The 45652-nt window shown below is 71.1% G+C and carries 39 protein-coding genes and 1 tRNA gene; 20 read left to right on the forward strand and 20 right to left on the reverse strand.

Features of this window, described 5'->3' with window-relative positions:
- Positions 1 to 2343, forward strand: a 2343-nt coding sequence (gene hrpB, locus ABZT17_RS34420; RefSeq protein ID WP_356354857.1) for an ATP-dependent helicase HrpB, incomplete at its 5' end; no start/stop codon positions are given.
- Here the strand turns inward: hrpB and ABZT17_RS34425 are convergent.
- The 3 genes from ABZT17_RS34425 to ABZT17_RS34435 all read right to left on the reverse strand — a co-directional run bounded on the left by ABZT17_RS34425 (position 2333) and on the right by ABZT17_RS34435 (position 5407).
- Complete coding sequence (locus ABZT17_RS34425) at positions 2333 to 3325, reverse strand: DUF3068 domain-containing protein (protein ID WP_356354859.1); 993 nt, start codon at positions 3323 to 3325, stop codon at positions 2333 to 2335. The genes hrpB and ABZT17_RS34425 overlap by 11 nt on opposite strands.
- A 32-nt stretch (positions 3326 to 3357) precedes the next feature.
- Positions 3358 to 3492 (reverse strand): SPW_0924 family protein, encoded by a 135-nt coding sequence (locus tag ABZT17_RS34430; RefSeq protein ID WP_356354860.1) that lies wholly within the window; start codon positions 3490 to 3492, stop codon positions 3358 to 3360.
- A 199-nt stretch (positions 3493 to 3691) separates the two neighbouring features.
- The gene (locus ABZT17_RS34435; RefSeq protein ID WP_356354862.1) at positions 3692 to 5407 is read right to left on the reverse strand and encodes a lytic transglycosylase domain-containing protein; all 1716 of its coding nucleotides are present in this window, start codon (positions 5405 to 5407) and stop codon (positions 3692 to 3694) included.
- Between the two features lie 309 nt (positions 5408 to 5716).
- Between ABZT17_RS34435 and ABZT17_RS34440 the strand changes: the two genes are divergently transcribed.
- On the forward strand, positions 5717 to 6574 hold the full coding sequence (locus ABZT17_RS34440; protein ID WP_356354863.1) for a DUF4184 family protein: 858 nt from the start codon (positions 5717 to 5719) through the stop codon (positions 6572 to 6574).
- Here ABZT17_RS34440 and ABZT17_RS34445 read toward each other — a convergent pair.
- Positions 6540 to 6845: a hypothetical protein gene (locus ABZT17_RS34445; protein ID WP_356354865.1), complete on the reverse strand. Its 306-nt coding sequence runs from the start codon at positions 6843 to 6845 to the stop codon at positions 6540 to 6542. The genes ABZT17_RS34440 and ABZT17_RS34445 overlap by 35 nt on opposite strands.
- Before the next feature lie 112 nt (positions 6846 to 6957).
- Positions 6958 to 9684, reverse strand: a complete 2727-nt coding sequence (gene polA, locus ABZT17_RS34450) for a DNA polymerase I (protein WP_356354867.1) — start codon at positions 9682 to 9684, stop codon at positions 6958 to 6960.
- Positions 9685 to 9814: 130 nt separating this feature from the next.
- On the opposite strand from polA, the gene ABZT17_RS34455 reads away from it, so the two are divergent.
- From ABZT17_RS34455 to ABZT17_RS34495, 9 genes are all read left to right on the forward strand, one after another.
- Positions 9815 to 12094: an FdhF/YdeP family oxidoreductase gene (locus ABZT17_RS34455; RefSeq protein ID WP_356354869.1), complete on the forward strand. Its 2280-nt coding sequence runs from the start codon at positions 9815 to 9817 to the stop codon at positions 12092 to 12094.
- Positions 12095 to 12147: 53 nt separating this feature from the next.
- Entirely contained in the window at positions 12148 to 12636 is a 489-nt protein-coding gene (locus ABZT17_RS34460; protein WP_356354871.1) for a hotdog fold thioesterase, read from the forward strand.
- Between the two features lie 59 nt (positions 12637 to 12695).
- A complete protein-coding gene (locus tag ABZT17_RS34465) occupies positions 12696 to 13106 on the forward strand; it encodes a hypothetical protein (RefSeq protein ID WP_356354873.1) in 411 nt (136 codons plus the stop codon).
- Complete coding sequence (locus ABZT17_RS34470) at positions 13103 to 13717, forward strand: Tat pathway signal sequence domain protein (protein ID WP_356354875.1); 615 nt, start codon at positions 13103 to 13105, stop codon at positions 13715 to 13717. Before ABZT17_RS34465 ends, ABZT17_RS34470 begins: the two co-directional genes overlap by 4 nt.
- Before the next feature lie 289 nt (positions 13718 to 14006).
- Entirely contained in the window at positions 14007 to 15236 is a 1230-nt protein-coding gene (locus ABZT17_RS34475) for a branched-chain amino acid ABC transporter substrate-binding protein (protein WP_356354877.1), read from the forward strand.
- Between the two features lie 121 nt (positions 15237 to 15357).
- On the forward strand, positions 15358 to 16290 hold the full coding sequence (locus ABZT17_RS34480; RefSeq protein WP_356354879.1) for a branched-chain amino acid ABC transporter permease: 933 nt from the start codon (positions 15358 to 15360) through the stop codon (positions 16288 to 16290).
- 5 nt (positions 16291 to 16295) lie between these two features.
- A complete protein-coding gene (locus tag ABZT17_RS34485; RefSeq protein ID WP_356354880.1) occupies positions 16296 to 18122 on the forward strand; it encodes a branched-chain amino acid ABC transporter permease in 1827 nt (608 codons plus the stop codon).
- A gap of 6 nt (positions 18123 to 18128) precedes the next feature.
- Positions 18129 to 19025: an ABC transporter ATP-binding protein gene (locus ABZT17_RS34490; RefSeq protein ID WP_356354882.1), complete on the forward strand. Its 897-nt coding sequence runs from the start codon at positions 18129 to 18131 to the stop codon at positions 19023 to 19025.
- Positions 19022 to 19738 (forward strand): ABC transporter ATP-binding protein, encoded by a 717-nt coding sequence (locus ABZT17_RS34495; RefSeq protein WP_356354884.1) that lies wholly within the window; start codon positions 19022 to 19024, stop codon positions 19736 to 19738. The genes ABZT17_RS34490 and ABZT17_RS34495 overlap by 4 nt, the downstream gene beginning before the upstream one ends.
- A 78-nt stretch (positions 19739 to 19816) precedes the next feature.
- Here the strand turns inward: ABZT17_RS34495 and ABZT17_RS34500 are convergent, their stop codons facing one another.
- The gene (locus ABZT17_RS34500) at positions 19817 to 20473 is read right to left on the reverse strand and encodes a response regulator (protein WP_356354885.1); all 657 of its coding nucleotides are present in this window, start codon (positions 20471 to 20473) and stop codon (positions 19817 to 19819) included.
- Between the two features lie 100 nt (positions 20474 to 20573).
- Between ABZT17_RS34500 and ABZT17_RS34505 the strand changes: the two genes are divergently transcribed.
- Both ABZT17_RS34505 and ABZT17_RS34510 read left to right on the forward strand, forming a co-directional pair.
- A tRNA-Leu gene (locus ABZT17_RS34505) sits at positions 20574 to 20656 on the forward strand.
- 86 nt (positions 20657 to 20742) lie between these two features.
- Entirely contained in the window at positions 20743 to 21516 is a 774-nt protein-coding gene (locus ABZT17_RS34510) for a transcriptional regulator (protein ID WP_356354887.1), read from the forward strand.
- A gap of 11 nt (positions 21517 to 21527) precedes the next feature.
- On the opposite strand, the gene pyk is transcribed toward ABZT17_RS34510, so the two are convergent.
- Positions 21528 to 22964: a pyruvate kinase gene (gene pyk, locus ABZT17_RS34515; protein ID WP_356354889.1), complete on the reverse strand. Its 1437-nt coding sequence runs from the start codon at positions 22962 to 22964 to the stop codon at positions 21528 to 21530.
- Between the two features lie 143 nt (positions 22965 to 23107).
- Positions 23108 to 23821 carry an SIMPL domain-containing protein gene (locus tag ABZT17_RS34520; protein WP_356354891.1) on the reverse strand — a complete coding sequence of 238 codons (714 nt, stop codon included), beginning with the start codon at positions 23819 to 23821 and terminating at the stop codon, positions 23108 to 23110.
- A gap of 149 nt (positions 23822 to 23970) precedes the next feature.
- Between ABZT17_RS34520 and ABZT17_RS34525 the strand changes: the two genes are divergently transcribed.
- A complete protein-coding gene (locus ABZT17_RS34525; RefSeq protein ID WP_356354893.1) occupies positions 23971 to 25776 on the forward strand; it encodes a 5'-nucleotidase C-terminal domain-containing protein in 1806 nt (601 codons plus the stop codon).
- Positions 25777 to 25985: 209 nt separating this feature from the next.
- Here the strand turns inward: ABZT17_RS34525 and ABZT17_RS34530 are convergent, their stop codons facing one another.
- The 7 genes from ABZT17_RS34530 to ABZT17_RS34560 form a co-directional block, all read right to left on the reverse strand.
- Positions 25986 to 27137 carry a GDSL-type esterase/lipase family protein gene (locus tag ABZT17_RS34530; RefSeq protein ID WP_356354895.1) on the reverse strand — a complete coding sequence of 384 codons (1152 nt, stop codon included), beginning with the start codon at positions 27135 to 27137 and terminating at the stop codon, positions 25986 to 25988.
- Between the two features lie 51 nt (positions 27138 to 27188).
- Complete coding sequence (locus ABZT17_RS34535) at positions 27189 to 28613, reverse strand: SidA/IucD/PvdA family monooxygenase (RefSeq protein WP_356354897.1); 1425 nt, start codon at positions 28611 to 28613, stop codon at positions 27189 to 27191.
- Complete coding sequence (locus ABZT17_RS34540) at positions 28610 to 30043, reverse strand: aminotransferase class V-fold PLP-dependent enzyme (RefSeq protein WP_356354899.1); 1434 nt, start codon at positions 30041 to 30043, stop codon at positions 28610 to 28612. The genes ABZT17_RS34535 and ABZT17_RS34540 overlap by 4 nt, the downstream gene beginning before the upstream one ends.
- Positions 30044 to 30211: 168 nt before the next feature.
- A complete protein-coding gene (pepN, locus tag ABZT17_RS34545; protein ID WP_356354900.1) occupies positions 30212 to 32707 on the reverse strand; it encodes an aminopeptidase N in 2496 nt (831 codons plus the stop codon).
- A gap of 56 nt (positions 32708 to 32763) precedes the next feature.
- Positions 32764 to 33300: a response regulator gene (locus tag ABZT17_RS34550; protein WP_356354902.1), complete on the reverse strand. Its 537-nt coding sequence runs from the start codon at positions 33298 to 33300 to the stop codon at positions 32764 to 32766.
- A gap of 141 nt (positions 33301 to 33441) precedes the next feature.
- Positions 33442 to 33792, reverse strand: coding sequence for a chorismate mutase (locus ABZT17_RS34555; protein ID WP_356354904.1), 351 nt, complete (start codon positions 33790 to 33792; stop codon positions 33442 to 33444).
- A gap of 11 nt (positions 33793 to 33803) precedes the next feature.
- A complete protein-coding gene (locus tag ABZT17_RS34560) occupies positions 33804 to 34694 on the reverse strand; it encodes an AraC family transcriptional regulator (RefSeq protein WP_356354906.1) in 891 nt (296 codons plus the stop codon).
- A gap of 103 nt (positions 34695 to 34797) precedes the next feature.
- Here ABZT17_RS34560 and ABZT17_RS34565 point away from each other — a divergent pair, with 103 nt between their 5' ends.
- Positions 34798 to 36564 (forward strand): beta-galactosidase family protein, encoded by a 1767-nt coding sequence (locus ABZT17_RS34565; RefSeq protein WP_356354908.1) that lies wholly within the window; start codon positions 34798 to 34800, stop codon positions 36562 to 36564.
- 17 nt (positions 36565 to 36581) lie between these two features.
- On the opposite strand, the gene ABZT17_RS34570 is transcribed toward ABZT17_RS34565, so the two are convergent.
- Positions 36582 to 37364 (reverse strand): serine protease, encoded by a 783-nt coding sequence (locus ABZT17_RS34570; protein ID WP_356354925.1) that lies wholly within the window; start codon positions 37362 to 37364, stop codon positions 36582 to 36584.
- Between the two features lie 123 nt (positions 37365 to 37487).
- Between ABZT17_RS34570 and ABZT17_RS34575 the strand changes: the two genes are divergently transcribed.
- Positions 37488 to 38381 carry a hypothetical protein gene (locus ABZT17_RS34575; RefSeq protein ID WP_356354910.1) on the forward strand — a complete coding sequence of 298 codons (894 nt, stop codon included), beginning with the start codon at positions 37488 to 37490 and terminating at the stop codon, positions 38379 to 38381.
- A gap of 83 nt (positions 38382 to 38464) precedes the next feature.
- Here ABZT17_RS34575 and ABZT17_RS34580 read toward each other — a convergent pair whose 3' ends face one another.
- Together ABZT17_RS34580 and ABZT17_RS34585 are read right to left on the reverse strand one after the other, a co-directional pair.
- Complete coding sequence (locus tag ABZT17_RS34580) at positions 38465 to 39370, reverse strand: SDR family oxidoreductase (RefSeq protein ID WP_356354912.1); 906 nt, start codon at positions 39368 to 39370, stop codon at positions 38465 to 38467.
- A 13-nt stretch (positions 39371 to 39383) separates the two neighbouring features.
- Positions 39384 to 40118 carry an SDR family oxidoreductase gene (locus tag ABZT17_RS34585; RefSeq protein WP_356354914.1) on the reverse strand — a complete coding sequence of 245 codons (735 nt, stop codon included), beginning with the start codon at positions 40116 to 40118 and terminating at the stop codon, positions 39384 to 39386.
- 111 nt (positions 40119 to 40229) lie between these two features.
- Between ABZT17_RS34585 and ABZT17_RS34590 the strand changes: the two genes are divergently transcribed.
- From ABZT17_RS34590 to ABZT17_RS34605, 4 genes are read left to right on the forward strand one after another with little or no spacing between them, the layout of a single operon-like run.
- Positions 40230 to 40985, forward strand: a complete 756-nt coding sequence (locus ABZT17_RS34590; protein WP_356354915.1) for an enoyl-CoA hydratase family protein — start codon at positions 40230 to 40232, stop codon at positions 40983 to 40985.
- A complete protein-coding gene (locus ABZT17_RS34595) occupies positions 40982 to 41818 on the forward strand; it encodes a CoA-transferase (RefSeq protein ID WP_356354917.1) in 837 nt (278 codons plus the stop codon). Before ABZT17_RS34590 ends, ABZT17_RS34595 begins: the two co-directional genes overlap by 4 nt.
- Entirely contained in the window at positions 41815 to 42570 is a 756-nt protein-coding gene (locus ABZT17_RS34600) for a CoA-transferase (RefSeq protein ID WP_356354919.1), read from the forward strand. The genes ABZT17_RS34595 and ABZT17_RS34600 overlap by 4 nt, the downstream gene beginning before the upstream one ends.
- Positions 42570 to 43619, forward strand: a complete 1050-nt coding sequence (locus ABZT17_RS34605) for a nitronate monooxygenase (protein ID WP_356354921.1) — start codon at positions 42570 to 42572, stop codon at positions 43617 to 43619. The genes ABZT17_RS34600 and ABZT17_RS34605 overlap by 1 nt, the downstream gene beginning before the upstream one ends.
- A 9-nt stretch (positions 43620 to 43628) precedes the next feature.
- Here ABZT17_RS34605 and ABZT17_RS34610 read toward each other — a convergent pair whose 3' ends face one another.
- A complete protein-coding gene (locus ABZT17_RS34610; protein ID WP_356354922.1) occupies positions 43629 to 44786 on the reverse strand; it encodes an acetyl-CoA C-acetyltransferase in 1158 nt (385 codons plus the stop codon).
- A 23-nt stretch (positions 44787 to 44809) separates the two neighbouring features.
- A complete protein-coding gene (locus ABZT17_RS34615; RefSeq protein WP_356354924.1) occupies positions 44810 to 45421 on the reverse strand; it encodes a TetR/AcrR family transcriptional regulator in 612 nt (203 codons plus the stop codon).
- Positions 45422 to 45652 lie beyond the last annotated feature (231 nt).

Raw genomic sequence — 45652 nt, forward strand, 5'->3', positions numbered from 1 at the left:
GCGCTGGCGGGGCTGCTGACCGGCGCCCCCGCACGCCGGGTGGTCGTCGCCGAGCCCCGCCGGATCGCGGCCCGTGCCGCCGCCCGGCGGATGGCGTGGCTGCTGGGCGAGAAGGTCGGCGAGAGCGTCGGGTACACCGTGCGCGGCGAGCGGGTGGCCGGGCCGCACGCGCGCGTGGAGGTCGTGACGACCGGTGTGCTGCTGCAGCGGCTGCAGCGGGACCAGGAGCTGGCCGGCACGGACGTGGTGGTGCTGGACGAGTGCCACGAGCGCCATCTGGACGCCGACACGGCGGCCGCTTTCCTGTGGGACGTCCGGGAGACCCTGCGGCCCGAGCTGCGCCTGGTGGCGGCGTCAGCGACGACCGACGCCGAGGGGTGGGCGGCGCTGCTCGGCGGAGCGCCCGTGGTCGAGGCGCGGGGCGTCGCGCATCCCGTCGAGGTGATCTGGTCGCCGCCGGCCCGGCCCGTGCGGCCCCCGCACGGTATGCGAGTGGACCCGGCGCTGCTCGCCCATGTGGCGTCGACGGTGCGGCGGGCGCTGACCGAGCGGGACGGGGACGTGCTGTGCTTCCTGCCCGGCGTGGGCGAGATCGCGCGCGTGGCGGGGCAGCTGGGGTCCCTGGGCGAGGTGGACGTGCTGCAGGTGCACGGTCGCGCTCCGGCCGCCGTGCAGGACGCGGTGCTGGCTCCCGGGGCGCGGCGCCGGGTCGTGCTGGCCACCTCGGTGGCGGAGTCGTCGCTCACGGTTCCGGGGGTGCGGGTGGTCGTGGACTCGGGGCTCGCCCGGGAGCCGCGTGTCGACCACGCGCGCGGGCTGAGCGCCCTGACGACGGTACGGGCCTCGCAGGCGGCCGGGCGGCAGCGTGCGGGCCGGGCCGGGCGGGAGGCGCCGGGAGCGGTGTACCGCTGCTGGACGGAGGCCGAGGACGCCCGTCTGCCACGTTTCCCGGCGCCGGAGATCAAGGTGGCCGACCTGACGGCGTTCGCCCTCCAGACGGCCTGCTGGGGTGATCCGGAAGCGTCCGGGCTGGCCCTGCTGGACACGCCGCCGGGCGGGGCGATGGCGGCGGCGAGGAACGTCCTGACGGCGATCGGAGCGGTGGACTCGGCCGGCCGGGCCACGGAACGGGGCCTGCGGTTGGCACGCCTTGGGCTGCACCCCCGCCTGGGGCGGGCCCTGCTGGACGCTCCCGGCGGTGGCGCCGAGGCGGTGGCGCTGCTGTCGGAGGAGCCCCCGAGGGAGTACGGCGACGATCTGGGGGCCGCCCTGCGGACGGCCCGGCACGGGGGTGACGCGTACGCGGGCCGCTGGCGGACGGAGGTCCGGCGCCTGCGGAGGGACGACGAGCGCGCGCCGGCGTCCGAGGCCGACGACCGGACCGTGGGACGGGTCGCCGCGCTCGCCTTCCCGGAACGGATCGCCAGGGCCGACGGCGGCTCCTACCTCATGGTGTCCGGGACCCGCGCCGAACTCGGTGACGGCAGTCCCCTGCGCGGCGCCCCCTGGATCGCCGTGGCGGTCGCGGACCGTCCCGTGGGAAAGGGGCACGCGCGTGTGCGGCTCGCCGCCGTGGTGGACGAGGACATGGCCCGGTCCGCGGCGGCCCCGCTGCGCTCCGAGGCGCAGGAGGTCCACTGGGCCGACGGGGACGTCGTCGCGCGGCGGGTGGAGCGCCTCGGGGCGATCGAGCTGGCGACGCGCCCCCTCGAGGACGCCGACCCGGCCCTCGTACGAGAGGCGCTGCTCGAAGGGCTGCGGCAGGAGGGGTTCGGGCTGCTGCGGTGGTCGCCCGACGCGCTCGTGCTGCGGCAGCGGCTCGCGTTCCTGCGGCTGCGGCTGGGTGAGCCCTGGCCGGATGTCTGCGACGAGGCGCTGCACGCGCGCGTGGACGAGTGGCTGGAGCCGGAGCTCGGCCGGGCCCGGCGGCGGGCCGACCTGGCGCGGATCGAGGCGGGGCAGGCGCTGGGCCGTCTGCTTCCCTGGGCGTCCGGGGAGGCCGGGCGGCTGGACGAGTTGGCGCCGGAGCGGATCGCCGTACCCAGTGGGTCGCGGATCCGGATCGACTACGGCAACCCGGAACAGCCGGTTCTGGCCGTGAAGTTGCAGGAGATGTTCGGGCTGCACGAGTCGCCGGCGGTCGCGGGGGTGCCGTTGCTGGTGCATCTGCTCTCCCCCGCCGGGCGGCCCGCCGCCGTCACCGCCGATCTGGCCTCCTTCTGGAGGGACGGATACAGGGGAGTGCGGGCCGAGCTGCGGGGCCGCTATCCGAAGCATCCGTGGCCCGAGGACCCCGCGACCGCGGAGCCGACGCGGTACACCAACGCGCGGCTCAGGCGGTGACCGGTTCCGGCGTCTCGGACTCGGCCGGTTCGGGGTCGGCCGGGCGGCGGCCGCGGGCCTCCAGATAGAGCGAGAGGGCCAGCAGGAGCACGCCCAGGGTCAGAAAGCCCCAGGGCAGGTACGAGGTCATCAGGAGGACCAGGGTGCGGTTGTGCTTGACGAGCGCGAGCGTGTGCCGGGTGTAGTCCTCGCGCATCTTGACGTCGCCCGCGAAGGCGGTGACCTTCGCCCGGCCGCCGAGGAGGGTGCCACCGCGGAGCTCCTCCTTGTGGAGTTCCTCGCCGTAGACGGGGGCGCCGGTGACCGGTTCGACCCAGAATTTGCGGACCGTGGTGTACCAGCGGGTGGTGCCGGTCTTGGCCACCGATTCGGGGGTGATGCCCTTGACCGGCATGACCTTCGGGAAGGTGACCTTGGTCCACGGGATGGTCTGTTCGAAGTAGTAGACCGTCAGGCCGCGGAAGTTCCGTGTGCCCTCGTAGTGGATGGGGTTGGTGGTGCGGGTCTGGGCGTCGAAGTACTCGTAGTCCCGTTTCTGGGTCAGGAAGGGCCACTTGAACTCGATGCCGGTCCGCTTGACCGGGTCGCCGTCGACCATCTCGCCGGTGGCGTGGACGGGAGCCTGGCTGTGGGCGTCGAAGATGTAGCGCTCGGGGATCTGGGAGACCATCTTGCCGTCGGGGCCCTGGACGTAGGAGAGGCCGTCCCAGACGACGACGTCGCGGCCCGTCGCCCTGTCGACCTTCTTCGCCGCCGCCACATCGCCCTTGAGGGTCTGCACGATGGTGACCTTGGAGACCTTGCGGGCCTTCATCGTGCCGTAGTCGAGGAGGGTGGCGCCCTTCGCCTCCAGGACCATGTCCTGGTACTGGTTCGCCGGGATCTTGGCCAGGCGCGGGAAGGCGTACCAGCGCATCAGTGGGGACAGCGCCGCGAAGAACACGGCGAAGGCGAGCAGGACCAGACTGGCCTTGCGGCGCATCTCGGCCTCCCGGGCGGACGGCTGGCGGACGGCTAGGGGTGGGCGGGCACCGTCGTCAGCAGCGGTTTCGGGGACGTCTTCCCCGTCGGTGTCCCCATCGCGGTGACGGTGAGGACCAGTGCGAACGCGAGGACGAGACCGGTCGCGGCGGCGATCAGAGCGCGCATGCCTGCCTCCCGACGGGACGGGGAGCCGACCGAAGCCGACTGGAGCTGATACATCGTCAGGTCCGGCACGGTAGCAACGGGTGGCCGAGATGAGAACACGTTGCACACGACGACGGCGCCCCTCGGGTGAGGGGCGCCGTCGTCGTGTGGAGAACGCCTGGTGGACGAGGCCTGCGAACCGAGGCCCGCGGACCGGGACCTACGAACTCGCGCTCGCCGAGGGGCTGGGCGACGGGCTCGGTGAGGTGTCGGCGGCGGCGACCGTCAGCTCGACGTCGAGGGTGGCACCGCCGGCGGTGGTGAGGCGGAGCAGGAAGGTGCCGGTGGTGTCGTCGGCGTAGAGCTTGGGCAGCTTCAGCTTGCCGTCGGCGTCCGTGGTGAGGCCCGTGAGGGTGCGGATCGTCTTGCCGTCCGCGTCCTTGAAGTAGGGGCCCTTGTCGTTCTCGGTCGCGTCGGTCGTGGACTTGATCAGTGTGGCGGTGACCGCGACCTTGTCGGCGACGGCGCTCTGGTAGGTGGCCCGCACCTCGACCTGGTCGGCGAACTCGCCGCCCGGGGTGCAGGTGAGCGCGGTGTCACTGGTGCGGGCGAGGGTGTCGGCGACCCGCTCGGTGACCGAGGCCGTGTAGTCCAGGCCGGTGACCGCGCGGCCCACGACGGTGGCCCGGATCGTGAAGTCGCCGGTCTTCTCGCCGGCCTGGAGCGTGGGCGCGACGGCCACGCCGGAGGCGTTGGTGACGACGGCGGCGACCTTCTCGCCGCCCGTGAAGGTGGCGTCGGTGTCGCCGATGATGCTGAAGCGGACGCGCACCTTGCCGACGGCCTTGCCGGCCTCGGTCTCGGCCCTGGTGCTGATCTTCTTGGTGAACGCCTCCCCGGCCGTCGCGGTGAGCTTCGCGGTGCCCGCGTCCTCCAGGTGGTCCACCGTGTCGGTGGGCGTGGGGGACGGCGAGCCGGGCGTGCTCGGTGTGCTCGGCGTACCGGGGGTGGTCGGCGAGCCGGTGCCCGGCGTCGAGGGCGTCTTGGGCGGCGTGGGCGACGGCTTGGGGTCGGCCTTCTGGCCCTCGTCGCTGCTGTGCGACGGGAGCGTGCCGGTGCCGTCCGGGATGGAGTGGGTGCCCTTGCGGTAGTACTCCAGCCACGACAGGACGGTGTTCAGGTAGTCCTGCGAGTCGTTGTAGCTGAGGATCGCGCTGTCGAGGCCGGACCGGGTGGACATGTCCCAGTTGTTGCGGCACAGGTAGTGGGCGGCGGCGAGGGCGGCGTCGTAGACGTTGTTGGGGTCCTTGACCCCGTCGCCGTTGCCGTCGCGGCCCGCCCACGCCCAGGTGGACGGGATGAACTGCATCGGGCCGACGGCCTGGTCGTACTGGCTGTTGCCGTCGTACTTGCCGCCGTCGGTGTCCTTGATGAGCGCGAAGCCGTTGCCGTCGAGCTGCGGGCCGAGGATCGGGGTGATGGTCGTGCCGTCCGCGGTGACGTTTCCGCCGCGGGCCTGGCCGGACTCGACCTTGCCGATGGCCGCGAGCAGCTGCCAGGGCAGGTTGCAGCCGGGCTTGGCCTCCTTGAGGGCCGCCTCGGCCTTCTTGTAGGCGTCGAGGACGGTCGCCGGGATACCGGCCTCGCCGGAGCCCGTGACCACGGGCGTGCCGGTGCCGGTGCCGTCGCCCGCGCTCGGGGACGGGTTGGGGCTGTTCAGCGGCGGCAGGTCGGTGTAGTACCGCGAGTTGCCGGTGGCGGTGCCGTCGTCGGCGGTGGCTTCGGGAGACGGCTGGGCGTCCGAGGCGGTCTGTCTGCCGTGGTCGTCGACCGTGACCCCGGGCGCCTGGGACGCGGAGAGGGCCGCGACCGCGAGTGCCGCCACAGCGGTGGTCGCCGCTCCCTTGGCCAGCCTCCTGCCGAATTGCGCCGCCATAGAGTGAACCCCTCCCGTGGACGCCCGAGCGCCCGTCTGTCGTCTGTCTGCTCGTCTTGTTGTGACGATCGACCCAGGGTGCTGGTTGCCCTCGTGGGGCGAATCCGTCTTCCGCCGGGACGGCCGGCCACGCTCCCCGGCGCGGCGGCCCAGGCGACCCTACGACAACTTCTTTGCCATGGGCACCCGTTCGTGCCCGTTATTCACCGGTTGGCCATCTTCGGCCGGTGGCCCGGCCGGGCCCGCATACTGGACCGGAGCGATCACCCGGGCCGAGGTCTTGCCCAACGTCCCCTTGGAGGAGCCCCGTTGCCGTTCACCCTGAGCCACGCGGCGGCCGTCCTGCCCGCCGTGCGCACCGACGGCGGCGGCCGGGGGCGGCTGATTCCGGCCGTCCTGGTGGCCGGTTCCTTCTCTCCCGACATGCCCTATTTCGCGGCGAGTGCGATCCCCGGGGCGATGGAGTTCGGCAGTGTCACCCACTCCTTCCCGGGCGTCGTCACGGTCGACGTGGCCATCGCGTGGGCGCTGGTGGGTCTGTGGCTGCTGATCCGTGAGCCGCTGGTGGCCCTGCTGCCGAGGGCCTGGCAGCCCCGCCCGGCCGCCCTGCTGCGCTGCGGCACGCCCCGCGCGCGGCTGCGGCCCTCGCTGCTGCTGCGGTGGTACGCGTCGGCAGCGCTGGGAGCCCTGACCCATGTGGTGTGGGACGCGTTCACCCACCACGACCGGTGGGGCGTACGGCTGTTTCCGGTGCTGAACGACACGGTCGCCGGCTCGCCCCTGTACTGGTTCATGCAGTACGGGGGCTCGGTGGTGGGCGCCGCCGTGATCGCCGGGTGGGTGGGGCGGGCCCTGCGCCGGGTGGTCCCGGCGACCGGTCCGGTGGGGGTCGCGGCCCTGTCGGTGCGGGACCGGCTGCTGGCCGGGGTCGTGATCGGCGGGTGCGCGCTCGTGGTCGGGGTGGAGCGGGCGGCCCGGTGGTGGGCCTACTGGCGGGCCACGGCTAAGCCCTGGGAGCTGATCGCGCCGCTGTGCTTCGGGGTGGGCGCGGGCCTCGTGCTGGGGCTGCTGCTGTACGTCGTCGGGATGCGGGTGTGGCGTCCGGCGGCGGCCGCTGCGGAGCCCGAGCGGGTCAGCGTGGGGCAGGGCCGTCCCGGCGGTCGCTGAGGAGTCGGTCGACCAGGCCTGCGGCGTGGCTCCAGCCCAGCTCGGCCCAGAGACGCCAGGCGGGGGGCTCCGCGGCGGCGGTGAGTCTTTGGCGCAGGGCGCCCGCGGTGCAGTGGGCCGTGCGGCGCAGGGCCGTGGCGAGGTCGGCGGGGATGCGGGCACTGCTCGCGTCGGCCGCGAAGACCGGGACCGGGGAGCGGGGCGGGCAGGGGGGCGTGTCGGTGTCCGCCCGCACTGACGCCGTCCGGCGGTGGAGCATGCGTATACCCATGCCCGCATCCTTACGGTACAAGGGTGTGCGGGGCCTCTTCGCGAGGGCCACGGGAGTGACCCGACCGCGGGGTTCCGGCCGGTTCGGTACCGCCGGAACCCACCGTGACGGCTCAGTGGGCGGCCGACTCCCAGTCCGCGCCCACGCCCACCGAGACCCCCAGCGGCACCCTCAGACGCACCGCGTCCGACATCTCGCGGCGGACGATGTCCTCCACCGTCCCGCGCTCGCCCGGAGCGATCTCCAGGACGATTTCGTCGTGGACCTGGAGGAGCATGCGGGACGTCAGGCCGGCCTCGCGCAGGGCGCCGTCCACACGGAGCATGGCGAGCTTGACGATGTCGGCGGCCGTGCCCTGGATGGGGGCGTTGAGGGCCATCCGCTCGGCGGCCTCACGGCGCTGGCGGTTGTCGCTGTTGAGGTCGGGGAGGTAGCGGCGGCGGCCGAAGAGGGTGGCCGTGTAGCCGGTCGCCCGTGCCTCGTCGACGACCCGGCGCAGATAATCCCGGACGCCGCCGAAGCGCTCGAAGTAGGCGTCCATCAGCGCCCTGGCCTCACCCGCTTCGATGTTCAGCTGCGCCGAGAGGCCGAAGGCCGACAGTCCGTACGCGAGGCCGTACGACATCGCCTTGATCTTGCGCCGCATCTCCGCGTCGACATGGTCCCGGTCGACCGCGAAGACCTGGGAGGCCGCCGTGGTGTGCAGGTCCTCGCCGGAGGTGAACGCCTCGATCAGACCCGCGTCCTCGGAGAGATGGGCCATCACACGGAGTTCGATCTGGCTGTAGTCGGCGGTCATGAGGGATTCGAAGCCCTCGCCCACCACGAAGCCCCGGCGGATCGCGCGGCCCTCGTCGGTGCGGACCGGGATGTTCTGCAGATTGGGGTCGGTGGAGGAGAGGCGCCCCGTGGCGGCGACCGTCTGGTTGAAGGTGGTGTGGATACGGCCGTCGGCCGCGATCGTCTTGATCAGGCCCTCGACGGTGACCCGGAGCTTCGCCTGCTCGCGGTGACGGAGCATGATCACCGGGAGTTCGTTGTCCGTCTGGGTGGCGAGCCAGGCCAGCGCGTCGGCGTCCGTGGTGTAGCCGGTCTTCGTCTTCTTGGTCCTGGGCAGGGCCAGCTCACCGAAGAGGACCTCCTGGAGCTGCTTGGGCGAGCCCAGGTTGAACTCGTGGCCGGCCGCCGCGTGCGCCTCCTTCACCGCCTGCTGGACAGCGCCCGCGAACATCTGCTCCATGGCCTCCAGGTGCGCCCGGTCGGCCGCGATGCCGTGCCGCTCCATGCGGGCGAGCAGGACGGAGGTGGGCAGCTCCATGTCGCGGAGCAGGTCCGCGGCGCCGACCTCCTGGAGGCGGTCCGTGAAGGCCTCGCCGAGGTCCAGCACCGCGCGGGCCTGGATCATCAGGGCCTCCGCCTCGGCGCCGTCGTCCGTGCCGAAGGCCAGCTGGCCGTCGGCTGCGGCGGCGGGGGCCAGCTCACGGCCCAGGTACTCCAGGGACAGCGCGTCCAGGTCGAAGGAGCGGCGGCCCGGCTTGACCAGGTAGGCGGCGAGCGCGGTGTCCATGGAGACTCCGGCGACGCTCCAGCCGTGCTCGGCGAAGACCCGCATCGCGCCCTTGGCGTTGTGCAGCACCTTGGGCTTCGCCTCGTCGGCCAGCCAGCCGGCGAACGCGGTCTCGTCGGCCTCGTCCAGCTGGGACGGGTCGAACCAGGCGGCGGGGCCGTCGCCCGTGGCGAGCGCGACCTCGGCGACCGAGCCGGTGCCCAGCGCCCAGGTGTCGACGGTGGCGACACCGAGGGTGCCGGCGTCGTGGCCGGCGAGCCAGGGCGCGAGTTCGCCGGTGCCGAGCACCTTGCCGTCCAGCTCCACGCCGTCCGCGACCACCGGGGTCTCCTCGGCCTCCGCCGCGCCCGGGTCGACGGCGAGCAGGCGCTCGCGCAGGGAGGGGTTCCTGATCTCCAGGGTGTCCAGGACCATCGCCAGGCCCTTGCGGTCGTACGGCGCCCGCTCCAGGTCGGCGACCGTCTTCGGCAGCTCGACCGTGCGCACCATCTCGGTGAGGCGGCGGTTGAGCTTGACGGCCTCCAGGTGCTCGCGCAGGTTCTGCCCGGCCTTGCCCTTGACCTCCTCGACGCGCTCGACCAGGTCGGCGAAGGAGCCGAACTGGTTGATCCACTTCGCGGCGGTCTTCTCGCCGACGCCGGGGATGCCCGGGAGGTTGTCGGACGGGTCGCCGCGCAGGGCGGCGAAGTCGGGGTACTGCGCGGGCGTCAACCCGTACTTCTCGAAGACCTTCTCCGGGGTGAACCGGGTCAGCTCCGAGACGCCCTTGGTCGGGTAGAGCACCGTCGTGTGCTCGGAGACCAGCTGGAAGGAGTCGCGGTCGCCGGTGACGATCAGCACCTCGAAGCCCTCGGCCTCGGCCTGGGTGGCGAGCGTGGCGATGATGTCGTCGGCCTCGAAGCCGTCGACGGCGAACCGCGACACCTGCATGGTGTCGAGGAGTTCCCCGATCAGCTCGACCTGGCCCTTGAACTCGTCCGGGGTCTTGGAGCGGTTGGCCTTGTACTCCGTGAACTCCTCGGAGCGCCAGGTCTTGCGGGAGACGTCGAAGGCCACCGCGAAGTGCGTGGGCTCCTCGTCACGCAGGGTGTTGGCCAGCATCGACGCGAAGCCGTAGATCGCGTTCGTCGGCTGGCCCGTCGCCGTCGTGAAGTTCTCCGCGGGCAGCGCGAAGAACGCGCGGTACGCCAGCGAGTGCCCGTCCATGAGCATGAGGCGGGGCCGCTTGCCGCCGGAGGTCGTCTCGGTCTTCTTCGATGCTGTCTCTGCCACGGACCCGATCCTGCCACGTGCCACTGACAGTGGGGCCACCGCCGCACTCCCGGCCCGCCTGGCTGTCACCGCCACGTGCGAGGATCGAGACGTACCCACATGTGCAGGTGTGTGTGAAGGAGAAGGCGCCATGGCCACCAAACCGCCCAAGGGCGACCCGGTTCAGGACGCGCCCCGGGTCGCCGGGCCCCAGCACGCGGCGGCGGGGCTGCCGGCCATCGGTCACACCCTGCGCATCGCGCAGCAGCAGATGGGCGTGAAGCGCACCATGCTGACGCTGCTGAGCGTCAACCAGAAGAACGGCTTCGACTGCCCGGGCTGTGCCTGGCCCGAGCCCGACCACCGGCACAAGGCGGAGTTCTGCGAGAACGGCGCGAAGGCGGTCGCCGAGGAGGCCACCCTGCGCCGGGTCACCCCGGAGTTCTTCGCCGCGCACCCCGTCGCCGACCTGGCGGGCCGCAGCGGGTACTGGTTGGGGCAGCAGGGGCGGCTGACGCACCCCATGTACCTGCCCGAGGGCGGCTCGCACTACGAACCCGTGAGCTGGGAGCGGGCCTTCGACATCGTCGCCGAGGAGATCGCCGGGCTGTCCTCGCCCGACGAGGCCGTCTTCTACACCTCGGGCCGCACCAGCAACGAGGCGGCGTTCCTGTACCAGCTGTTCGCCCGCGAACTGGGCACCAACAACCTGCCCGACTGCTCGAACATGTGCCATGAGTCGTCCGGTTCGGCGCTGACCGAGACGATCGGCATCGGCAAGGGCAGCGTCTCGCTGGAGGACCTCTACAAGGCCGACCTGATCATCGTCGCCGGCCAGAACCCGGGCACCAACCACCCGCGCATGCTCTCCGCCCTGGAGAAGGCGAAGGCGAACGGCGCGAAGATCATCAGCGTCAACCCGCTGCCCGAGGCCGGTCTGGAGCGGTTCAAGAACCCGCAGACCCCGCAGGGCATGCTCAAGGGCGCCACGCTGACCGATCTCTTCCTGCAGATCCGCATCGGCGGCGACCAGGCCCTCTTCCGCCTCCTGAACAGGCTCGTCCTGGAGACCGAGGGCGCGGTCGACGAGGAGTTCGTCCGCGAACACACGCACGGCTACGAGGAGTTCGCCGAGGCCGCCCGCGCCGCCGACTGGGACGAGACCCTCGCCGCCACGGGTCTGACCCGCGAGGAGATCGACCGGACCCTGCGCATGGTCCTCGCCTCCGAGCGCACCATCGTGTGCTGGGCGATGGGTCTGACCCAGCACAAGCACTCCGTGCCGACCATCCGCGAGGTGGTCAACTTCCTTCTGCTGCGCGGCAACATCGGCCGTCCCGGCGCGGGCGTCTGCCCGGTGCGCGGACACTCGAACGTGCAGGGCGACCGCACCATGGGCATCTTCGAGCGCCCCGCGCCCGCCTTCCTGGACGCCCTGGAGAAGGAGTTCGGCTTCGCGCCCCCGCGTGAGCACGGCTTCGACGTCGTCCAGGCCATCCGGGCGCTGCGTGACGGCCAGGCGAAGGTGTTCTTCGCGATGGGCGGCAACTTCGTCTCCGCCTCCCCCGACACCGACGTCACCGAGGCGGCCATGCGGCGTGCCCGGCTGACCGTGCATGTCTCCACTAAGCTGAACCGCTCGCACGCGGTCACGGGCGCGCGGGCCCTGATCCTGCCCACCCTCGGCCGTACCGAGCGGGACCTCCAGGGCGGCGGCGAGCAGTTCGTGACCGTCGAGGACTCCATGGGCATGGTGCACGCCTCCCGCGGCCGGCTGGAGCCGGCGAGCACCCATCTGCTGTCCGAGCCGGCCATCGTGTGCCGGCTGGCCCGCCGGGTGCTGGGCGAGAACAGCGTGGTGCCGTGGGACGAGTTCGAGAAGGACTACGCGACCGTCCGGGACCGCATCGAGCGGGTGATCCCGGGCTTCCAGGACTTCAACGCGCGCGTGGCGCACCCCGGCGGCTTCGCCCTCCCGCACGCCCCGCGCGACGAGCGCCGCTTCCCCACGAAGACCGGCAAGGCCAACTTCACGGCCGCCCCCGTGGAGTACCCCGAGCTGCCCGAGGGCCGTCTGCTGCTGCAGACGCTGCGTTCGCACGACCAGTACAACACCACGATCTACGGCCTCGACGACCGCTACCGGGGCATCAGGAACGGCCGCCGGGTCGTGCTGGTGAATCCCGAGGACGCGGCGCGGCTCGGTGTCGCGGACGGGTCGTACGTCGACCTGGTGAGCGAGTGGAAGGACGGGGTCGAGCGGCGGGCGCCCGGCTTCCGGGTCGTGCACTACCCGACGGCACGCGCGTGTGCCGCCGCCTACTACCCGGAGACCAACGTCCTGGTCCCGCTGGACTCCACCGCCGACATCAGCAACACCCCGGCCAGCAAGTCCGTGGTCGTGCGTCTGGAACAATCGAGGACCGACTGAGCGTTTGCTCAGTCGGGTGTCCACGGCTGATCACGACGAACGGAGCACGACCCATGGGCGAGCAGCAGCATGTGAGGTTCCCGCAGGAGGTCATCGACGAGTACGCCGCGCTCGGTGTCGACCTCCCCGCCCTGTTCTCCGCGGGGCACCTGGGGACACGCATGGGCGTGGAGATCGTGGAGGCCTCCGCGGACCGGGTCGTCGGCAGGATGCCGGTCGAGGGCAACACCCAGCCCTACGGGCTGCTGCACGGCGGCGCCTCGGCCGTGCTCGCCGAGACGCTTGGCTCCGTGGGCTCGATGCTGCACGCCGGCAGCTCCAAGATCGCGGTCGGCGTCGACCTGAACTGCACGCACCACCGGGGCGTGCGCTCGGGGCTGGTGACCGGAGTGGCGACGCCCGTGCACCGGGGGCGCTCGACGGCGACGTACGAGACCGTGATCAGCGACGAGGAGGGGCGGCGGGTGTGCACCGCGCGGCTGACCTGCCTGCTGCGGGACGTGAACCCGAGCGACGCGCGGCACCTGGGCGTCACCGGCTGAGCGCGGCGCGTCCGCCCCGCCTCTGGCCCGGGGCAGGCGACAGGCCCTAGCGTCATGACATGCGAACGGGAGGAGCCACCCGGCCGGGGGCCGTACTCGGCTGCGGGCTGGCACTGGCACTGGTGACGGGCGGACTGTGCGCGGGGTGCGGAGGACCGGGCGGCCCGAGCGGCGCACGCACGGTCACGGCCACGCCCTCGCCGTCGGCCACCTCGCCCGAGGACCTGTGCACGAAGGTCGTCGCGCACTGGTCGCGCAAGGTGCTCGACAGCCACACCTACGGCGACTACCAGACCATGGGCCTGTCCAACGGCCAGTACGACATCCTGCGCGAGGTCGTGGACGACGCGCGGGCCGTCAAGAAGACGCGGGGCGCCGAGGCGGCCGACGCGCTGATCGGGCGCGAGGCGCGTGCGGGCTGCCGCGACTGGTACCGCACCGGCGGTCCGAGCAACGGACCGTGGGGATGAGCGGCGTCGGCCCCGTCGAGCCCGGCGAGGGCACCCGGGCCCGGGACACCCGGGAAGGCGCCACCGCCGTCCTCTCCCGCCCGCGCGGACGGCTCCCCCTGTGGTACGCCCGGCACCGGCGCGCCGCTCTCGCGGCCGTCCTGGCCCTCGTCCTGATCGCGGTCGGCGGCTATCTGTACCTCACCCGGCCGCACAAGCCGGCGCCCGCGGCACCGCCGTACCCCTCCCAGGCCGTGGACGTCACGTACCTCGATCCGGTGACGACTCCGAAAGGCGTACGGCCGCACAGTTTCAGCTTCGCCGTGGACCTGAGCGTGGACTCCGGGCCGCCGGTGACCGTCACCAGGATCGAGCAGCCGTACGCCGGACTGTCCCTGACCAGCGACCCCACTACACCCTTCCGGACGCGTGCGGGCAGAAGTCGCACGATCGTGATCACTATGCACGTCGCACAATGTCGAAGTGTGCCCGAAAGGGCAGGACTCCCTTTCCTGGACGTAACTCTGCGTAATACGCGTGCAATAGAGGTCCACAGTTTCATCCTGGGGTCGCGCTATGCGCAACACCTCTCCGACGCTCTTGAAGCCATCTGCAACCCCGGTTCCACGTAATTAGCAAAAGCCCCGAAGCGCCTGACACTCCCCGGCGGGTCCTGCGGGTTCTCAGAATGCGGACGGGGCGAATCGGCCGGAATTCTGCTGTACTGCCCACTGAGCACCGCTCTGCATTACCTCGTGTCATAACAAGAGAGTCACAGCCTCCCCCAGACCCTCCTCCAGGGTTCCTTGCCCCGCTTAGAGTCACGCCCAGTCACCGTGAAGCCGAAATAAACACTTCGGCCCGGCGCGGTGACTCGGCCACTTCCAGGGGGGAGGGGCCGCGCCAGGGAAAGGACTGATCGTGCGTCAACGTTCGCTCATCGCCATCACCGCCGCGCTGGCGGCGGGAGCACTCACCCTCACCGCCTGTGGTTCGCGCGACAGCGGCGACAAGAGCAGCTCCGGCAGCGGCGGCACCACCGTCACCATCGGAGTCGACGCGCCGCTGACCGGCGACCTGTCCGCTCTGGGTCTCGGCATCAAGAACTCCGCGGACCTGGCCGTCAAGACGGCCAACAAGGACAAGACCGTCGACGGCATCACGTTCAAGCTCGTCGCCAAGGACGACCAGGCGCAGGCCTCGTCCGGCCAGCAGAACGCCACCGCCCTGGTCGCCGACAAGAGCGTCCTCGGCGTGGTCGGCCCGCTGAACTCGTCCGTCGCGCAGTCCATGCAGAAGGTCTTCGACGACGCCAAGCTGGTCGAGGTCTCCCCGGCCAACACCAACCCGGCGCTGACCCAGGGCGACAAGTGGCAGACCACGAAGGTCCGCCCCTTCAAGTCGTACTTCCGCACCGCGACCACGGACGCCATCCAGGGCCCGTTCGCCGCCGAGTACATCTACAACACGGCCAAGAAGAAGAAGGTCTTCGTCATCGACGACAAGAAGACCTACGGCGCGGGCCTCGCCGCCACCTTCACCGAGGAGTTCAAGAAGCTCGGCGGCACGGTGGTCGGCACCCAGCACATCAACCCCGACACCAAGGACTTCTCCTCGGTCGCCACCCAGGTGAAGAACTCCGGTGCCGAGGCCGTCTACTACGGCGGTGAGTACCCGCAGGCCGGTCCGCTCAGCAAGCAGATCAAGGCCGCCGGCGCCAACATCCCGCTCGCCGGCGGTGACGGCATCTTCGACCCGACCTTCATCAAGCTGGCCGGCGCCAACAGCACCGGCGACCTGGCCACCTCGGTCGGCGCCCCGGTCGAGACGCTGGACTCGGCCAAGAAGTTCGTCGCCGACTACAAGGCAGGCGGCTACTCGGAGGAGTACGGCGCCTACGGCGGTTACTCCTACGACTCGACCTGGGCCATCATCCAGGCCGTGAAGAAGGTCGTCGACGACAACGGCGGCAAGCTGCCCTCGGACGCCCGCGCCAAGGTCACCGCCGCCATGCAGAACGTCTCCTTCGACGGAGTGACCGGCAAGGTCTCCTTCGACGAGTTCGGTGACGCCACCAACAAGCAGCTCACCGTCTACGCCGTCAAGAACGGTGCCTGGGCGGCCGTCAAGTCCGGCACCTTCTCCGGCTGACCCCTCCCGCACCACTCACGAGCCGCGCGGGGCGCTGTTCCACAGGCGCCCCGCGCGTTCTCGCATCCGGCGCAATGTCGAAATCCGTCGAATACATCCGAATAGTCTCGGAGGACATGCGGTGAACGAACTGCCGCAGCAGCTGGTCAACGGCCTGCTACTGGGATCCATGTACGGGCTGGTCGCCATCGGCTACACGATGGTCTATGGCATCGTCCAGCTCATCAACTTCGCCCACGGTGAGATCTTCATGACCGGAGCCTTCGGCGCTCTGACGGTCTACCTGTACGTGCTGCCCGACGGCACGTCCATGTGGGTCGCCCTGCCGCTGATGCTGGTCGGCGCGATCATCGTCGCCGTCACCGTGGCCGTCGGAGCGGAACGGTTCGCCTACCGCCCGCTGCGCACCGCCCCCCGCCTCGCCCCGCTGATCACCGCGATCGGCCTCTCGCTCGCCCTGCAGCAGGCGGTCTGGGCCTGGTACCCGAACGCCAAGTCCTCGATCACCTTCCCCCAGATCGACGGCGGCCCGTTCCACATCGGCAACGTCACCATCCAGACCGGTGACATCTTCCTGGTGGTCGCCGCGCCCATCAGCATGGCCGTGCTCGCGTACTTCGTGATGAAGACCCGCACCGGCCGCGGTATGCAGGCCACCGCCCAGGACCCCGACACCGCCAAGCTCATGGGCATCAACACCGACCGCATCATCGTGGTCGCCTTCGCCCTCGGCGCCACCTTCGCCGCCATCGGAGGCGTCGCCTACGGCCTCAAGTACGGCGAGGTCAACTTCAAGATGGGCTTCCTGCTCGGCCTCAAGGCGTTCACCGCGGCCGTCCTCGGCGGCATCGGCAACATCTACGGCGCCATGATCGGCGGTGTCGTCCTCGGCGTCGCGGAGACCCTCGCCTCCGCCTACATCTCCGACATTCCCGGCATGGAGAAGTTCGGCAGCCAGTCCTGGGCCGACGTCTGGGCCTTCGTACTCCTCATCCTCGTGCTGCTGTTCAGGCCACAGGGCCTGCTCGGCGAGCGCGTCGCGGACAGGGCGTGACACCGATGACGACACAGACCACCGCACCCCAGACCCCGGGCACCCCTGCCGCGCCCGCCCCGTCCGGGCTCATCCGGATCCCGGCGAACATCGCCCGCGCGCTCGCGCTGGGCGGCGCCGCGCTCACCATCGTCTCGACGTTCATGTCGTGGACCTGGACCTCCGCCTTCCCCGGTGACCTCACCGTCTACGGCTACCCCGGCGGCCTGCAGGTCCTCGTCCTCATCGGCTCCATCCTGACCACCCTCTTCGCCCTGGCCGGCTACGGCGTCAAGGGCCTGCGCCACCTCGTCCCGGCCGGCGGCGACGCCGCCCTCCGGTTCGCCGCGCTCGCCACCTTCCTCACCGCCTGGTACACGGTCATCGCCATCAGCGACGAACTCGGCGGTGTGGTCAACCTCGACCCGGGCGGCTTCATCGTCGCCATCGCCACGCTCGCCGCCCTCGTCGGCGCCCTGGCCCTGCCGTTCGAGAAGCCCGAGCCCGACCCGATCGACCCCGACGACGACCGCTGGGAGAAGTTCAGGAACAAGGCCGCCCACCAGCGGGAGACCATCAAGGCCGCCTTCGCCGCCGGCTCCCCCCGGCCCGTCGGCAAGCTCCCCTCCTGGGTCGAGATCCTCGTCATCGTCGCCGTCATGGCCCTCGGCCTGACCGTCTTCACCTACGGCATCGGCACCCAGTACGACGAACTCTTCATCGGGTTCCTGCTCACCGCCGGCTTCGGCTTCGCCGCGCTGAACAAGTCCGGTCTCGTCGCCCAGGCCACCCAGATCACCAGCCGGCACCAGACCATCACCGTCTTCGGCGCCTTCATCGCGGCGGCCCTGTTCCCGTTCACCCAGACCGACGACCAGTACGCGACCATCGGTGTCTACATCCTGATCTTCGCCACCGTCGCCCTCGGCCTCAACATCGTCGTCGGCCTCGCCGGCCTCCTCGACCTCGGCTACGTCGCCTTCCTCGGCGTCGGCGCCTACGCCGCGGCCCTGGTCTCCGGCTCCCCCAGCTCCCCCTGGGACGTGCACTTCCCCTTCTGGGCCGCGGTCCTCGTCGGTGCCGCCGCCTCCCTCACCTTCGGCGTCCTCATCGGCGCCCCGACCCTGCGACTGCGCGGCGACTACCTCGCCATCGTGACGCTCGGCTTCGGTGAGATCTTCCGGATCACCGTCAACAACCTCGACGGCACCTCCGGACCCGACATCACCAACGGCTCCAACGGCATCTCCTCCATCCCGGACCTCAACATCCTCGGCTGGAACCTCGGCGCCACCCACGACATCCTCGGCTTCACCATCGGCCGGTTCGCCAACTACTTCCTGCTGATGCTGCTCATCACGGCCGTCGTCGTCCTCGTCTTCCGACGCAGCGGCGACTCCCGTATCGGCCGCGCCTGGGTCGCCATCCGCGAGGACGAGACCGCCGCCCTCGCCATGGGCATCAACGGCTTCAAGGTCAAGCTCATCGCCTTCGCAGTCGGCGCCTCCCTCGCCGGTCTCGCCGGCACCGTCCAGGCCCACGTGACCTACACCGTCACCCCCGAGCAGTACCAGTTCGCCGGGCCCATCCCGCCGAACTCCGCCTTCCTGCTCGCCGCGGTCGTCCTCGGCGGCATGGGCACCATCGGCGGCCCGCTCATCGGCGCCTCCCTGCTCTACCTCATCCCCAACAAGCTCCAGTTCCTCGGCGACTACCAGCTCTTCGCCTTCGGTGTCGCGCTCATCCTGCTGATGCGCTTCCGCCCCGAAGGCCTCGTCGCCAACCGGCGCCGCCAGCTGGAGTTCCACGAAGAGGCCGAAGCGCCCACCGTCCTGAGCAAGACAGGGGCCTGACCACACATGACCACCGACACCACCACCCAGGACGCCACCCCGGGCGCCAGCGCCCCCGGCGAGGTCGTACTCGACGCCCGCGGCGTCACCATGCGCTTCGGCGGCCTCACCGCCGTCCGCAATGTCGACCTCACCGTCAACAGCGGCGAGATCGTCGGTCTCATCGGCCCCAACGGCGCCGGCAAGACGACGTTCTTCAACTGCCTCACCGGCCTCTACATCCCCACCGAGGGCGAGGTCCGCTTCAGGGGCGACGTACTGCCGCCCAAGTCCTTCAAGGTCACCGCCGCCGGCATCGCCCGCACCTTCCAGAACATCCGTCTGTTCGGCAACATGACGGTCCTGGAGAACGTGCTCGTCGGCCGCCACACCCGCACCAAGGAAGGCTTCTGGTCCGCCGTCCTGCGCGGCCCCGGCTTCCACCGCGCCGAGAAGGCCTCCCGCGACCGGGCCATGGAACTCCTCGAGTTCATCGGCCTCCAGCACAAGGCCGACCACCTCGCCCGCAACCTCCCCTACGGCGAACAGCGCAAGCTGGAGATCGCCCGCGCCCTCGCCAGCGAGCCGGGCCTGCTCCTGCTCGACGAGCCGACGGCGGGCATGAACCCGCAGGAGACGCGAGCCACCGAAGAGCTGGTCTTCGCCATCCGTGACAAGGGCATCGCCGTCCTCGTCATCGAGCACGACATGCGGTTCATCTTCAACCTCTGCGACCGGGTCGCCGTACTCGTCCAGGGCGAGAAGCTGGTGGAGGGCGACAGCGCCACCGTCCAGGGCGACGAACGCGTCATCGCCGCCTACCTCGGAGAACCGTTCGACAACGCCCCCGGCGACGAGGAGATCGCCGAGGACGAAGCCGCTGAGGCACAGTCCGACGCGCCCGGCAAGGAGACCGACCGATGACCGCACTCCTCGAGGTCGAGGACCTCCGCGTCGCCTACGGCAAGATCGAGGCCGTCAAGGGAATCTCCTTCAAGGTCGAGGCGGGCGAGGTCGTCACCCTCATCGGCACCAACGGCGCCGGCAAGACGACGACCCTGCGCACCCTGTCGGGTCTGCTCAAGCCCGTCGGCGGCCAGATCAAGTTCGACGGCAAGTCGCTGAAGAAGACCCCCGCCCATCAGATCGTCTCGCTCGGGCTCGCCCACTCCCCCGAGGGGCGGCACATCTTCCCCCGCATGACGATCGAGGACAACCTCCGTCTCGGCGCCTTCCTCCGCAGCGACAAGGCGGGCATCGAGAAGGACATGCAGCGCGCCTACGACCTCTTCCCGATCCTGGGCGAACGTCGCAAGCAGGCGGCCGGCACCCTCTCCGGCGGTGAGCAGCAGATGCTGGCCATGGGCCGGGCGCTCATGTCCCAGCCGAAGCTCCTCATGCTCGACGAGCCGTCCATGGGCCTCTCCCCGATCATGATGCAGAAGATCATGGCGACGATCGTGGAGCTCAAGGCCCAGGGCACGACCATCCTCCTGGTCGAGCAGAACGCCCAGGCGGCCCTGTCGCTCGCCGACCACGGCCATGTCATGGAGGTCGGCAACATCGTCCTCTCCGGCACCGGCCAGGACCTCCTCCACGACGAGTCGGTCCGCAAGGCGTACCTCGGCGAGGACTGAGGATCCTCCTGGTTGTACGACGAGGCCCGCGCCCCTGATCCAGGGACGCGGGCCTCGCTGCATGTTCCGTACGGCGTCTCAGCCCTTGTTGGCCTTCTTCTCGTCGGCGTCCTGGATGACCGCCTCGGCGACCTGCTGCATGGACATACGGCGGTCCATGGAGGTCTTCTGGATCCAACGGAAGGCGGCGGGCTCGGTGAGCCCGTACTCGGTCTGGAGAATCGACTTGGCCCGGTCGACGAGCTTCCGCGTCTCCAGCCGGAGCGTGAGGTCGGCGACCTCCTTCTCCAGCTCCTTCAACTCCGTGAACCGCGAGACCGCCATCTCGATGGCCGGCACGACATCGCTCTTGCTGAACGGCTTCACCAGATAGGCCATGGCACCGGCGTCCCGGGCCCGCTCGACCAGATCCCGCTGGGAGAAGGCGGTGAGCATCAGCACCGGGGCGATGCGCTCCTCGGCGATCTTCTCGGCGGCGGAGATACCGTCCAGCTTGGGCATCTTCACATCCAGGATCACCAGATCCGGCTGGTGCTCACGGGCGAGCTCGATGGCCTGCTCGCCGTCACCGGCCTCGCCGACGACGCTGTAGCCCTCTTCCTCCAGCATCTCTTTGAGGTCGAGCCGGATGAGGGCCTCGTCCTCGGCGATGACGACACGGGTCGTCAGCGGAGGCACGTGCGACTTGTCGTCGTCGGGCGCGTCTACGGGCTGGGGCGACTCGGGGGCGGTCACGGGGGCTCCTTGTTGCGGGCCGGGCAGGTGCTGCTGCGTATGAAGCCTACCTAGAGGCGGGGAGCTGCGGTGACCCGGTATGCTTCTGGCCTGTCGCCTAGCCGGGTTGATGGAAGGGTAGACATGATCGCCTCAAAAGCGATTGTCCGAAAGGACGTGCGGGTTCGAATCCCGCACCCGGCACTCTGACCCAGAAGCGGATGTCCACGTTCTCGTGAACATCCGCTTTTCGTTGCATGTCGTCGCGATCACTCTCGCACAGTGGCCGCATGTACGACGTCAGCACACGCAAGCGAGCCTTGGCCCTTGTCGCTCAAGGGCGCAGCCTGAACTCCGTGAGCAAGGAAGTCGGAGTCTCGCGATTCGCGATCCGCTCCTGGCAAACACGCATTGATCCCTTCAGGCGCAGTGGCAGACCATGCCCGCGATGCCAGGCACTCCCCGAGCCTCCGGACGCGCCCGAGATGTACTCGTATTTGTTGGGCCTCTATCTCGGCGACGGGTGCATCAACCTCCACCGGCGCGGGGTCTACTTCATGCGCATCGTGCTGGACAACGCCTGGCCAGGTGTGATTGACGAGTGCGAGGCCGCGATGCGCTCCGTCCGTCCGGACAACAGCGTGTGCCGTGTCAAGAAACAGGGCTGCGTCGCCGTCACGGGCTCCAGCAAGCACTGGCCCTGCCTCTTCCCTCAGCATGGCCCCGGCAAGAAACACGACCGGCGTATCGCCCTCGAACCCTGGCAGCAGGAGATCGTCGACGCCCATCCCTGGGAGTTCATCCGCGGCCTCATCCACTCCGACGGCTGCCGCATCATCAACTGGACCACCCGCCTCGTGGCCGGAGAGCGCAAGCGCTACGAATACCCGCGGTATTTCTTCTCCAACAAGTCGGACGACATCCGGAAGCTCTTCACCGACACCCTCGACAAGGTCGGCGTCGAGTGGACCACCCTCGCCCGCGGCAGCGACCCCTTCAACATCTCCATCGCCCGCAAAGCCTCCGTAGCCCTCATGGACACCCACGTAGGCCCCAAGCACTGACCCCGGTCCGTCTACTTGGGGCTGTCGTCCTCCCCCACATGGTGGACGCGGACCAGGTTTGTCGAGCCGGAGACGCCGGGCGGGGAACCCGCGGTGATGACGACGATGTCGCCCTTCTCGCAGCGGCCGTACTTCAGCAGCAGCTCGTCGACCTGGTCGACCATGGCGTCCGTGGAGTCGACGTGGGGGCCCAGGAACGTCTCCGTGCCCCACGTCAGGCTCAGCTGGGAGCGGGTCGCCGGCTCGGGGGTGAAGGCGAGGAGGGGGATCGGGGAGCGGTAGCGGGAGAGGCGGCGGACCGTGTCGCCCGACTGGGTGAAGGCGACCAGGAAGCGGGCTCCGAGGAAGTCGCCCATCTCTGCCGCCGCGCGGGCGACCGCGCCGCCCTGGGTGCGGGGCTTGTTGCGTTCCGTCAGCGGCGGGAGGCCCTTGGCGAGGATGTCCTCCTCCGCCGCCTCGACGATCTTCGCCATCGTGCGGACCGTCTCGATGGGGTACTTGCCGACGCTGGTCTCGCCGGAGAGCATCACGGCGTCGGTGCCGTCGATGACGGCGTTGGCCACATCGCTCGCCTCGGCACGCGTCGGCCGGGAGTTCTCGATCATGGAGTCGAGCATCTGGGTGGCGACGATGACCGGCTTGGCATTCCGCTTGGCCAGCTTGATCGCGCGCTTCTGGACGATCGGCACCTGCTCCAGGGGCATTTCCACGCCCAGATCGCCGCGCGCGACCATGATGCCGTCGAAGGCGGCAACGATGTCGTCGATGGCGTCGACGGCCTGGGGCTTCTCGACCTTGGCGATGACGGGGAGGCGGCGGTGTTCCTCGTCCATGATGCGGTGGACGTCCTCGATGTCCCGGCCGCTGCGGACGAAGGACAGGGCGATGACGTCGCAGCCGGTGCGCAGGGCCCAGCGCAGGTCGTCCTCGTCCTTCTCGGAGAGGGCGGGGACCGAGACGGCGACGCCGGGGAGGTTGAGGCCCTTGTGGTCGGAGACCATGCCGCCTTCGACGACCTCGGTGTGCACCCGGGGGCCGTCGACCGAGGTGACTTCGAGGCAGACCTTGCCGTCGTCGACGAGGATGCGTTCGCCGGGGGTGACGTCGGTGGCGAGGCCGGCGTAGGTGGTGCCGCAGCTGTGGCGGTCGCCTTCGGCGCCTTCCTCCACGGTGATGGTGAAGGTGTCGCCGCGTTCAAGGAGTACGGGGCCTTCGGTGAAGTGGCCGAGCCGGATCTTCGGGCCCTGAAGGTCGGCGAGGATGCCGACGCTGCGGCCGGTCTCGTCGGCGGCCTTGCGGACGCGCTGGTAACGCTCCTCGTGCTCGGCGTGGGTGCCGTGGCTGAGGTTGAGGCGGGCGACGTCCATTCCGGCTTCGACCAGGGCTTTGATCTGGTCGTACGAGTCGGTGGCGGGGCCCAGGGTACAGACGATCTTTGCTCGGCGCATGGTTCGAGCCTAGGCCTTACCGGCGGGTAGAGAATTGGTCGTGTATGACCACTCAACAACCTTTGGGTGAAGGGGTGTTGACAAGTATTGAATTGTGCGGGGTCCCGCTCCGATGAGCATTTCTACGACGCCCGACCGCGCTTCTACAGCTGTGGCGGGGCCATGGTGAACCGGGCGTTGACCGCCGCGTAGACGTTCTGCCGCTGGGGTTCCAGGTCCAGGGCCGCCGGCCCGGCGTCCTCGGCGGCGGCGTAGGCCATGGAGCGCATTCGGCCGGGGGCCTGGGGGTAGGGCTGCGCGTTCTCGGCGCCGATGTCGGCCAGTTCCACGAGCGCGGCGAGTGTGGTGCCGAGCGCTTCGGCGTACTCGCGTGCCCGCTGGACGGCTTCCTTGACGGCCTGCTGCCGGGCGCCGCGGTGGGCGGGCGAGTCGGGGCGCAGGGCCCACCAGGGGCCGTCGACACGGGTGAGCTCCAGGTCGGCCAGTCGAGTGGTGAGTTCGCCGAGGGCGGTGAAGTCGGTGAGTTCGGCGGTGATGTGGACGCGGCCGTGGTAGGCGTGGACGCGTTCGCCGCGGCCCTTGTCCTTGAGTTCGGGGCTGATGGAGAAGGCCCCGGTCTCCAGCCGTTCGACCGCCTCCCCGTAGGTCTTGATCAGGTCCAGCGCGGTGGTGTTGCGGCGGGTGAGGTCGTCGAGGGCGGCCCGGCGGTCCTTGCCGCGGGAGGCGACGGTGACGCCGATGCGGGCGATCTCGGGGTCGACCTCCAGGCGGGCCTCGCCGCGGACCGCGATACGGGGGGCGTCGGGGGTGCCGTAGGGGACGGCGGGGCGTGGGTCGTCGGTGTCAGGGGTGGCCATACGCCCCACTCTGGCACGGCTTGTTTGGTTACCGGCGCGGGATGCACCGGTTGGGTCATCAGATCGCAACCTGCCGGACCTGTTGCCGCTTGCCATGCCCGGGTCAGAATCTACGCGCGTCGTTGACCTTTTCCCGAGGAGATCCAGACATGCCCTTGAACCGCCGGAAGTTCCTGCAGCAGTCCGCCGCGACCGGAGCGGGGGTGGCGGTCGCGGGCGCGGTGGCGGCACCGGCGGCGCGGGCCGCGGAACCCGCGGCGGCGAAGAAGCCGGCGAAGCGGTACTCGCTGACCATCATGGGCACGACCGATCTGCATGGGCATGTCTTCAACTGGGACTACTTCAAGGACGCGGAGTACTCCGACAAGGCGGGCAACGCGCAGGGCCTGGCGCGTATCTCGACGCTGGTGAACCGGGTGCGCGAGGAGAGGGGCCGCCGCAACACGCTGCTGCTGGACGCGGGCGACACGATCCAGGGCACCCCGCTGACGTACTACTACGCGAAGGTGGACCCGATCACCGCCGAGGGCGGCCCGGTGCACCCGATGGCGCAGGCGATGAACGCGATCGGGTACGACGCGGCGGCGCTGGGCAACCACGAGTTCAACTACGGTCTGGAGACCCTGCGGAAGTTCGAGTCGCAGCTGCGCTTCCCGCTGCTGGGCGCGAACGCGCTGGACGCCAGGACGCGGCGGCCCGCCTTCCCGCCGTATGTCATCACGACGTTCCGGGTGCCGGGGCTGCCGCCGGTGAAGGTGGCGGTGCTGGGGCTCACCAACCCGGGTATCGCGATCTGGGACAAGGCCTATGTGCAGGGAAAGCTGGAGTTCCCGGGTCTGGAGGAGCAGGCCGCCAAGTGGGTGCCGAGGCTGAAGTCGATGGGGGCGGACGTGGTGGTCGTCTCCGCGCACTCGGGCTCCTCGGGGACCTCCTCGTACGGTGACCAGGTGCCGTACGTGGAGAACTCGGCGGCGCTGGTCGCGCAGCAGGTGCCGGACATCGACGCGATCCTGGTCGGGCACGCGCATGTGGAGATCCCGGAGCTGAGGGTCACCAACGCGAAGACCGGCAGGACGGTGGTCCTCTCGGAACCGCTGGCGTACGCGGAGCGGCTGTCCCTCTTCGACGTCGAGCTGGTCTTCGCGAAGGGCCGCTGGTCCGTGGAGTCGGTGTCGTCGAAGGTGCTGAACTCCAACTCCGTGGCCGACGACCCGAAGATCACCAAGCTGCTGTCGGACGAGCACGCGAAGGTCGTGGAGTACGTCAACCAGGTGGTCGGTACGGCGACCGAGACGCTGACGACGGTCGAGGCGCGCTACAAGGACGCGCCGATCATCGATCTGATCACCAAGGTCCAGGAGGACGTGGTGAAGGCGGCCCTGGCGGGCACGGAGCACGCCTCGCTGCCGGTGATCGCGCAGGCCTCGCCGTTCTCCCGGACCTCGGAGATCCCGGCGGGCGATGTCACCATCCGGGACCTCTCCAGCCTGTACGTGTACGACAACACGCTGGTCGCGAAGCTGCTGACGGGTGCTCAGATCCGGGCGTACCTGGAGTACTCGGCGGAGTACTTCGCGCAGACGGCGGCGGGCGCCGCGGTCGACGTGGAGAAGTTGACCAACGCCAACGGCAGGCCGGACTACAACTACGACTATGTGTCGGGGCTTTCGTACGAGATCGACGTCGCGCGGGCGCCGGGTTCACGGATCAGGAACCTGACGTACGGCGGTGCGGCGCTGGACGACGCCCAGAAGTTCGTGTTCGCGGTGAACAACTACCGTGCCAACGGCGGCGGCGCGTTCCCGCACGTGGCCACGGCGACCGAGCTGTGGTCGGAGTCGACGGAGATCCGCACGCGGATCGCGGAGTGGGTGACCGCGAAGGGCGTGCTGGACCCGAAGGACTTCGCGTCGGCGGACTGGAAGCTGACCCACGACGGCACGCCGGTGTTCTGACGCCGGCCCTAGGGCCCTTCTGGTGGATCTCCGCGGAGGAAGGAGCGGCGTTCGGTGCGTGCGATCGGCGTGCGGTGTGAAGGGTCATGTGGCGGAGCCACCTGTCCCTTCGCGCCGTGCGGCATGGGGGTCCCCCCGCTCGAGCGAAGCCGAGAGTGGGGGAGTGCGTGCCGGGCGTCGTGACGCCGCGGAGATCCACCAGAAGGGCCCTAGAGGTCCAGCAGGGTCGGGTCGACGGCGTCGGCGATGGCTTTCGCGCCGGCGTCGTTGACGTGGAGGCCGTCGCCGCTGTTGAACTCGGCGCGGATCCTGCTGGGTCGGTCCGGGTCGGCGACCGCCGCCGCGATGTCGACGACGGCGTCGAAGGGGTGGTCGGGTCCGCGCAGCCAGTCGTTGACCTCGCCCCGTACGGCCTGGCCCTCGGGGGTGTCGACGCCGTCGTAGATCGTGCCCTCGTACGGGCCGAGGGTGGCGCCGACGGCGATGAGGCCGGCGGCGTGGAGGCGGTCGGCGAGGGCGGTGAGGCCGGCCGTGAGGTCGGCGGCGGTGGGCAGGTCGGCCGGGGGCTCGGGATGGGACTGGGCGCCGGGCAGGCCGAGGTCGTTGAGGCCGATGTGGATCAGTACGTGGCTGACCCCGGGGACGGCGAGGACGTCCTGGTCGAGTCGGGCCAGCAGGCGCTCGCCGACCTCGTCGGTGAGCAGACGGTTGCCGGAGATGCCCTGGTTGACGATCCAGCCGCGGGTGAGGCGCCGGCTCAGCTGGGCGGGGAAGTTGTTGTCGGTGCCGGGCGTGGTGGCGGCACCCTCGATCCAGGAGTCGCCGAACGCGACCGCGATCCGGGTGCCTGCTGGGGCGAGGACGTCCACGCCGGCGAGGAAGTGACCTGTCGTCAACTCCTCGGCGTCTTCCAGGACTTCGGCGGACAGCTGGTCACCGCGGACGGCGTGCCCGATGTCGTAGGGGATCGCGCTGTAGGTGGTCGGTCCGGTGTCGCCGGGGAGATACAGGCTGACGGTGAGCTCCTCCCCCGCGCTGGCCGGCAGTTCGACCGGGTCGCTGACGATCTCCGCGCCGACGGGGACGGTGACCGTCTCGGCGCCGGTGAAGCGCAAAGGTGTGTCGCTGCTCGGGTCCACACGGCTGCCGTCGGTGCGGACGGCGAGGTGGGCACCGCCGATGAGCAGGGGTTCCTTGCCGTAACGGTTGCTGAGCCGGATGCGGAGGGCTTCGCCGCCTCCGGCCAGTCGCAGGGACTGGCGGACGGTCTGGTCGTGGAACGCGCGGGGTTCGAAGAGGCGGAACGTCTCATGGGGGTTGATGACGGCGGAGCGGTGGGCTGCGATCCAGGTCGTGGTCATGGCATGCCCCAACACCACCGCTGCCGGAGTTCTTCCTCCCCTCGGCGATCCTTACCTCCCCTCCACCAGTGGGGTGAGCACCTGGGCCTGGCGGGCCTGCGGCACCCGCGGCTGCTGCCCCTGGTCGAGTCCGAAGCTGGTGAAGGCGGTTCGGGTGGGCAGCGGATAGGTCTCCTTGCCCGTCAGGGAGTTGAGGATGGTGGCGCTGCGCCAGGCGGCGAGGCCGAGGTCGGGGGTGCCCACGCCGTGGCTGTGGCGTTCGGCGTTCTGGACGTAGATCGAACCGGTGACGGACGGGTCGCAGACCAGTCTGAACCGCTCGTCCACCCGCGGGCGTTCACGGCTGTCACGGCGCAGATAGGGGTCGAGGCCGGCGAGCATGCCGTCCAGGGGGCGTTCGCGCTGGCCGGTGGCGAGGACGACGGCGTCGGTGGTGAGACGGGAGCGGGTGCCTTGCTGGACGTGTTCCAGATGGAGCTCGACCTTGGTGGTGGCGATCCGTCCGGCGGTGCGGACGCGGACGCCGGGTGTGAGCACGGCGTCGGGCCAACCGCCCCGCAGGGTCCGGCTGTACAGCTCCTCGTGGATGGCGGCGATGGTGTCGGCGTCGATGCCCTTGTGGAGCTGCCACTGGGTGGTGACGAGACGGTCGCGGACGCCTTCGGGGAGGGCGTGGAAGTAACGGGTGTAGTCCGGGGTGAAGTGTTCGAGGCCGAGCTTGGAGTACTCCATCGGCGCGAAGGCCTCGGTGCGGCCGAGCCAGTGGAGCTTCTCGCGGCCGGCGGGGCGGCCGCGCAGCAGGTCGAGGAAGATCTCCGCGCCGGACTGTCCGGTGCCGATGACGGTGACGTGCTCGGCGGCGTGGATCCGGTCGCGGTGGGCGAGGTAGTCGGCGGCGTGGACGACGGGTACGGCGGGGGCGTCGACGAGCGGTTTGAGCGGCTCGGGGACGTAGGGCTCGGTGCCGATGGCAAGGACGATGTTGCGTGTGTAGGTCCGGCCGAGCGCCTCCGCCTCTCCGTCGCTGTCGAGCTGGGTGAAGTCGACCTCGAAGACATCGCGTTCGGGGTTCCATCGGACGGCGTCGACCTGGTGGTCGAAGTGCAGGCCGGGGAGGTGGTCGGCGACCCAGCGGCAGTAGGCGTCGTACTCGGCGCGCCGGATGTGGAAGCGCTCGGCGAAGTAGAAGGGGAAGAGCCGGTCCTGGGCCTTGAGGTAGTTCAGGAAGCTCCAGGGGCTGGTGGGGTCGGCGAGCGTCACCAGGTCGGCGAGGTAGGGGACCTGGACACGGGCGCCCTCGATGAGCAGGCCGGGGTGCCAGTCGAAGGCGGAGCGCTGCTCGTAGAAGGCGGTGTCGAGTTCGGCGAGGGGGTGGGCGAGGGCCGCGAGGGACAGGTTGAAGGGGCCGATGCCGATGCCGACCAGGTCGCGGGGCGCGTCGGGCTGGTGCTGCGGGGGGTTGGGGGTGGTGCTCATGCGGGGGTGTTTCCTTTCGCGAGTTGATCCGCGAGGTGCTCGACGGCCTTGAGCAGTGCGGTGAGGTCGTCGGGCCGGGTGTGGGGGTTGAGCAGGGTGGCCTTGAGCCAGAGGCGCCCGTCGAGACGGGCCCGGCCGAGAACGGCACGGCCCTGGTGCAGAAGATGGCGGCGTACGGCGGCCACGGCGTCGTCGGTGGCCCGCGCGGGGCGGAACAGGACCGTGCTGATGGTGGGCCGGTCGTGGAGTTCGAGGGCGGGCCTGCTCCGCACCAGGTCGGCGAAGTCCGTCGCCCGGTCGCAGACTTGGTCGACGAGGGCGGCGAGGCCGGTGCGGCCGAGGGTCTTCAGGGTGACGGCGATCTTGAGGACGTCCGGGCGGCGGGTGGTGCGCAGGGAGCGGCCGAGGAGGTCGGGGAGCCCGGCCTCGGTGTCGTCGTCGGCGTTGAGGTAGTCGGCGCGGTACTGGAGCGCGGCGAGGTCGCGGGGGTCACGGACGGCGAGGAGGCCGGCGGCGACGGGTTGCCAGCCGAGTTTGTGCAGGTCGAGCGTGACCGTGCGGGCGGTCTCCAGTCCGGTGAGCTGGTGCCGGTGCCGGTCGCTGAAGAGGAGGCCCCCGCCGTAGGCGGCGTCGATGTGCAGGCGCGCGCGGTGTCCGCGGCAGACGGCGGCGATCTCGGGGAGGGGGTCGATGAGGCCGGCGTCGGTGGTACCGGCGGTGGCGGTGACGAGGTGGGGGCCGGGGAGGGCGGTGAGCGCCGTGTCGAGGGCGGCGGGATCGAGGGTGCCGGTGGGCGTGGGGACGATCACGGGGTCGGGCAGGCCCAGCAGCCAGGCGGCGCGAGGGAGGGAGTGGTGGGCGTTGGCTCCGCAGACGAGACGGGTGCCGGGGCCGAGGTCTTCTCTGGCCAGGAGCAGGGCCAGTTGGTTCGATTCGGTGCCGCCTGTGGTCACCAGGGCGTCCGGCGCGTGGCCGGGCCCGTGGCCGGGTGCGGGTGCGGGTGCGGGTGCCGACTCCGGGTAGACCTGGCGCGCGAGCGCCCGTGTCACCAGTGTCTCCAGCTCCGAGGCCGCCGGCGCCTGGTCCCACGAGTCCATGGACGGATTGAGGACGGACACGGCCAGGTCGGCTGCCGCCGCGACCGCGAGGGGCGGGCAGTGCAGGTGCGCCGCGCAGAGGGGGTCGGCGGGGTCGGCGGAACCTTCCGCCAGCGCGTGGACGAGGTGCCGTAGCGCCTCCGGATCGCCCTCCGTGGGGAGTACGTCTCCCACCGCTTCCCTCACCCGTGCCGCGACCGCCTCCGGCCCGCCCGCCGGCAGCGGGCCGCCGCGCGCCCGCGCTCCGGCGGCCAGGGCGTCGAGGACGGTGTGGAGCAGCGGGCGCAGGGCGGGCGGGCCTTGGGGACCCGAGGCCAGGGGCGGCGTACTCATCGTCGTCCTCCGGGGCGCGGAACAGAGGGAGTTCCAGCTTGTACGCGGTTGCGACGACGCGCCCGAAAAGCCCAACGATCGGAACCCGAAAGGGGGTACGTCCGTGCGGGGAAAACCTGTCGGGAGTGATCCCCGGTGGTGCCGGGGTCAGGGATCACTCCTGTGCCGTCATGCCTCCCGGACCCGCAATGCCCGCCCCAGGTCGTCCAGTTGGTCGGTCAGTTTGCGGCGCAGCGACGGGATGGGGTCGGAGTCGGTCAGGCAGGTCTCGCCCAGGCGGAGGGTCTCCGGGTCCACGGCGTGGACGGGGAAGGCCCAGCGGCCGGCGGCGTCGGCGATGGCGGGGCCTCGGCGGGCGGCGACGGTGACGGCGTCCTCGAAGTAGCGGGCGACGTAGGTGCGGACGAGGTCGGCCTGTTCCGGCTGCCAGAAGCCCCGGGCGGTGGCGGTGAAGAGGTAGTTGGACAGGTCGCTGACGGCGTCGGTGGCGAACATCGCGTCCCAGGCCCTGGACTTGGCCTCGGGGTCGGGCAGGGCGGCACGGCAGCGGGCGGCGCCCTCCTGGCCGGTGGCGGAGGGGTCCCGGTCGAGTTCGGCGGCGATCGCGGCCTCGTCGGTGGCGCCGAGGACGGCGAGCCGGGCGAGGACGCGCCAGCGCAGCTCGGGGTCGAGCTCGGGGCCGCCGGGGACGGTGCCTTCGGCGAGCCAGGCGGCGATGGTGTCGGGCTGAGAGGCGACGTCGATGAAGTGGCGTACGGCGATCAGACGCAGGCCCGGGTTGTCGCCGTCCTCGGTGCGGCGGATGAGGTCGCGGCTGAGGGAGGAGAGGGTGGCGAGGGCCGCCGGGCGCTCGTCGGGGGTGACGTAGCGGTCGGCGATCTGGGCGGCGGCGAAGGCGAGGACACCCTGGACGAGGGCGAGGTCGGTCTCGTGCGGGAGGTGGGTGCGGGCGGTCTCCAGATAGGCGGCGGGGGCGAGTTCGCCGTCGCGGACGGCGTCGCGCAGGGCGTTCCAGACGACGGCGCGGGTGAGGGGGTCGGGCAGGCCGGAGAGGCCGGCGCGGACGGCTTCGAAGGAGTCGCTGTCGAAGCGGATCTTGGCGTAGGTGAGGTCGCCGTCGTTGAGGAGGAGCAGGGCGGGGCGCTTGCCGAGGGGCTGGGGGGCGCTCTGCGGGACGTCGAGGTCGAGGCGTTCGCGCAGGGTGAGGTGGCGGCCCTCGTCGGCGACGTCCTGGTCGTAGAGGCCGACGGCGATGCGGTGGGGGCGGCTGCCGGTGTGCTGGACGGTGAGGGTGCAGGTGCCGTCCTCGGCGGCCGAGACGACGGGGGTGAGGGTGTCGACGCCGGTGGTGCTCAGCCAGGCGTCGGCCCAGGCGTGGACGTCGCGTTCGGTGGCGGAGGCCAGGGAGTCGATGAAGTCGGCGAGGGTGGCGTTGGCGAACCGGTGGCGGGCGAAGTGGGTGTTGATGCCGGCCAGGAAGTCCTTCTCGCCGAGCCAGGCGACCAGTTGGCGCAGGGCGGAGGCGCCCTTGGCGTAGGAGATGCCGTCGAAGTTGAGGAGCGCGGAGGCGGTGTCGTCGACGTTCTTCGGGGCGACGGGGTGGGTGGAGGGGCGCTGGTCGGCGTCGTAGCCCCAGGCCTTGCGGACGACTCCGAAGTCGGTCCAGGTGTCCGCGAAGCGGGTGGCCTCGGTGAGGGTCTGGTAGCCCATGTACTCGGCGAAGGACTCGTTCAGCCAGATGTCGTCCCACCAGCGCAGGGTGACGAGGTCGCCGAACCACATGTGGGCCATCTCGTGGGCGATGACCATGGCGCGGGTCTGGCGCTCGGTGTCGGTGACGGCGGACCGGTAGACGAACTCGTCGCGGAAGGTGACCAGGCCCGGGTTCTCCATGGCGCCGGCGTTGAACTCCGGGACGAACGCCTGGTCGTAGGAGTCGAAGGGGTAGGGCTCCTCGAACTTCTCGTGGTAGCGGTCGTAGCACTGCCGGGTGATCTCGAAGAGCTCGTCGGCGTCGACGTCCAGGTACGGCGCGAGGGAGCGGCGGCAGTGGAGGCCGAAGGGCAGACCGCGGTGTTCGGTGCGCACGGAGTGCCAGGGGCCGGCGGCGACGGCGACGAGGTAGGTGGAGATCAGCGGGGTGGGCGCGGCCTGCCAGCGGCCGCCGCCGAGGTCCTCGGTGATGCCGTTGGCGAGGACGGTCCAGCCCTCGGGGGCCTTCACGGTGAGCTCGAAGACGGACTTGAGGTCGGGCTGGTCGAAGGCGGCGAAGACGCGCTGGACGTCCTCCATGAACAGCTGGGTGTAGAGGTAGGTCTCGCCGTCGGTGGGGTCGGTGAAGCGGTGCATGCCCTCGCCGGTGCGGGAGTAGCGCATGGCCGCGTCGACGCGCAGCTCGTGCTCGCCGGCGGTGAGGTTCCGCAGGGGCAGGCGGTTGCCGTCGAGGGTCTCCGGGTCCAGGGGCCGCCCGTCGAGGGTCGCGGAGCGCAGCTCGGCCGGTTTGAGCTCGACGAAGGTGGAGGCGTCCGTGCCGGCGCTGAAGCGGATGACGGTGCGGGAGTCGAAGGTCTCGTCGCCGGTCGTCAGATCGAGGTCGATCGTGTAGCGGTGGACGTCGAGGAGCCTGGCACGGGTCTGCGCTTCGTCGCGCGTCAGTACGGACATGCGGGTAATGCTGCCCGATGCCGCTGACAACGCACAGGGGCGGATCGGTTCACGCCCTATGTCCGGTCCTGCGCGGGGGTCGCGTCCTGCGCGTCGCGCTGCGGGGGGACGCTGATGTCCGGATGGGGCAGGGCCGGGCGTGCCGCGCGTTCCGCGGCGCCGTCCTTGACGAGGGCGCGCAGTTCGCGGACCTCCTGTTCGAGGGCGAGCCGGCGGCGGTGGCTGTCGTAGAGGTAGCGGACCTTGGTGCGCAGGGCCCAGGGGTCGATGGGTTTCATGACGAGGTCCGCGACCCCGAGGCCGAAGGCGGTGGAGGTCAGTTCGTGGTCCGCGCCGAAGCCGGTGAGCAGGATGACGGGTATGTGCTGGGTCTGTTCCACGCGGCGCATGTAGCGGACCACGTCGAGTCCGCTGACGCCGGGCATGCGGACATCGAGCAGGAGGAGGCCGACCTGGCCGCGGAGCACCTGCTTGAGCGCCTCGTCACCGCTGGTGGCGCGGCTCAGCAGGTAGCCCAGCGGGGCCAGGGCGCTCTCCAGCGCGTACAGCGTGTCCTCGTGGTCGTCGACGATGAGGATCTTGGCATCCGGCATGGCCCGACGTCCCTCCCGCGTGGGACAACCAGCTTATGACCGAACCACTGACGCGGTGTGTCCGTCAGCTGACAAGGAGTGCACAGCGCAGCATGCCGCGCGCGGGAGCGCGTGTCACTCCCCTTGTGTCATTCACCGAGGTCAATTCGCCGTTTTCGCGGCGCCGTTCACGGTGTCGTCGGCGATGCGCTCGTGGTGGCGGATCACCTCGGCGATGATGAAATTCAGGAACTTCTCAGCGAACGCCGGATCGAGCTTGGCGCTTTCGGCGAGTGCGCGCAGCCGCTCGATCTGGCGGGATTCGCGGGCCGGATCGGCGGGCGGCAGCTGGTGCCGGGCCTTGAGGTGGCCGACCTGCTGGGTGGCCTTGAAGCGTTCGGCGAGCATGTGGATGACGGCCGCGTCGATGTTGTCGATGCTGTCGCGCAGCCGGGCGAGTTCGGCGCGGACTTCCGGGTCGACGCCCCCGGTCGCGTTGTTGCTGGTGGTCATGGACGCCCAGCCTACGTGGCGGTCAGGGGGCCGATCATGGGTGGATCGGCCGGATCGGGTACCTGGTTGCTCCAGCCGCCCGGGACGGCACGGCCCTGCTGGGCGCGGAAGCGGACCGGCGGGGTGCCCACACGGCGCGTGAACAGGCGGGAGAAGTAGGCGGGGTCGTCGTAGCCGACGCGGCGGGCGACGGCCGCGACGGGCAGTTCGGTGGCGGCCAGCAGCTCCTTGGCGCGGCCCAGGCGGATGCCGAGCAGATAGTCCTTGGGGCTGCATCCGGCGCCGCGGCGGACGGCGGTGCGCAGTTCGGCGGGGGTCATCCCGTGCCGGGCGGCGTGGTCGGCGACCGTGAGCGGCAGACAGGCGTCGCGGGCGAGGGCCTTGAGGACCGGGTCCCCGTCGGGGGCGAGGTCGGCGCGGGCGCGGCGCAGGGCGACGAGGAGTTCGTGGACGGCGGCGCCGGTCTCGACCTCCAGGAGGGGGTTGTCACGGCGGGCGGCCCGCGCCATGCGGCCGATGACCGCGCGCGGCCCGGAGGCGTCCGAGAGGGGCACCACGGGCCGGTCCGGCTCTATGTAGCCGAGTTCGGTGTACGTGGCGGTGGCGGGCCCGGAGAAGTCGACGAACCCCTCGTCCCAGCCGCCGTCGGGGTCGGGCGCGTAGTGGTGCGGCACTCCGGGGGTGAGCCAGAGCAGTGCGGGTGCGGTGACGGCCGTACGGCGTCCGTCCGGGCTCTCGTACCAGCCGCCGCCCGCGCTGACGACGACGGCGACATGGTGGTCGAGGGTGCGGGGGCCGACGGTGGGCAGGGCGCCGTACTGCAGTCCGACGCCGAGACAGACCAGGCCGAGCCGGTGGTGGACCGGGCCGGGCGAGAAGAACCGCATCCAGGTGTGGTACATCCGCGCGCCCCTTTCGCCGGTATCGGTGTCCGTCGTTTCGGTCCAAGTAGCGGTGATCTTTGTCCATGGACCTGATCGCCGCCAAGAGGTGAGGCTGGGGCGCATGACCGAGTTCACGGTGGGGGAGACGGATTTCCTGCTGGACGGGCGGCCGGTGCGGCTGCTGTCCGGCGCGCTGCACTACTTCCGGGTGCACGAGGAGCACTGGGGCCACCGGCTGGCGATGCTGCGGGCGATGGGCCTCAACTGCGTGGAGACGTATGTGCCGTGGAACCTCCACGAGCCGCGCCCGGGCGTCCACGAGGACGTGGAGGCCCTCGGCCGCTTCCTGGACGCGGCCCACGCGGCGGGTCTGTGGGCGATCGTGCGGCCGGGTCCTTACATCTGCGCCGAGTGGGAGAACGGCGGGCTGCCGCACTGGCTCACCGGCGAGCTGGGCACACGCGCGCGTACGCGGGACGAGCGGTTCCTGGAGCACCTGGGCCGCTGGTTCGGCGCGCTGCTGCCCCAGGTGGTGGAGCGGCAGATCGACCGCGGCGGCCCGGTGATCATGGTGCAGGCCGAGAACGAGTACGGCAGCTACGGCTCGGACACCGTCTACCTGGACCGGCTCGTCGAGCTGCTGCGCGGGCTGGGCGTCACGGTGCCGCTGGTGACCTCGGACGGCCCCGAGGACCACATGCTGACCGGTGGTTCGATCCCGGGGGTCCTCGCGACGGTCAACTTCGGCTCCCACGCGCGGGAGGCGTTCGAGGTCCTGCGCCGGTACCGCCCGCGGGGGCCGCTGATGTGCATGGAGTTCTGGTGCGGCTGGTTCGACCACTGGGGCGGCGAGCACATCACCCGGGACGCCCAGGACGCCACGGCGGCGCTGCGCGAGATCCTGGAGTGCGGTGCCTCCGTCAACCTGTACATGGCGCACGGCGGCACCAACTTCGCCGGCTGGGCGGGTGCCAACCGGGGCGGCGGCGCCCTGCACGACGGCCCGCTGGAGCCCGACACGACCTCGTACGACTACGACGCGCCGATCGACGAGTCCGGCCGGGCGACGGACAAGTTCTGGCGGTTCCGTGAGGTGCTGGCCGAGTACGCGCCGGGGCCACTGCCCGAACCCCCGCCCGCTCCCCCGCGGTTGGGCGAGCCGGCCGAGGTGCGGCTGACCGGCGGGGCACCCCTGGCCGCCGTACTGGACACGCTGGGCGGTCCGGAGGTCGCGGCGCCCGTCCCGCCGACCTTCGAGGAACTGGACGTGGACCGGGGCCTCGTCCGGTACGAGGTGACGGTCCCCGGGCCCCGCCAGCCGTACCCGCTCATCGCGCGCGGGCTGCGGGACCTGGCCGTCGTGTACGTCGACGGGGCGCGGGCCGGTGTGCTCGCCGAGGGCGACGAGCAGCTCAAGGAGCCCGTCGCCGGGCACGCGCGCGTGGAGCTGTGGGTGGAGTCCCTGGGGCGGGTCAACTACGGTCCGCGCAGCGGCGAACCGAAGGGCATCACCGGGGGGCTGCTGCACGAACGGCAGTATCTGCACGAGGTACGCGCGCGTGGGCTGCGCCTGGACGCGCTGGACACGCTCGGCGCCATCGAGGGCGTCGGCCTGCGGCCGCTCGCGCGGGACGGCGCCCCGGGGCTCTACCGGGGCACCGTCACCGTGCGGGGCGCCGGGGACGCGCGGCTCGAACTGCCGGGCTGGACGCGGGGGTTCGTCTGGGTCAACGGGTTCGGCCTGGGCCGCTACTGGTCGGCGGGCCCGCAGCGGTCGCTGTACGTGCCGGGTCCCGTGCTGCGCGAGGGCGACAACGAGGTCTGGCTGCTGGAGCTGGAGGAGTCGGCCCCGGCGGACGCGGACGGCATCCTTCTGCGGGCCCTCTAGAGGTCCCCCAGAGGCCCCTAGAGGGTGTCCGCGGCCTGGGCGATGGCGCTCGCGAAGGTGCTGACCTGGGTGTAGATGCCGGGCGCGCCCCGGCGGGCACAGCCGTCGCCCCAGCTGGTGATGCCGACCTCGATCCAGTGGCCGGAGTCGTCCTTGCGGAACATGGGGCCCCCGGAGTCGCCCGAGCAGGTGTCGACGCCGCCCTGGGCGTAGCCGGCGCAGATGTCGTCCTTGGGCAGCAGCCGGTCGCCGTAGTGCCGCTTGCAGGTGGTGTCGGAGACGTAGGGGACGGTCGCCTTGAGCAGCTTGTTCGAGGCGGCTGCGCCGTGCTCCTTGGTGGTGCCCCAGCCGATGATGGTGAACCTGCCCCGGTCGTAGCGGGTGGTGGTGGCGATGTTCAGGGTGGGCAGGTCGATCGGGCGGGCGAGCTTGATCAGCGCCCAGTCCTTGCCCTTGGTCTCGCCCTGGAAGCCGGGGGCCCGCACGACCGCGGTCGACCTGACCTTGATCGCGGAGGTGGAGCGCAGGTCGGTGACGCCGGCGGTCACGGTGATCCTGGTGTTCGGGCCGGAGGCGCTGTCCACACAGTGGCCCGCGGTCAGGACGACGTCCTTCTCGTAGAGCGCCCCGCCGCACCCCATCGAGAGATGGACCATGAACGGGAACTCGCTCGGCCCGGCGGGCGTTCCTCCCACGACGGGTGAGGGGACCGGGGAGGGCGCGGCGGCCAGGGCGAGGGCGACGGCGGCGATGCGGATCAACGTGTGTCCTTGGGTGGAGGATCGCGAGCCCCACAGCATGAAGATCAAAAAGAGGACATGACAAGGAGGGATCTCACGCCGGGTCCGGGCAACCCGACCGGGGAAATTCCGCTCGCCTCCCCGTAGAGTGGAACCGGGTTCAGGGCGTCTTGGGGGTCGGGCGTGGCGAACGGCGGACCGGTCGAGCACGGCTACCCACACCTGGAGACGGTGCGGGCCGCCATCACCGCGCTCTGGAAACGGCTGTCGTACGACACCGTCCAGACCTTCTCCACCAGCGTGCTCCCGGCCGATGTGGCCTTCTGTGACACCGACGACCTCCATCTGGGCGCCCAGCGCGTGGCCCGCGAACTGGTCCGCCACTACCGTCTCCCCGACGCCCGCATGATCGTCGGCTTCCGCGAGATGACCCACGCGGCGAACGTCGAACTCGCCGCGGGCCCCGAGTACTTCGTCGAGCTCAACGACCGCTTCCGCACCCATCGCCGGGACATCGGGGCGGCCCTGGCCCACGAGATCATGCATGTGTATCTGCACCGCGTGGACCTGTCCTTCCCCGGCACCCGCGACAACGAGATCCTCACGGACACGGCGACGACCTATCTCGGCGCGGGCTGGCTCCTGCTGGACGCGTACCGGGAGGACGCGGCCTCCTCCCAGAAACTCGGCTACCTCACCCCCGAGGAGTTCGGCTACGTCCTGGCGAAGCGCGCCCTGGTCTTCGACGAGGACCCGTCCATCTGGTTCACCAGCCCCCAGGCCTACGAGGCCTACACCCGGGGCATGGCCATGGCCCGCCGCGACGAACAGCAGCCCCCGCTCACGGCGGCCGGCTGGGCGGGCCGGCGCCGCTACGCCCGCGACCGCCGTCACGCCCAGGACCGCACCGCCCTGTCCCACCCCGAGGTCCCCTACACCTTCACCCCGGACGGACACGGCCCCCTGCGGGTGTCGTTCCCGTGCCCCACCTGCCATCAGCGGATCCGGGTGCCGGTGCGTGGGCGGGTCCGGGCGAGGTGCGGACTGTGCAGGACGGTACTGGAGTGCGACACCTAGACGGGGGCGGAGCCGGACAAGGGCGGCGACCGAACTCGGGACAAGGGCGGAGACCGAACTCGCAACGAGGGTGGAGACCGGGCTCAGGCCCCGTACACCGCGCCCGGGGCCTCGGCCCGAGCCAGGAGCTTCAGTGCCGTCTCCCCCGCCTCGGCCGCGCTCCGGCGCGCCCCCTTGTCGGCGCTCGGGCCAGGTCGCCAGCCCTCCATGACGGTGATCCGGCCGGCCTCCGCCTCGAAGACCCGGCCCGTCACTCCGGCGCTCGCGGCGGAGCCCAGCCAGACGACGAGCGGCGACACGTTCTCCGGCGCCATCGCGTCGAAACCGTCCGCCGGGGCGGCCATCGTCTCGGCGAACGTCCGCTCGGTCATCCGGGTCCGGGCCGCGGGCGCGATCGCGTTGACCTGGACGCCGTAGCGGGCGAGTTCGGCGGCGGCGACCAGCGTCAGCCCGACGATGCCGGCCTTCGCCGCGCTGTAGTTGCCCTGACCGAGCGAGCCCAGCAGGCCCGCCCCGCTGCTGGTGTTGACGATTCTCGCCACCGGCGTCCGCCCCGCCCTGGCCTCCGCCCGCCAGTGCGCGGCGGCGTGCTTCAGCGGCAGGAAGTGGCCTTTGAGATGGACCCTTACGACCGCGTCCCAGTCGTCCTCGTCGAGGTTGACCAGCATCCGGTCGCGCAGGAAGCCGGCGTTGTTGACCAGGGTGTCGAGGCGGCCGTACGTGTCCAGGGCGGTCGCGACGAGCGAGGCCGCTCCCTCGGTGGTCGCGATGTCGCCTCCGTGGGCGACCGCCTCGCCGCCCGCGGCGCGGATCTCTTCCACCACCCGCGCCGCCGGGCTGTCGGCATCCGGTGTGCCGTCCAGTCCGACGCCCAGGTCGTTCACGACCACCCGGGCCCCCTCCCCCGCGAACGCGCGCGCGTGCGCCCGCCCGAGCCCGCGTCCCGCCCCGGTGACGACGACGACCCGGCCGTCACAGATTCCGCTCATCCCATGTCCCCTCTCATGTCTCCTTGTTGGCGGTCGCGGCATCCAGGAAGGCCGGCCGCTCCCCGCCGCCGTGCACGAGCAGGCTCGCCCCGGTGATGTAGGCGGCGGCGTCGGAGGCGAGGAAGACGGCGGCCGCCCCCACGTCGGCGGGGGTCGCCAGCCGGCCGAGCGGCACGGTCCCGGAGACCGCCTCGACGCCCTCCTCGCCGCCGTAGTGGAGATGGGCCAGTTCGGTGCGGACCATGCCGACGACGAGGGTGTTGACCCGCACCCGGGGCGCCCATTCGACGGCCATCGAGCGGGCCAGGTGGTCCAGCCCCGCCTTGGCCGCGCCGTACGCGGCCGAACCGGGAGAGGGCCGGCTGCCGCTCACGCTCCCGATCATCACGACGGATCCCTTCGCCCGCCGGAGGTGCTCGTAGGCGGCGAGGGAGGCCGTCAGCGGGGTGATCAGGTTCAGCTCGACGACCCGTGCGTGCCGCTCCGCGTCCGCGTCCGCCAGCCGCCGGTACGGGGCACCGCCCGCGTTGTTGACGAGCACGTCGAGCCGGGGCAGGGCGTCGAAGAAGGCCCGTACGGCTGCCGGGTCCCGCAGGTCCAGGGGCGCGAACCCGACTCCCTCGACGGGTTCCCCGGGGGGCCGGCGGGCGCAGACGAGGACCTCGGCCCCGGCGTCGGCGAAGGACCGCGCGATCCCGGCTCCGACGCCGCGTGTACCGCCGGTGACGACGACGGTCCTGCCGCGCAATGAGTTATCCACAGGCCTCCCGCTCCGATCGTGCGGCTGCTAGCTTCGAAGCCTCACACCTAACAAATGTTTGGTGGAGAGGTGTTGTCTGGAAAGGTAGCTGATGCGCCGATGGGTGTCTCCACCTCGTCCCCGGAAAAGGGGATTTCGGTCGTCACGGTCGACTACCCGCCGGTGAACGCCCTGCCGGTGAGCGGTTGGTACGCCCTGGCCGACGCCGTGCGCGCCGCGGGCCGCGACCGGCGGGCGCGCTGTGTCGTACTGGCCGCCGAGGGGCGGGGATTCAACGCGGGCGTGGACATCAAGGAGATCCAGGCACAGGGGTCGGCCGCGCTGGTCGGCGCCAACCGCGGCTGCTTCGAGGCCTTCGCGGCGGTGTACGAGTGCGATGTACCGGTGGTGGCGGCGGTGCACGGCCACTGTCTGGGCGGCGGCATCGGGCTGGTGGGGAACGCCGATGTGATCGTGGCGAGCGAGGACGCCGTCTTCGGGCTGCCCGAGCTGGACCGGGGCGCCCTGGGCGCGGCGACCCATCTGGCCCGGCTGGTCCCGCAGCATCTGATGCGCGCCCTGTACTACACCTCGCGCACGGTGACCGCGGCCGAGCTGCACGCGCACGGTTCGGTGTGGCGCGTGGTGCCGCGCGCCGGGCTGCGGGCCGCGGCCCTGGAGTCGGCGCGCGAGATCGCCTCCAAGGACGGGGAGCTGCTGCGGCTGGCCAAGGCCGCCATCAACGGCATCGATCCGGTCGACGTGCGCCGCAGCTACCGCTTCGAGCAGGGCTTCACCTACGAGGCGAGCACGGTCGGGGTGGCCGACCGGGTCCGCGACACCTTCGGCAGGGAAAGGGAGGGTGCACAGGAGTGAGCGACAAGACGATGACCGCCGAGCAGGTCGTCTCCCGTCTCGAGAGCGGCATGACCCTCGGCATCGGCGGCTGGGGCTCGCGCCGCAAACCGATGGCCCTGGTCAGGGCGTTGCTGCGATCCGATGTCACCGACCTGAAGATCATCTCGTACGGCGGCCCGGACGTCGGGATGCTGGCGGCCGCCGGGCGGATCCGCAGCCTGGTGGCCGCCTTCGTCACCCTCGACTCGATCCCGCTCGAACCGCACTACCGCGCGGCCCGCGAGCGGGGCGCCTTCGAGCTGACGGAGATCGACGAGGCGATGTTCATGTGGGGGCTGCGCGCTGCGGCCGACCGGCTGCCGTTCCTGCCGGTGCGGGCCGGGATCGGCTCGGACGTGATGCGGGTCAACCCGGGTCTGCGGACGGTGACTTCGCCGTACGAGGACGGGGAGACGTTCGTGGCGATGCCCGCCCTGCGGATGGACGCGGCCCTGGTGCACGTGGGGCGCGCCGACCGGCTGGGCAACGGGCAGTTCCTGGGCCCGGACCCCTACTTCGACGACCTGTTCTGCGAGGCGGCGGACGCGGCCTATCTGTCGTGCGAACGGATCGTGGACACGGCCGAGTTGACGAAGGAGGCCGCACCCCAGTCGCTGCTGGTGAAGCGGCACACGGTGACGGGGGTCGTGGAGGCCCCGAACGGCGCGCACTTCACGTCCTGCGCGCCGGACTACGGGCGGGACGAGGCGTTCCAGCGGACCTACGCGACCACGCCCTGGCCGGAGTTCGCGGCCCGGTTCCTGGCCGGGGACGAGCAGGCGTACCAGGCGGCGGTGAGGGAGGAGTCATGACCGAGGTCACCGGCGCGTCCCTTGCCGCCGTCACCCGCGCCGAGTACTGCGTGATCGCCTGCGCCGAGGCCTGGCGTGACGCGGGCGAGATCCTGGCGAGCCCGATGGGGCTGATCCCCTCCGTGGGAGCCCGGCTGGCCCGTCTCACCTTCTCTCCGGACCTGCTGCTGACCGACGGCGAGGCGATGCTCGTCCGCCCGGACGGCACCGTCGAGGGCTGGCTCCCCTACCGTCAGCACCTGGCCCTCGTCACCGGCGGGCGGCGGCACGTGATGATGGGGGCCAGCCAGATCGACCGGTTCGGCAACCAGAACATCTCCTGCATCGGCGACTGGGAGCGGCCGACGCGGCAGTTGCTCGGAGTGCGGGGAGCGCCGGTCAACACCCTCAACAACCCGACCAGTTACTGGGTGCCGAAGCACTCCCGGCGGGTCTTCGTGGAGAAGGTCGACATGGTGTGCGGGGTGGGGTACGACCGTGCGGCCGCCCATGCGGACACGAGCCGCTTCCACCGCATCCCGCGGGTCGTCTCCGACCTGGGTGTCTTCGACTTCGCGACACCCGACCACTCCATGCGGCTGGCCTCGCTGCACCCCGGGGTGAGCGTCGAACAGGTCCGTGCGGCCACCGGGTTCACGCTGACGGTCCCTGACGAGGTGCCGTACACACGCGAACCGACGGCGGACGAGCTGAGGCTGATCCGCGAGGTGCTCGATCCGGGCGACACCCGCTCCAGAGAGGTCGGCTCCTGATGGACACCGCGCTGACCCGGCTGGTCGGGGTCCGGCACCCGATCGTGCAGACGGGCATGGGCTGGGTGGCCGGCCCCCGTCTGGTCGCGGCGACGGCGAACGCGGGAGCGCTGGGCGTCCTCGCCTCCGCGACGATGACCACGGACCGCTTGCGGGAGGCGATACTGGAGGTCAGGTCCCGCACGGACGCGCCGTTCGGGGTCAACCTCCGCGCCGACGCGGCGGACGCGGCCGACCGGGTCCGCGTCATCGTCGAGGAGGGCGTCCGGGTCGCGTCCTTCGCCCTCGCGCCCTCCCCCGGGCTGATCGCCGAGCTGAAGGAGGCGGGTGTCGTCGTCATCCCCTCCATCGGTGCCCGGCGGCACGCGGAGAAGGTCGCGGCGTGGGGGGCGGACGCCGTGATCGTGCAGGGCGGCGAGGGCGGCGGCCACACCGGCGAGGTGGCGACGACGGTGCTGTTGCCGCAGGTGGTGGACGCGGTCGGCATACCGGTGGTGGCGGCGGGCGGCTTCTTCGACGGGCGGGGGCTGGTCGCGGCGCTGGCGTACGGGGCGGCGGGGGTCGCCATGGGCACGCGGTTCCTGCTCACCTCCGACTCGACGGTGCCGGACGCCGTGAAGGCGCGGTATCTGGCGGCCACGGTCAAGGACGTCACCGTGACCACGGCGGTGGACGGGCTGCCGCACCGGATGCTGCGCACCGACCTGGTCGCGGCGCTGGAGCACTCCGGCCGCGCGAGGGCCCTGTTCCAGGCGGTCCGCCGGGCCGCGGGCTTCCGGAAGCTCTCCGGGCTGACCTGGCGGGGGATGGTGCGCGACGGGCTCGCCCTCAAGCACGGCAAGGAGCTGTCCTGGAGTCAGGTCCTGCTCGCCGCCAACACTCCGATGCTGCTCAAGTCGGCCATGGTGGACGGCCGTACGGACCTCGGGGTGATGGCATCCGGACAGGTCGCCGGGGTGATCGACGACCTGCCGTCGTGCGCGGAGCTGGTGGAGCGGATCATGAAGGAGGCGGACCAGGTCCGGGCGAGACTGGCCACCACTCGCTGACCGTCGTTCTCACAGCCTCTCGATGATCGTCACGTTGGCCTGTCCTCCGCCCTCGCACATCGTCTGGAGGCCGAACCGGCCACCCGTGCGCTCCAGTTCGTGGAGGAGGGTCGTCATCAGCTTGACGCCGGTCGCGCCGAGGGGGTGCCCGAGGGCGATCGCGCCACCGTTCGCGTTGACCCTCTCCGGGTCGGCGCCGGTCTCCTTCAGCCAGGCCAGGACGACCGGCGCGAAGGCTTCGTTGATCTCGACGAGGTCGATGTCGTCGATGGTCAGGCCGGTCTTCTTCAGGGCGTGGGCGGTGGCCGGGATGGGCGCGGAGAGCATGCGGATGGGGTCCTCGCCGCGCACGGAGAGGTGGTGCACGCGCGCCCGTGGCGTGAGCCCGTGCTCGCGCACCGCCCGCTCCGAGGCCAGCAGCATCGCCGCCGCGCCGTCGGAGACCTGGGAGGAGCAGGCGGCGGTGACGGTGCCGCCGTCGAGGACCGGCTTCAGTCCCGCCATCTTCTCCAGCGAGGTGTCCCGGCGCGGGCCCTCGTCGACGCCGACCGCCCCGTACGCCACGGTCTCCCGCTCGAACCGTCCCTCGTCGATCGCCCGCAGCGCCCGCCGGTGCGAGCGCAGCGCGAACTCCTCCTGGTCCTCGCGGCTGATCCCCCACTTGGCGGCGATCATCTCGGCGCCCACGAACTGGTTGACGGGCTGGTCCCCGTACCGGGCCCGCCAGCCCTCACTGCCCGCGAAGGGTCCGGCCGTGAAGCCCAGCGGCTCGGCGGCCTGCCGGGTCGCGAAGGCGATCGGGATCTGCGACATGTTCTGCACCCCGCCCGCGACCACCAGGTCCTGGGTGCCGGACAGCACGCCCTGCGCCGCGAAGTGCACGGCCTGCTGCGAGGAACCGCACTGCCGGTCGACGGTCACACCCGGCACCTCCTCGGGCAGCCCGGCCGCCAGCCAGCAGGTCCGGGCGATGTCCCCGGCCTGCGGCCCCACCGCGTCCAGACAGCCGAGGACGACGTCCTCGACGGCGGCCGGGTCCACGCCGGAGCGCGCCACCAGCTCCTTCAGCACATGCGCGCCCAGGTCGGCCGGGTGGACCCCGCTCAGCCCACCTCCCCGCCGTCCCACGGGTGTTCGGACCGCTTCGACGATATAGGCCTCGGCCATGGCGACTCCCTCAGCAGAAAGGGCTACTCACGTACGGCGATCCCGTCCAGCACCATCGACAGGTACTGCCGGGCGATCTCCTCGGGGCTGTGCTGTCCGCCGGGCCGGTACCAGGAGGCGGCCACCCACACGGTGTCGCGCACGAACCGGTAGGTGAGGCGGACGTCGAGGTCGGCCCGGAAGACCCGGGCGGCGACCCCTCTCTCCAGCGTGGACAGCCACGCCTTCTCGAACCTGCGCTGTGACTCGGCCAGGAACGCGAACCGCTCCTGCGCCACCAGCTGCCGGCTCTCCTTCTGGTAGATCGCGACGGCGGCGCGGTGCCGGTCGATCTCCCGGAACGACTCGGTGACCAGGGCCTCCAGCGTCTCCCGCGGCCCCAGTTCGGCCTCCAGGACGGCGTCGTAGCCGTCCCAGAGCTCGTCGAGGAAGGTGCGCAGGATCTCCTCCAGCATCGATTCCTTGGAGTCGAAGTGGTAGTAGAGGCTGCCCGCGAGCATGCCCGCGTGGTCCGCGATCCTGCGTACGGTGGTGGCGTTGTAGCCCTGCTCGGCGAAGACCTCGGCGGCGGTCTCGAGGAGTTCGGCGCGCCGGGCGGGGGCCGCGGTCACCTGGGGCTTCTTCTTGGTCGGCACAGGTCCATTGTGATCCTAGGGCGTGTTGCGAAAGTCCCGCCTGCCGGGCGACGCCTGGCACGCTCCCCCACTGCCTCAAGGGCGTGGGAGGTGCCCCCACTCGCCGCACCGGGCGAAAACCCACGGACAACCAGTACGAGGGCTTCCGCCCGGCACGCCGAGAGCACGCCCCAGACGCCGCCCGGCCCGCCCTCCGGGCGGACGACGGGACTTTCGCAACACGCCCTAGGC

The organism is Streptomyces sp. NPDC005648, from assembly GCF_040605395.1.
GTDB lineage: Bacteria > Actinomycetota > Actinomycetes > Streptomycetales > Streptomycetaceae > Streptomyces.

Coding starts and splice junctions, on each gene's coding strand:
- ABZT17_RS34605 (WP_356354921.1), top strand. CDS start 42,570: ATGGACACCGCGCTGACCCGGCTGGTCGGGGTCCGGCACCCGATCGTG.
- ABZT17_RS34580 (WP_356354912.1), bottom strand. CDS start 39,370: ATGAGCGGAATCTGTGACGGCCGGGTCGTCGTCGTCACCGGGGCGGGA.
- ABZT17_RS34530 (WP_356354895.1), bottom strand. CDS start 27,137: ATGACCACGACCTGGATCGCAGCCCACCGCTCCGCCGTCATCAACCCC.
- ABZT17_RS34490 (WP_356354882.1), top strand. CDS start 18,129: ATGACCACCGACACCACCACCCAGGACGCCACCCCGGGCGCCAGCGCC.
- pepN (WP_356354900.1), bottom strand. CDS start 32,707: ATGTCCGTACTGACGCGCGACGAAGCGCAGACCCGTGCCAGGCTCCTC.
- ABZT17_RS34600 (WP_356354919.1), top strand. CDS start 41,815: ATGACCGAGGTCACCGGCGCGTCCCTTGCCGCCGTCACCCGCGCCGAG.
- ABZT17_RS34560 (WP_356354906.1), bottom strand. CDS start 34,694: ATGTACCACACCTGGATGCGGTTCTTCTCGCCCGGCCCGGTCCACCAC.
- ABZT17_RS34535 (WP_356354897.1), bottom strand. CDS start 28,613: ATGAGCACCACCCCCAACCCCCCGCAGCACCAGCCCGACGCGCCCCGC.
- ABZT17_RS34460 (WP_356354871.1), top strand. CDS start 12,148: ATGGGCGAGCAGCAGCATGTGAGGTTCCCGCAGGAGGTCATCGACGAG.
- ABZT17_RS34525 (WP_356354893.1), top strand. CDS start 23,971: ATGCCCTTGAACCGCCGGAAGTTCCTGCAGCAGTCCGCCGCGACCGGA.
- ABZT17_RS34435 (WP_356354862.1), bottom strand. CDS start 5,407: ATGGCGGCGCAATTCGGCAGGAGGCTGGCCAAGGGAGCGGCGACCACC.
- ABZT17_RS34555 (WP_356354904.1), bottom strand. CDS start 33,792: ATGACCACCAGCAACAACGCGACCGGGGGCGTCGACCCGGAAGTCCGC.
- ABZT17_RS34455 (WP_356354869.1), top strand. CDS start 9,815: ATGGCCACCAAACCGCCCAAGGGCGACCCGGTTCAGGACGCGCCCCGG.
- ABZT17_RS34445 (WP_356354865.1), bottom strand. CDS start 6,845: ATGGGTATACGCATGCTCCACCGCCGGACGGCGTCAGTGCGGGCGGAC.
- ABZT17_RS34520 (WP_356354891.1), bottom strand. CDS start 23,821: ATGGCCACCCCTGACACCGACGACCCACGCCCCGCCGTCCCCTACGGC.
- ABZT17_RS34425 (WP_356354859.1), bottom strand. CDS start 3,325: ATGCGCCGCAAGGCCAGTCTGGTCCTGCTCGCCTTCGCCGTGTTCTTC.
- pyk (WP_356354889.1), bottom strand. CDS start 22,964: ATGCGCCGAGCAAAGATCGTCTGTACCCTGGGCCCCGCCACCGACTCG.
- ABZT17_RS34510 (WP_356354887.1), top strand. CDS start 20,743: ATGTACGACGTCAGCACACGCAAGCGAGCCTTGGCCCTTGTCGCTCAA.
- ABZT17_RS34485 (WP_356354880.1), top strand. CDS start 16,296: ATGACGACACAGACCACCGCACCCCAGACCCCGGGCACCCCTGCCGCG.
- ABZT17_RS34570 (WP_356354925.1), bottom strand. CDS start 37,364: ATGCTGTGGGGCTCGCGATCCTCCACCCAAGGACACACGTTGATCCGC.
- ABZT17_RS34495 (WP_356354884.1), top strand. CDS start 19,022: ATGACCGCACTCCTCGAGGTCGAGGACCTCCGCGTCGCCTACGGCAAG.
- ABZT17_RS34470 (WP_356354875.1), top strand. CDS start 13,103: ATGAGCGGCGTCGGCCCCGTCGAGCCCGGCGAGGGCACCCGGGCCCGG.
- ABZT17_RS34610 (WP_356354922.1), bottom strand. CDS start 44,786: ATGGCCGAGGCCTATATCGTCGAAGCGGTCCGAACACCCGTGGGACGG.
- ABZT17_RS34465 (WP_356354873.1), top strand. CDS start 12,696: ATGCGAACGGGAGGAGCCACCCGGCCGGGGGCCGTACTCGGCTGCGGG.
- ABZT17_RS34540 (WP_356354899.1), bottom strand. CDS start 30,043: ATGAGTACGCCGCCCCTGGCCTCGGGTCCCCAAGGCCCGCCCGCCCTG.
- ABZT17_RS34550 (WP_356354902.1), bottom strand. CDS start 33,300: ATGCCGGATGCCAAGATCCTCATCGTCGACGACCACGAGGACACGCTG.
- ABZT17_RS34590 (WP_356354915.1), top strand. CDS start 40,230: ATGGGTGTCTCCACCTCGTCCCCGGAAAAGGGGATTTCGGTCGTCACG.
- ABZT17_RS34565 (WP_356354908.1), top strand. CDS start 34,798: ATGACCGAGTTCACGGTGGGGGAGACGGATTTCCTGCTGGACGGGCGG.
- ABZT17_RS34430 (WP_356354860.1), bottom strand. CDS start 3,492: ATGCGCGCTCTGATCGCCGCCGCGACCGGTCTCGTCCTCGCGTTCGCA.